At 72.6% G+C, this 54,432-nt stretch carries 58 protein-coding genes (2 of these 58 only partly in view); 30 read left to right on the top strand and 28 right to left on the bottom strand.

Going from position 1 to position 54,432, the window contains the following annotated elements:
- Together KV557_RS05585 and KV557_RS05580 are read left to right on the top strand one after the other, a co-directional pair.
- Positions 1 to 155 carry the 3' portion of a hypothetical protein gene (locus KV557_RS05585; RefSeq protein WP_218198577.1) on the top strand. 34 nt of this gene lie to the left of the window's left edge, so 155 of the gene's 189 nt are visible here — the last part of the coding sequence; its start codon lies beyond the left edge, outside the window; the stop codon is at positions 153 to 155.
- Between the two features lie 16 nt (positions 156 to 171).
- Positions 172 to 372, top strand: coding sequence for a hypothetical protein (locus tag KV557_RS05580; protein ID WP_218198576.1), 201 nt, complete (start codon positions 172 to 174; stop codon positions 370 to 372).
- A 223-nt stretch (positions 373 to 595) separates the two neighbouring features.
- On the opposite strand, the gene KV557_RS05575 is transcribed toward KV557_RS05580, so the two are convergent.
- From KV557_RS05575 to KV557_RS44385, 4 genes are all read right to left on the bottom strand, one after another.
- Entirely contained in the window at positions 596 to 1,111 is a 516-nt protein-coding gene (locus KV557_RS05575; RefSeq protein ID WP_218198575.1) for a DUF6879 family protein, read from the bottom strand.
- A gap of 123 nt (positions 1,112 to 1,234) precedes the next feature.
- Positions 1,235 to 1,357: a hypothetical protein gene (locus tag KV557_RS42230; RefSeq protein ID WP_256176944.1), complete on the bottom strand. Its 123-nt coding sequence runs from the start codon at positions 1,355 to 1,357 to the stop codon at positions 1,235 to 1,237.
- A complete protein-coding gene (locus KV557_RS05570; RefSeq protein WP_218198574.1) occupies positions 1,354 to 1,605 on the bottom strand; it encodes a hypothetical protein in 252 nt (83 codons plus the stop codon). Before KV557_RS05570 ends, KV557_RS42230 begins: the two co-directional genes overlap by 4 nt.
- Positions 1,602 to 1,964, bottom strand: a complete 363-nt coding sequence (locus tag KV557_RS44385; protein ID WP_218198573.1) for an ATP-binding protein — start codon at positions 1,962 to 1,964, stop codon at positions 1,602 to 1,604. Before KV557_RS44385 ends, KV557_RS05570 begins: the two co-directional genes overlap by 4 nt.
- A gap of 264 nt (positions 1,965 to 2,228) precedes the next feature.
- Here KV557_RS44385 and KV557_RS05560 point away from each other — a divergent pair, with 264 nt between their 5' ends.
- Together KV557_RS05560 and KV557_RS05555 are read left to right on the top strand one after the other, a co-directional pair.
- The gene (locus tag KV557_RS05560; protein WP_218198572.1) at positions 2,229 to 3,095 is read left to right on the top strand and encodes a helix-turn-helix domain-containing protein; all 867 of its coding nucleotides are present in this window, start codon (positions 2,229 to 2,231) and stop codon (positions 3,093 to 3,095) included.
- Positions 3,037 to 3,288 (top strand): DUF397 domain-containing protein, encoded by a 252-nt coding sequence (locus KV557_RS05555; protein WP_308129773.1) that lies wholly within the window; start codon positions 3,037 to 3,039, stop codon positions 3,286 to 3,288. The genes KV557_RS05560 and KV557_RS05555 overlap by 59 nt, the downstream gene beginning before the upstream one ends.
- 60 nt (positions 3,289 to 3,348) lie before the next feature.
- Here KV557_RS05555 and hutI read toward each other — a convergent pair whose 3' ends face one another.
- Genes hutI through hutU form a run of 4 tightly spaced genes read right to left on the bottom strand, consistent with a single transcriptional unit; the run spans position 3,349 to position 8,807 of the window.
- Positions 3,349 to 4,533, bottom strand: a complete 1,185-nt coding sequence (gene hutI, locus KV557_RS05550; protein WP_218198570.1) for an imidazolonepropionase — start codon at positions 4,531 to 4,533, stop codon at positions 3,349 to 3,351.
- Positions 4,534 to 4,579: 46 nt separating this feature from the next.
- Positions 4,580 to 5,956: a formimidoylglutamate deiminase gene (locus KV557_RS05545; RefSeq protein ID WP_218198569.1), complete on the bottom strand. Its 1,377-nt coding sequence runs from the start codon at positions 5,954 to 5,956 to the stop codon at positions 4,580 to 4,582.
- Positions 5,947 to 7,128 carry an allantoate amidohydrolase gene (locus KV557_RS05540; protein ID WP_218198614.1) on the bottom strand — a complete coding sequence of 394 codons (1,182 nt, stop codon included), beginning with the start codon at positions 7,126 to 7,128 and terminating at the stop codon, positions 5,947 to 5,949. Before KV557_RS05540 ends, KV557_RS05545 begins: the two co-directional genes overlap by 10 nt.
- Before the next feature lie 11 nt (positions 7,129 to 7,139).
- A complete protein-coding gene (gene hutU / locus KV557_RS05535; RefSeq protein ID WP_218198568.1) occupies positions 7,140 to 8,807 on the bottom strand; it encodes a urocanate hydratase in 1,668 nt (555 codons plus the stop codon).
- Between the two features lie 180 nt (positions 8,808 to 8,987).
- Between hutU and KV557_RS05530 the strand changes: the two genes are divergently transcribed.
- The gene (locus KV557_RS05530) at positions 8,988 to 9,560 is read left to right on the top strand and encodes a Uma2 family endonuclease (RefSeq protein WP_218198567.1); all 573 of its coding nucleotides are present in this window, start codon (positions 8,988 to 8,990) and stop codon (positions 9,558 to 9,560) included.
- Between the two features lie 9 nt (positions 9,561 to 9,569).
- Here KV557_RS05530 and KV557_RS05525 read toward each other — a convergent pair whose 3' ends face one another.
- Complete coding sequence (locus tag KV557_RS05525) at positions 9,570 to 9,893, bottom strand: hypothetical protein (protein WP_218198566.1); 324 nt, start codon at positions 9,891 to 9,893, stop codon at positions 9,570 to 9,572.
- Positions 9,894 to 9,994: 101 nt separating this feature from the next.
- A complete protein-coding gene (locus KV557_RS05520) occupies positions 9,995 to 10,864 on the bottom strand; it encodes a MurR/RpiR family transcriptional regulator (protein ID WP_218198565.1) in 870 nt (289 codons plus the stop codon).
- 233 nt (positions 10,865 to 11,097) lie between these two features.
- Here KV557_RS05520 and KV557_RS05515 point away from each other — a divergent pair, with 233 nt between their 5' ends.
- A complete protein-coding gene (locus tag KV557_RS05515; RefSeq protein ID WP_218198564.1) occupies positions 11,098 to 11,514 on the top strand; it encodes a hypothetical protein in 417 nt (138 codons plus the stop codon).
- 36 nt (positions 11,515 to 11,550) lie between these two features.
- On the opposite strand, the gene hutH is transcribed toward KV557_RS05515, so the two are convergent.
- A complete protein-coding gene (gene hutH, locus KV557_RS05510; protein ID WP_218198613.1) occupies positions 11,551 to 13,128 on the bottom strand; it encodes a histidine ammonia-lyase in 1,578 nt (525 codons plus the stop codon).
- A gap of 258 nt (positions 13,129 to 13,386) precedes the next feature.
- Between hutH and fdhD the strand changes: the two genes are divergently transcribed.
- Positions 13,387 to 14,262, top strand: coding sequence for a formate dehydrogenase accessory sulfurtransferase FdhD (gene fdhD / locus KV557_RS05505; protein ID WP_218198563.1), 876 nt, complete (start codon positions 13,387 to 13,389; stop codon positions 14,260 to 14,262).
- Here the strand turns inward: fdhD and KV557_RS05500 are convergent.
- Positions 14,252 to 15,442 carry a macrolide family glycosyltransferase gene (locus tag KV557_RS05500; RefSeq protein ID WP_218198562.1) on the bottom strand — a complete coding sequence of 397 codons (1,191 nt, stop codon included), beginning with the start codon at positions 15,440 to 15,442 and terminating at the stop codon, positions 14,252 to 14,254. The genes fdhD and KV557_RS05500 overlap by 11 nt on opposite strands.
- Positions 15,443 to 15,543: 101 nt before the next feature.
- Between KV557_RS05500 and KV557_RS05495 the strand changes: the two genes are divergently transcribed.
- Positions 15,544 to 16,149, top strand: a complete 606-nt coding sequence (locus KV557_RS05495; protein ID WP_218198561.1) for a TetR/AcrR family transcriptional regulator — start codon at positions 15,544 to 15,546, stop codon at positions 16,147 to 16,149.
- Here the strand turns inward: KV557_RS05495 and KV557_RS05490 are convergent.
- The 4 genes from KV557_RS05490 to KV557_RS05475 form a co-directional block, all read right to left on the bottom strand.
- Complete coding sequence (locus tag KV557_RS05490) at positions 16,127 to 16,438, bottom strand: hypothetical protein (protein ID WP_218198560.1); 312 nt, start codon at positions 16,436 to 16,438, stop codon at positions 16,127 to 16,129. The two genes, KV557_RS05495 and KV557_RS05490, sit on opposite strands and share 23 nt — an antisense overlap.
- Positions 16,439 to 16,601: 163 nt before the next feature.
- Positions 16,602 to 18,440 carry a GGDEF domain-containing protein gene (locus KV557_RS44795; RefSeq protein WP_374106594.1) on the bottom strand — a complete coding sequence of 613 codons (1,839 nt, stop codon included), beginning with the start codon at positions 18,438 to 18,440 and terminating at the stop codon, positions 16,602 to 16,604.
- Between the two features lie 215 nt (positions 18,441 to 18,655).
- Positions 18,656 to 19,780 (bottom strand): adenylate/guanylate cyclase domain-containing protein, encoded by a 1,125-nt coding sequence (locus KV557_RS05480; protein WP_308129772.1) that lies wholly within the window; start codon positions 19,778 to 19,780, stop codon positions 18,656 to 18,658.
- A 172-nt stretch (positions 19,781 to 19,952) separates the two neighbouring features.
- Positions 19,953 to 20,849, bottom strand: coding sequence for a biotin--[acetyl-CoA-carboxylase] ligase (locus KV557_RS05475; protein ID WP_218198558.1), 897 nt, complete (start codon positions 20,847 to 20,849; stop codon positions 19,953 to 19,955).
- 263 nt (positions 20,850 to 21,112) lie between these two features.
- Between KV557_RS05475 and KV557_RS05470 the strand changes: the two genes are divergently transcribed.
- The 6 genes from KV557_RS05470 to KV557_RS05450 all read left to right on the top strand — a co-directional run bounded on the left by KV557_RS05470 (position 21,113) and on the right by KV557_RS05450 (position 26,909).
- Positions 21,113 to 22,723, top strand: coding sequence for an acyl-CoA carboxylase subunit beta (locus KV557_RS05470; RefSeq protein ID WP_374106593.1), 1,611 nt, complete (start codon positions 21,113 to 21,115; stop codon positions 22,721 to 22,723).
- A gap of 41 nt (positions 22,724 to 22,764) precedes the next feature.
- Positions 22,765 to 22,986 carry an acyl-CoA carboxylase epsilon subunit gene (locus tag KV557_RS05465; RefSeq protein WP_218198557.1) on the top strand — a complete coding sequence of 74 codons (222 nt, stop codon included), beginning with the start codon at positions 22,765 to 22,767 and terminating at the stop codon, positions 22,984 to 22,986.
- A 205-nt stretch (positions 22,987 to 23,191) separates the two neighbouring features.
- A complete protein-coding gene (gene mmpB, locus KV557_RS42215; RefSeq protein WP_308129771.1) occupies positions 23,192 to 23,317 on the top strand; it encodes a morphogenic membrane protein MmpB in 126 nt (41 codons plus the stop codon).
- A gap of 94 nt (positions 23,318 to 23,411) precedes the next feature.
- Positions 23,412 to 24,029, top strand: a complete 618-nt coding sequence (locus KV557_RS05460; RefSeq protein WP_218198556.1) for a Maf family protein — start codon at positions 23,412 to 23,414, stop codon at positions 24,027 to 24,029.
- A gap of 151 nt (positions 24,030 to 24,180) precedes the next feature.
- Complete coding sequence (locus KV557_RS05455; RefSeq protein WP_218198555.1) at positions 24,181 to 24,912, top strand: hypothetical protein; 732 nt, start codon at positions 24,181 to 24,183, stop codon at positions 24,910 to 24,912.
- A 221-nt stretch (positions 24,913 to 25,133) separates the two neighbouring features.
- Positions 25,134 to 26,909, top strand: a complete 1,776-nt coding sequence (locus KV557_RS05450; protein ID WP_218198554.1) for an acetyl/propionyl/methylcrotonyl-CoA carboxylase subunit alpha — start codon at positions 25,134 to 25,136, stop codon at positions 26,907 to 26,909.
- Between the two features lie 93 nt (positions 26,910 to 27,002).
- On the opposite strand, the gene KV557_RS05445 is transcribed toward KV557_RS05450, so the two are convergent.
- Entirely contained in the window at positions 27,003 to 27,959 is a 957-nt protein-coding gene (locus tag KV557_RS05445; RefSeq protein ID WP_374106597.1) for a DeoR/GlpR family DNA-binding transcription regulator, read from the bottom strand.
- 236 nt (positions 27,960 to 28,195) lie between these two features.
- Positions 28,196 to 29,650, bottom strand: a complete 1,455-nt coding sequence (locus KV557_RS05440; protein WP_218198552.1) for an NAD(P)H-quinone dehydrogenase — start codon at positions 29,648 to 29,650, stop codon at positions 28,196 to 28,198.
- Between the two features lie 78 nt (positions 29,651 to 29,728).
- On the opposite strand from KV557_RS05440, the gene KV557_RS05435 reads away from it, so the two are divergent.
- The 3 genes from KV557_RS05435 to KV557_RS05425 all read left to right on the top strand — a co-directional run bounded on the left by KV557_RS05435 (position 29,729) and on the right by KV557_RS05425 (position 33,037).
- Positions 29,729 to 30,166, top strand: a complete 438-nt coding sequence (locus KV557_RS05435; protein WP_218198551.1) for a gamma-glutamylcyclotransferase — start codon at positions 29,729 to 29,731, stop codon at positions 30,164 to 30,166.
- Between the two features lie 180 nt (positions 30,167 to 30,346).
- Positions 30,347 to 31,168 carry a purine-nucleoside phosphorylase gene (locus KV557_RS05430; RefSeq protein WP_218198550.1) on the top strand — a complete coding sequence of 274 codons (822 nt, stop codon included), beginning with the start codon at positions 30,347 to 30,349 and terminating at the stop codon, positions 31,166 to 31,168.
- A 153-nt stretch (positions 31,169 to 31,321) separates the two neighbouring features.
- Complete coding sequence (locus KV557_RS05425; RefSeq protein WP_218198549.1) at positions 31,322 to 33,037, top strand: phospho-sugar mutase; 1,716 nt, start codon at positions 31,322 to 31,324, stop codon at positions 33,035 to 33,037.
- 77 nt (positions 33,038 to 33,114) lie between these two features.
- On the opposite strand, the gene KV557_RS05420 is transcribed toward KV557_RS05425, so the two are convergent.
- Entirely contained in the window at positions 33,115 to 33,789 is a 675-nt protein-coding gene (locus KV557_RS05420) for a PH domain-containing protein (protein WP_218198548.1), read from the bottom strand.
- A gap of 106 nt (positions 33,790 to 33,895) precedes the next feature.
- Here KV557_RS05420 and deoC point away from each other — a divergent pair, with 106 nt between their 5' ends.
- The 4 genes from deoC to KV557_RS05400 all read left to right on the top strand — a co-directional run bounded on the left by deoC (position 33,896) and on the right by KV557_RS05400 (position 38,109).
- On the top strand, positions 33,896 to 34,882 hold the full coding sequence (gene deoC / locus KV557_RS05415; protein ID WP_218198547.1) for a deoxyribose-phosphate aldolase: 987 nt from the start codon (positions 33,896 to 33,898) through the stop codon (positions 34,880 to 34,882).
- Between the two features lie 5 nt (positions 34,883 to 34,887).
- Positions 34,888 to 36,369, top strand: coding sequence for an aldehyde dehydrogenase family protein (locus KV557_RS05410; RefSeq protein ID WP_218198546.1), 1,482 nt, complete (start codon positions 34,888 to 34,890; stop codon positions 36,367 to 36,369).
- Entirely contained in the window at positions 36,362 to 37,264 is a 903-nt protein-coding gene (locus tag KV557_RS05405) for an aldehyde dehydrogenase family protein (protein WP_218198545.1), read from the top strand. Before KV557_RS05410 ends, KV557_RS05405 begins: the two co-directional genes overlap by 8 nt.
- Before the next feature lie 206 nt (positions 37,265 to 37,470).
- Positions 37,471 to 38,109, top strand: coding sequence for an ATP-binding protein (locus tag KV557_RS05400; RefSeq protein WP_308129770.1), 639 nt, complete (start codon positions 37,471 to 37,473; stop codon positions 38,107 to 38,109).
- Between the two features lie 274 nt (positions 38,110 to 38,383).
- Here KV557_RS05400 and KV557_RS05395 read toward each other — a convergent pair whose 3' ends face one another.
- Positions 38,384 to 39,157 carry a SigE family RNA polymerase sigma factor gene (locus tag KV557_RS05395; RefSeq protein ID WP_218198610.1) on the bottom strand — a complete coding sequence of 258 codons (774 nt, stop codon included), beginning with the start codon at positions 39,155 to 39,157 and terminating at the stop codon, positions 38,384 to 38,386.
- Positions 39,158 to 39,637: 480 nt separating this feature from the next.
- Here KV557_RS05395 and KV557_RS05390 point away from each other — a divergent pair, with 480 nt between their 5' ends.
- The 4 genes from KV557_RS05390 (at position 39,638) to KV557_RS42210 (ending at position 42,911) form a co-directional block, all read left to right on the top strand.
- On the top strand, positions 39,638 to 40,315 hold the full coding sequence (locus KV557_RS05390; protein WP_030257458.1) for a response regulator transcription factor: 678 nt from the start codon (positions 39,638 to 39,640) through the stop codon (positions 40,313 to 40,315).
- A 56-nt stretch (positions 40,316 to 40,371) separates the two neighbouring features.
- Positions 40,372 to 41,916, top strand: coding sequence for a sensor histidine kinase (locus KV557_RS05385; protein WP_218198543.1), 1,545 nt, complete (start codon positions 40,372 to 40,374; stop codon positions 41,914 to 41,916).
- Positions 41,913 to 42,236: a hypothetical protein gene (locus KV557_RS05380; RefSeq protein ID WP_218198542.1), complete on the top strand. Its 324-nt coding sequence runs from the start codon at positions 41,913 to 41,915 to the stop codon at positions 42,234 to 42,236. Before KV557_RS05385 ends, KV557_RS05380 begins: the two co-directional genes overlap by 4 nt.
- Positions 42,237 to 42,311: 75 nt before the next feature.
- Positions 42,312 to 42,911 carry a VanZ family protein gene (locus KV557_RS42210; protein ID WP_218198541.1) on the top strand — a complete coding sequence of 200 codons (600 nt, stop codon included), beginning with the start codon at positions 42,312 to 42,314 and terminating at the stop codon, positions 42,909 to 42,911.
- Here KV557_RS42210 and KV557_RS05370 read toward each other — a convergent pair.
- Positions 42,881 to 43,600: a PhzF family phenazine biosynthesis protein gene (locus KV557_RS05370; protein ID WP_218198540.1), complete on the bottom strand. Its 720-nt coding sequence runs from the start codon at positions 43,598 to 43,600 to the stop codon at positions 42,881 to 42,883. The genes KV557_RS42210 and KV557_RS05370 overlap by 31 nt on opposite strands.
- A gap of 141 nt (positions 43,601 to 43,741) precedes the next feature.
- Between KV557_RS05370 and KV557_RS05365 the strand changes: the two genes are divergently transcribed.
- Positions 43,742 to 44,188 carry a hypothetical protein gene (locus KV557_RS05365; protein ID WP_218198539.1) on the top strand — a complete coding sequence of 149 codons (447 nt, stop codon included), beginning with the start codon at positions 43,742 to 43,744 and terminating at the stop codon, positions 44,186 to 44,188.
- A gap of 78 nt (positions 44,189 to 44,266) precedes the next feature.
- On the opposite strand, the gene aspS is transcribed toward KV557_RS05365, so the two are convergent.
- Positions 44,267 to 45,544, bottom strand: a complete 1,278-nt coding sequence (gene aspS, locus KV557_RS05360; RefSeq protein WP_256176942.1) for an aspartate--tRNA(Asn) ligase — start codon at positions 45,542 to 45,544, stop codon at positions 44,267 to 44,269.
- Between the two features lie 502 nt (positions 45,545 to 46,046).
- Here aspS and KV557_RS05355 point away from each other — a divergent pair.
- Complete coding sequence (locus KV557_RS05355) at positions 46,047 to 46,232, top strand: PspC domain-containing protein (protein ID WP_218198538.1); 186 nt, start codon at positions 46,047 to 46,049, stop codon at positions 46,230 to 46,232.
- Between the two features lie 82 nt (positions 46,233 to 46,314).
- On the opposite strand, the gene KV557_RS05350 is transcribed toward KV557_RS05355, so the two are convergent.
- From KV557_RS05350 to KV557_RS05340, 3 genes are all read right to left on the bottom strand, one after another.
- Positions 46,315 to 46,683 (bottom strand): ATP-binding protein, encoded by a 369-nt coding sequence (locus KV557_RS05350; RefSeq protein ID WP_218198537.1) that lies wholly within the window; start codon positions 46,681 to 46,683, stop codon positions 46,315 to 46,317.
- A gap of 225 nt (positions 46,684 to 46,908) precedes the next feature.
- The gene (locus KV557_RS05345) at positions 46,909 to 48,066 is read right to left on the bottom strand and encodes an adenosine deaminase (protein ID WP_218198536.1); all 1,158 of its coding nucleotides are present in this window, start codon (positions 48,064 to 48,066) and stop codon (positions 46,909 to 46,911) included.
- A 178-nt stretch (positions 48,067 to 48,244) separates the two neighbouring features.
- The gene (locus KV557_RS05340) at positions 48,245 to 49,213 is read right to left on the bottom strand and encodes a LysR family transcriptional regulator (protein WP_218198535.1); all 969 of its coding nucleotides are present in this window, start codon (positions 49,211 to 49,213) and stop codon (positions 48,245 to 48,247) included.
- A gap of 91 nt (positions 49,214 to 49,304) precedes the next feature.
- Between KV557_RS05340 and KV557_RS05335 the strand changes: the two genes are divergently transcribed.
- The 3 genes from KV557_RS05335 (at position 49,305) to KV557_RS05325 (ending at position 51,941) form a co-directional block, all read left to right on the top strand.
- Positions 49,305 to 50,585 carry an MFS transporter gene (locus KV557_RS05335; RefSeq protein ID WP_218198534.1) on the top strand — a complete coding sequence of 427 codons (1,281 nt, stop codon included), beginning with the start codon at positions 49,305 to 49,307 and terminating at the stop codon, positions 50,583 to 50,585.
- A gap of 84 nt (positions 50,586 to 50,669) precedes the next feature.
- On the top strand, positions 50,670 to 51,344 hold the full coding sequence (locus KV557_RS05330) for an alpha/beta fold hydrolase (RefSeq protein WP_218198533.1): 675 nt from the start codon (positions 50,670 to 50,672) through the stop codon (positions 51,342 to 51,344).
- Positions 51,345 to 51,386: 42 nt separating this feature from the next.
- Positions 51,387 to 51,941 carry a Uma2 family endonuclease gene (locus KV557_RS05325; RefSeq protein WP_218198532.1) on the top strand — a complete coding sequence of 185 codons (555 nt, stop codon included), beginning with the start codon at positions 51,387 to 51,389 and terminating at the stop codon, positions 51,939 to 51,941.
- Between the two features lie 27 nt (positions 51,942 to 51,968).
- Here KV557_RS05325 and KV557_RS05320 read toward each other — a convergent pair whose 3' ends face one another.
- The 3 genes from KV557_RS05320 to KV557_RS05310 all read right to left on the bottom strand — a co-directional run.
- A complete protein-coding gene (locus tag KV557_RS05320) occupies positions 51,969 to 53,246 on the bottom strand; it encodes a thymidine phosphorylase (protein WP_218198531.1) in 1,278 nt (425 codons plus the stop codon).
- 95 nt (positions 53,247 to 53,341) lie between these two features.
- Entirely contained in the window at positions 53,342 to 53,731 is a 390-nt protein-coding gene (locus tag KV557_RS05315; RefSeq protein ID WP_218198530.1) for a cytidine deaminase, read from the bottom strand.
- Positions 53,731 to 54,432 carry the 3' portion of an ABC transporter permease gene (locus KV557_RS05310; protein ID WP_218198529.1) on the bottom strand. Its footprint extends 564 nt past the window's final position, so the window shows 702 of its 1,266 coding nt (coding positions 565–1,266); its start codon lies beyond the right edge, outside the window; its stop codon occupies positions 53,731 to 53,733. Before KV557_RS05310 ends, KV557_RS05315 begins: the two co-directional genes overlap by 1 nt.

Here is a 54,432-nt window from a genome sequence, read left to right as displayed (position 1 = left end):
AGATCGAGCCCACCACCACCTCGACGCCCAGTACCCTTCTGGAGCGGGTCGACGAGCCGAGCGCCCGCACCTGCCCGGTCTGCGGATCGGGCGCCACCTACCAGACCATGGACGGCCGATGGGGCTGCACCACGTGCGGCTCCACCTGGGCCTGACCCCGGGGAGGACGCGATGGCGGACTGCACGCAGTGCTCCGCTCCTGCGGTGATCGAGGATCTCGACGTGCAGCCGCCACAGCCCTGGTGCCTCGGATGTGCGACCACCCTCGTACGAGCCGGCGATCCGGTGATCAACTACCGCTCACTCAACGGTGGGAGCGAGTACCAGCACATCCTGGCCGGTGGCAGCACCCAGGTCCTGCCCTTCGGCTGACCGGCACACCGAAGCGGCCCGCTCCCTGCGCGCAGGGAGCGGGCCGCTCTGCGATGCACCACACTCAGCGCCTCCGGCTCCAGCACTTCCTGGAGCGCAGAGCAATCCCGTATCTCGGCTGACACAACGCCAATCCACGGCTGGGTTCGCTGACGCGTGCGATCGGCATCCGGACGCTGGCGGGAAGGGCTGGCATGTTCTGGCTGTCCGACGCGGCCGGCGGTCAGACGGAGTACTGCTCGTGCGGAGTTGCCCGTGCCCAGACAACCTCAAAGGCAGAGCTGACCAGGGCCACGGCGGCTTGATCCGTCCGCCACTCCCTGTCCACGACCTCCCCGATTCCGGAGAAGTACGTGAACAGCACGGCCGACCCGTCGAACATCCACAGATCCGTTCCCGGCAGCGCGATGTCGGCAGCCCTCCGCCGGGGCAACCAGCGGACCAGCTCACCCGCCGCGACGTTGGCAAACGTGAGGTCGTGCTCATACCGGATGTAGTCCGTCACCGGCTCCGAGATGACCCGGGCCCGCCGCATGACCACGCCACGCCTGGTTGTCTCGGCTACCAGATCAGCCCAAGATCCCCACCAATCAGGAAGTTTGGCCGGATCATTGTCGTACCGATGACCGGCACGCCAGCGGGCGAACTCCGGATCATCCGGCGTGTAGCTGTCTCGCATCTCCAGATGCACGGCAGAGCGCTTCGCCCCAGCCAAGCCCTCACGTACGGGGTACTTCACCGGTTCCGTCCTCCTCCAGTCGAGGGCATCAGTGCGAACGCGATAAGCATCCCGGGCAGCCAGTCGCCAGCGCGCGGGCGCCCGCGAGGCCCTCGCCCTGGGTGGGCGAGGGCCTTCGCGCGTTCAGTGCTGTTCGTCGTGCTCCTCGGGGCGGGGCATCTTGAGGGTCGCGACGACGCCGAGGGCCACGGTGGCGATCGCGAGGGCGAGGAGGGCGACGAGGATGGCGCCGACGAAGAACTTCACGGGGTCCACGCCTCGTTCCGGTCCAGGTCGCGGAGCAGGTGGAGGAGGTTGAGCAGAGTACTCACGGGCGCGTTGCCGAAGTCGACCAGGATGCGGCCGTCGAGGGTGGTTTCGGGGGTGGCGGCGGAGCCCCAGAGGAGTCCGTGCGGGATGCCCCGTCGGTGCAACTCGCCCAGGAGGGCGGTGATCTGGGGTCTGGTGTAGTCGCGCATCCGGAGGTCGTCCGGCGCGATGGGGTCGCGGGTCACGCGACGGAGTCCAGCTCGTACCAGGTGGTCTTGCCGCGCTTCTGGGGGTCGACGCCCCAGCGGTGGGTGAGGCCCTCGACGAGCTGGAGGCCTCGGCCGGTCTCGGCGAGGTCGGAGGGCGTTCGCGGTTGGGGAAGGGCGTCGCTCTCGTCGGAGACGGTGACCCGGAGGGTGTGGCCGAGGATGGAGAACCAGACGACGGGCGAGGCGGTGTCGCCGTGCCGCCAGGCGTTGACGATGAGCTCCATCAGGGCGAGTTCGGCGTTGAAGATGGTCTCGGTGTCCCAGCCGCTGCGGGTCAGGGCGTCCCGCAGGGCCTGCCGGGAGAGGGCGATCGAGGGGGTGTTACGGATGCACACGGGAACCTCCGTGAGGCTGTGGTGTGGGAGAGGTGATGACGGTCGTCGCCGTGAGCCAGGCCAGGTGGGGCTGGGTGCTCTTCGGTGCGCGGGCAGCAGGCGCCTACTGCCCTTGATTGCAGGCGTTACTGACGATCCGTCGGATCGAGCTGAGAACGACGATAGCGCGGTCCGCCACAGATTTGTGGCGGACTGCGAGAAGTTCCCTCCAACGTGGCAGCGCCTCTGGGGCAGACTGGTCCCACGACCAGCAGAGAGGACCTCATGGCGCTTCGACCGAACCCAACTCTCCGTCAACTGCGGCTGGGTGCCGAGCTGCGTAGGATGCGGGAGCAGGCGGGGCTTGGCGGCAGTCAACTTGCCCGTGCACTGGGCATCAATCCCGCCCACGTGACGCAGATGGAGAGTGGCAAGACCGGCATCAGCGTCGAACGCCTGCGCACGATCGCCGCGTTGTGCATGTGCGCCAACGAGCCTCTGATCGAGGCGCTGACGGAGATCATCACGGACCGGGGCAAGGGCGCTTGGTGGGAGGAGTATCGCGGGACCCTCTCAGACGACTTCCTTGAGGTCGCCGAGGTGGAAGGCCATGCACGCAGGCTCTCGACTTACACGATGGCCTTCATCCCTGGACTTCTCCAGACCAACGCATATACCGGTGCTGTCTTTGATCGCTCCCTGACACCGCTCCCACACCACGAGGTCGACCAGAGAACGGCCTTCCGAATGCGACGACAAGATGTCGTTCGCTCCGGCGCAACGCCATATTCCGCCTACATCCATGAAGCGGCTCTACGCATGCAGTTCAGTGGGCCCGCGATTCAAGCCGAACAGCTTCGTAGCCTCATCGAAGACTCCGAGCGGCCTACCATCTCGATCCGAGTCGTACTCTTCGACGTCGATGCGCTTCCGCTCAACTACGAGAACTTCACCTATGTCGAAGGACCGATCCCGGAACTGGACACAGTGCAGACGGACTCCAGCGTCGGCAACGTGCTCTTCGATGCACCAGCCCACCTCGCCAGGTTCCGATCTATGCTCGCCCGGCTCGAATCGGCGGCCATCTCGGAAGATGACTCCCGAGAGTTCATTCGATCCATCAAGAAGGACATGGAAAGCAAGTATGCCTAACTCTCACTGGAAGAAGTCTAGTCACTCAGGCGCAAACTCCGACTGCCTTGAGGTGCGGACCGTCGACGGGGTTATCGAACTTCGCGAGTCCGACGAAGGTGATGTCATCGTCCGGACCACCCGCCTCAAGTTCTCCGACTTCCTCCAGAGTGCGAAGTCCGGCGAGTTCGACCACCTGATCACCAACGCCTGAACGAAAAGCCCCCGCGCCCGCCACCCCGGGGGCGCGGGGGCTCCCCGCCGTCCGTGGCCCTCAGACCTCCCGGACGCCCGCCCGCCAGACCGCCGCCGTCAGCGGCACGCCCGGGCGGTAGGCCAGGTGCACGTGCGAGGGCGCGTCAAGTAGCAGCAGGTCCGCGCGCGAGCCCACCGCGATCGTCCCGACGTCGCTGCGCCGCAGGGCGTGCGCACCGCCCGCCGTCGCCGCCCAGACCGCCTCGTCGGGCGTCATCCCCATCTCCCGCACCGCGACCGCGATGCAGAACGCCATCGAACTGGTGAAGCTGGAGCCCGGGTTGCAGTCCGTGGACAGCGCCACCACCACCCCGGCGTCGAGCAGCCGCCGCGCGTCCGGGTACGCGGCGCGGGTGGAGAACTCCGCCCCGGGCAGCAGCGTCGCGACCGTCGCCGAACCGGCCAGCGCTGCCACGTCCTCGTCCGTCAGGTGGGTGCAGTGGTCCGCCGAGGCCGCGCCCAGCTCGACGGCGAGCTGCACGCCGGGCCCGTACGAGAGCTGGTTGGCGTGCACCCGGGGCGTGAGCCCGCGCTCGATGCCGGCGTTCAGGACGGCCCGCGCCTGGTCCCCGTCGAAGGCGCCCTTCTCGCAGAACACGTCCACCCAACGGGCGTGCGGCGCGCAGGCGTCCAGCATCTCCCCGGTGACGAGGTCGACGTACCCGGCCGGGTCCTCGGCGTACTCGGGCGCGACGACGTGCGCGCCCAGGTAGGTGGTCTCCGGGGTGTACTTGGCGGCGATCCGCAGGGCGCGGGCCTCGTCGGCGACGGTCAGCCCGTAGCCGGACTTGCACTCGATCGTCGTGGTGCCCTGCCGCAGCGCCTCCCGGACGAACCGGGCCAGGTTGGCGTCGAGTTCGGCGTCGCTCGCGGCCCGGGTGGCGGCCACCGTGGTCCGGATCCCGCCCGCGGTGTACGACTGGCCGGACATCCGGGCGTTGAACTCGGCGGTGCGGTCGCCCGCGAACACCAGGTGGGCGTGCGAGTCGACGAAGCCGGGCAGCAGCGCCCGGCCCTCGGCGTCGAACCGCTCGTCGGCGGCGGGCGCCTCGGCGGCCGGACCGACCCAGGCCACGGTGGCGCCCTCCAGCACCACGGCCGCGTCGGTCAGCAGGCCGAGCGGCCCGGTGCCGTGCCCGGGGTCGTTGCTGACCAGGCTGCCGATGCCGGTGATCAGGGTGGTCGGGGTGGTCGGGGTGCTCAAGACGCCGCCTTCCGAACGGAGTTGACGAAGGAGTTGACGAAACGGATCAGCAGCTCAGCGCAGCGATCGAGTCCCGCAGCGCGCCCGGCACGTCCGGGACGAGCCGGTGCACACCGTCCTGGACGACGTGCCGGCCGCCGACCACGACGTGCCGGACGTCCGCCGCCGAGGCCGCGAAGACCGCGATCTCGGCGCCCAGTCGGGGCGGCGGCCCGGCGGTGCGCACCGAGTCGAGGCCGATCACGGTGAAGTCGGCGAGCGCCCCGGCCTCGATCCGTCCGGCCTCGGGCCAGCCGAGCGAGGCGTGCCCGTCCTCGGTGCCGGCCCGCAGCAGCGCGTTCGCCGTCCAGTGCCCGCGGGTGCGGGTGCGCAGCCGCTCGTCCAGCTCCAGGGCGCGCGCCTCCTCGAACGGGTCGATGACGGCGTGGCTGTCGCTGCCGAGGGTGACCGGGCAGCCGGCCGAGGCGAGCCGGTGGGCCGGGCCGATGCCGTCCGCGAGGTCCCGCTCGGTGGTGGGGCACATGCAGATGGTGGTGGAGGAGTCGGTGAGGAGCTTGACGTCCTCGTCGGTGAGGTGGGTGGCGTGGACGGCCGAGGTGCGTGGCCCGAGCGCGCCGTGGTCGGCGAGCAGCCGGGTCGGGGTGACGCCGTGGGCGGTGAGGCAGGCGTCGTTCTCGGCGGTCTGCTCGGACAGGTGGACGTGCAGCGGGGCCTTGCGCATGGCGGCCCAGTGCGCGACGGTGCCGAGCTGCTCGGCGGGAACGGCACGCACCGAGTGGATGGCGGCGCCGATCCGGGCGTGTTCGCGCGGCTTGAGCGCGTCGGCCCGCTCCGCCCAGGCGTCGGCGTCGCCGTCGCTGAACCGCAGCTGCGGCCGGGTCGGTTCGACGCCGAAGCCGGAGGACAGGTAGCAGGTGTCGAGCAGGGTGATCCGGATGCCGGCCCGGGCGGCGGCCTCGATCAGCGCCTCGCCCATCGCGTTGGGGTCGTCGTAGCGGGCGCCGCCGGGCGCGTGGTGCAGGTAGTGGAACTCGCCGACGGCGGTGATCCCGGCGAGCGCCATCTCGGCGTAGACGGCGGTGGCGAGCTCCAGGTAGCCGTCCGGGTCGAGGGCGCCGGCGAACCGGTACATGGTGTCGCGCCAGGTCCAGAAGGTGCCGGAGCCGACCTGGACGTGGCCGCGCAGCGCCCGGTGGAAGGCGTGCGAGTGGGCGTTCGCCTGGCCGGGCAGCAGCAGCCCGTCGAGGCGGACGGCGCCGGCGGGGCAGGGGCCGCTGTCCGGCGCGACCCGGACGATCGTGCCGCCGGGGCCGGTGGTGATGAGCACGTCCTGCTCGACCACCGGCCCGCTGGTGTGCGGCAGCCAGGCGTACTGCGCCCAGTACGTTGTCGTTTGCGCGCCTGCGGCACGGCCTACTGACACGCCAGGTCCTCCAGTACGTCGGCCAGGGCGGCGACCCCGGCGAGGCAGTCGGCCTCCTCGGCGTGTTCGGCCGGGGAGTGCGAGACGCCGCTCGGGTTTCGTACGAACAGCATGGCGGTCGGGATCGCGGACGCCAGGATCCCGGCGTCGTGTCCCGCGCCGGTGGGCAGCACCGGGGCGTTCAGCAGCTTGGCGAGGCGGTCGCGCAGCGGGCCGTCGAAGTCCACCACGGGGGTGTAGGACTCGCGGGTGAGCTCGACCCGGACGCCGTCGCGCTCGCCGCGCTCGGCGGCGGCCTGCTCGATCTCGGCGACCAGCTCGGTGAGGGTGCGCTCGTCGGCGGCCCGGGAGTCGAGCCAGCCGCGGACCAGGGAGGCGATCGCGTTGGTGCCGTTGGGCTCGACCGCGACCTTGCCGAAGGTGGCCAGCGCGCCCGCCTGCCTGGCCTTCTTCCGGGCGGCGAGCACGGTGTTGGCGTAGGTGAGCATCGGGTCGCGGCGGTCCTCGATCCGGGTGGTGCCGGCGTGGTTGGCCTCGCCGTGGAAGTCGAACCGCCAGCGGCCGTGCGGCCAGATCGCGCTCGCCACGCCGACCGGCTGGTCCTCGGCGAGGTGGCGGCCCTGCTCGACGTGGAGTTCGACGAAGGCGCCGATCCGGGCCAGCCGGTCGCCGTCGGCGCCGATCGCGGTCGGGTCGTAGCCGGCCCGCTCCATCGCGTCGGGCAGCCGGACGCCGTCGGCGTCGCGCAGCTCGTACGCGGCCTCGCGGCCGAGCACCCCGGCGGTGAGCCGGGAGCCGATGCAGGCCACGCCGAACCGGGCGCCCTCCTCGTCGCCGAAGTTGACGATCGCCAGGGGGCGGGTGAACTCGGCCCCCCGCTCGCGGAGTTCGTCCAGGGCGGCGAAGGAGGAGACCACGCCGAGCGGGCCGTCGAAGGCGCCGCCGTCCGGGACGGAGTCCAGGTGCGAGCCGGTGACGACGGCGCCGTCCCCGGCCGGGTCGCCCAGCCAGGCCCACTGGTTGCCGTTGCGGTCCAGCTCGTAGGTCAGGCCGCGGTGGCGGGCCTGCTGCTCGAACCAGGCCCGGCACTCGGCGTCGGCGGAGTTCCAGGCGAAGCGGCGGTAGCCGCCGGAGGAGGCGGAGCGGCCCACGGGGAGCAGCTCCGCCCACATCTCGTGAAAACTCACAGCTCACCCATCGGGACGCGAACCGCGCGCTCGGCGGCGACCTCGGTGGCCCGGTCGTAGCCGGCGTCCACGTGCCGGATGACGCCCATGCCCGGGTCGTTGGTGAGCACCCGGCGGATCTTCTCCCCGGCCAGCGCGGTGCCGTCGGCGACGGTGACCTGGCCGGCGTGGATCGAGCGGCCGATGCCGACGCCACCGCCGTGGTGGATGGAGACCCAGGACGCGCCGGAGGCGACGTTGACCATGGCGTTGAGCAGCGGCCAGTCGGCGATCGCGTCGGAGCCGTCCAGCATCGCCTCGGTCTCCCGGTACGGGGAGGCGACCGAGCCGCAGTCCAGGTGGTCGCGGCCGATCACGATCGGCGCGGACAGCTCGCCGGAGGCGACCATGTCGTTGAACCGCTCGCCGGCCTTGTCGCGCTCGCCGTAGCCGAGCCAGCAGATGCGCGCGGGCAGGCCCTGGAAGTGCACCTTCTCCTGGGCCATCTTGATCCAGCGGGCCAGCGACTCGTTCTCCGGGAACAGGTCGAGGACGGCCTTGTCGGTCTTGTGGATGTCCTGCGGGTCGCCGGACAGGGCCGCCCAGCGGAACGGGCCCTTGCCCTCGCAGAACAGCGGGCGGATGTACGCGGGGACGAAGCCGGGGAAGGCGAACGCCCGGTCGTAGCCGGCCAGCTGGGCCTCGCCGCGGATGGAGTTGCCGTAGTCGAAGACCTCGGCGCCGCGGTCCTGGAAGCCGACCATCGCCTCGACGTGCCGGGCCATCGACTCGCGGGCCCGCTGGGTGAACTCGGCGGGCTTCTCGGCCGCGTAGGTGGCCATGTCGTCGAAGGAGACGCCGACCGGCAGGTAGGCGAGCGGGTCGTGGGCGCTGGTCTGGTCGGTGACGATGTCGATCGGCGCGTCCATCGCGAGCAGCTGCGGGACCAGCTCGGCGGCGTTGCCCAGCACGCCGATGGAGAGCGGCTGCTTCTTGTCCCGGGCCGCGGTGGCGAGCTCCAGCGCGTGGGCGAGGTCCTTGGCCTCGACGTCCAGGTAGCGGTGCTCGATCCGGCGGGCGATCCGGGAGGGGTCGCAGTCGATACAGATCGCCACGCCGCCGTTCATCGTGACGGCGAGCGGCTGGGCGCCGCCCATCCCGCCGAGGCCGGCGGTGAGGGTGATGGTGCCCTCCAGCGACCCGTCGAAGCGCTTGTTGGCGACGGCGGCGAAGGTCTCGTAGGTGCCCTGGAGGATGCCCTGGGTACCGATGTAGATCCACGAGCCGGCGGTCATCTGGCCGTACATGGTGAGCCCGAGGCTCTCCAGCCGGCGGAACTCCTCCCAGTTGGCCCAGTCGCCGACCAGGTTGGAGTTGGCGATCAGGACCCGCGGCGCCCACTCGTGCGTCTGCATGACGCCGACCGGGCGGCCGGACTGGACCAGCATGGTCTCGTCCTGCTTCAGGCCCTGGAGGGTCTTCACCATGGCGTCGAAGGAGCGCCAGTCGCGCGCGGCCTTGCCGGTGCCGCCGTAGACCACCAGCTTCGACGGGTGCTCGGCGACCTCCGGGTCGAGGTTGTTCATGAGCATCCGCAGGGCAGCCTCCTGCTGCCACCCCTGCGTCGTGAGCCCCGTCCCGCGCGCCGCACGCACCTCGCGCGGCCCGCTCGTCTGCTGCACCATGTCCCGGCCTCCCTGCGGATGGATTCATTCAGGCTTGGTTCGGCTGAATATATCCAATCAATCAGCTCCCGACCAGACCCCGAACCAATCCGATCAGCCACGCCGCCGACCGCACCGGCGCGCTAGCCTGAACCCGGCGAACACCAGCCACTCGGCCCAGCGACGAGAGCGGAGGACACGATGACTGCGATCACCGTGCGGCCCGGCAAACTCCGGGATGTGGCGGAGGAGATCGAGCGGAGCACCGGCCTCCGCGTCCAGATCATCGGAGGAACCCTGGTGATGTCCCCGACTCCTCGCGGCAAGCACGCGGGGACTGTCAAGCGCCTGTCCCGCCGGCTCGACGGCAATCTCCCGGCCGGCCTCGGCGCCTACGAGGTCTCGTCGATCACCATGCCCGACAACGCGGAGGACTACGCGACACCCGACCTGGTCGTCCTGCCGTCCGACTGGGAGGACGACGATGACTGGCTGGCAGACCCGCACGATGTCGAGCTGGCCGTGGAGGTCATCTCCACCTCCGAGCGGGTCAGCCACATCGCGACCAAGACCAGCTGGTACGCGGTCGCAGGCGTGCCGGTCCTCCTTGCGGTCGACCCCCGCAAGGGCGTCTGGACGCTCCGCACCCACCCCCGCGACGGCGAGTACCAGGGCGTACTGCACGGCAAGTACGGCGAGCCAGTCCCCCTGCCCGCGCCGCTGCCCGCCGAGCTGAGCACCGCCGACCTGCCGCTCTACACACCGAAGCGCTGAACCCACCCCTCACGCCGCGGCGTCGCCGTCCCAGTCGATGCCGATCTCGGCCAGCCAGCGGCGGTCGTCGGCGTCGGGGGCGGGCGGGGACGGGGGGCGGGGGATCTCCTGAATCGGGCCGAGGCCGTACTTCTCGGCGGCCGCGGCGGCGGCGCGGGCGTCCGGTTCGATGACGCCGACGTGGACGGCGGACTCGTCGCCCGGGTCGAGGACGGTCAGTTCGGGATCGGGCAGACGCCGCAGGGTGACGCGGCGTCCGCAGGTGGGGCAGGACCATTCGTCGACACCCGAGGCAAGGCGGGCGACGAACTTCATCTCGTGGATCACGCGCATGGGCGGCACCCCCTGCAGTAGGGGATGCCCGGGTTTGTGACGTGTACTCCCGTCACTGCTCCAAGCCGCGTCTATTCCAGCTGTGCTTATTCCAGCTGTGCTTATTCCAAGAAGAGGCCGCGCGCCGCCGCCGAGTGCTCGATCGCCTCCAACTTCGCTTCGGCGCCCGGGAGTTCGTCGCACATGCTCTGCAGCAGCACCCGGCCGAGCATCATCGGCGCACACGCGGTGTCGAAGACCAGGCCGGTGCCGACCGCCGCGGGCAGCATCAGGTCGGACAGCTTGGCGACCGGCGCGAACGCGCTGTCGGCGACCGTCAGCACCGTCAACCCGCACTCCCGGGCCACTGCCAGAGCGTCCATCAGCTCCCGCGGGTAGCGCGGCAGCGCGAAGCAGAGCAGCGCGGTGGCGCCGGCCGCGGAGGCCTGCTCCAACCGGTCGGCGAGCATGCTGCCGCCCTCGTCGAGCAGCCGGATGTCCGGGTGCACCTTGGCGGCGAAGTACGCGAAGCCGCGCGCCTGCGCCGAGGCGGCCCGCAGGCCGAGCACCGGCAGCGGGCGGGAGGCGGCGAGCAGCCGGGCGGCCCGGATGATCGGCTCGGGGTCGGCGAGCAGGTCGGCGAGGTGGCGCAGGTGCTCGATCTCGGCGAGCACGGCCTGCTGGTGCTCGTTGCGCACGGCGTCGTCCGGCGTCTCCGGGGCGCCCGGCTCGCCCGCGCCGAGTTCGCGCAGCTGCTTGCGCAGCGCCGGGTAGCCGTCGTAGCCGAGGGCCACCGCGAAGCGGGTGACGGACGGCTGGCTCACGCCCGCGAGTTCGGCGACCTCCACGCTGGACAGGAACGGCGCCTCGGTGGCGTGCCGGACCAGCGAGTGCGCGATCCGCCGCTGGGTCGGGGTCAGCCGGTGCCCCTCGAAGAGCTGGAGCAGCCGCGCGGAGGGACCGACCGTGCCGGTCTCGTCGGTGGCGGTCATCAGCGGTACCTCCGGATGCGAGCGGTTCGGACGACGACTGTGCAGCAGCGCGCCGCGCCTGGCAAAGACGTCTCGTACGGCGGGACGCCCGGTGAGACGTCCCGAGGGGCGGACTGTACGGCTCCCTCCCGCGCGGACGGTGCTCGGGGTAACCCTGATTTCACCCTGACCCCGCCCGGATTCCCCCCGCGAACGGATGGACCCGGCCCCGGCGCGGGCCCACGCTGGTGCCCATGGACACTCGCCAGGACGAACTGCGGCGCGACCTCGACGCCACCCTGCAGGCCCGCAAGGAACTCGGCAAGGAGTACGAGTCGGAGCTGGTCGACTCGTTCCTGACCCGGCTCGAATCCCGCCTGGACGCCCGGCTGGACACCCGGGTCGCCCGCCGGGTGGCCGAGCACCTCGACGACTACGAGCCGGCCCACCGCCCCCGCCGCCCCGGGTTGCCCGGCCGCCCGGGTTCGCGGCTGGCCGTGATCTCGCTGGCGCTCGGCATCCCGCTCACCGCGATCGCGAGCAGCCCCGAGAGCGGCGGCCTGGTCGGCCTGTTCGCCTGCTGGGCGGGCATCGTCGGGGTCAACTTCGCCGCCGCCCTCAGCGACCGCCGGGACCGTGCGGACCGCCGGTCGCGGGGCGACTGGGACTGACCGTCCCAGCCACCCCGTGCGACACGTCAGGCACCGTCAGGCCAGCGGGCCGGTGACCTTCTCGACCGCCCGCACCAGCTCCCCGGAGGCGACCAGCACGGCGGCGGCCTCCAGGTCCGGCGAGAGGAAGCGGTCGCGGCCGGCGCCGCCGACCCCCGCCTCCCGGGCGACGGCCAGCGCCGCGGCGGTGGCCGGGGCGAGCCGGACGCCCCCGTCGGCCTGCTGACGGATCTCCAGCGCGCGGGCGGCGGCGGTGAGTTCGACGGCCAGGATCCGGCCCAGGTTCTCGACCGCCTGGCGCAGCTTGCGGGCCGCGGACCAGCCCATCGACACGTGGTCCTCCTGCATCGCGGAGGACGGGATCGAGTCGACCGAGGCCGGGACGGCGAGCCGCTTGTTCTCGCTGACCAGCGCCGCCTGGGTGTACTGCGCGATCATCAGACCGGAGTCCACGCCCGGGTCGTCGGCCAGGAAGGCCGGCAGGCCGTGCGAGCGACTCTTGTCCAGCAGCCGGTCGGTGCGCCGCTCCGAGATCGAGCCGAGGTCGGCGGCGGCGATGGCGAGGAAGTCCAGCACGTACGCGACCGGCGCGCCGTGGAAGTTGCCGTTCGACTCCACCCGGCCGTCCGGCAGCACCACCGGGTTGTCCACCGAGGCGGCCAGCTCGCGCGAGGCCACCAGCTGGGCGTGCGCGACGGTGTCCCGGCCCGCGCCGGCCACCTGTGGGGCGCAGCGGACCGAGTAGGCGTCCTGGACCCGCGGCGCGTCGTCCTGGTGGTGGCCGGTGAGGCCGGAGCCCTTGAGGACGGCCAGCATGTTGGCCGCGCTGAGCGCCTGGCCCGGGTGCGGGCGGATCGGGGCGTGCAGCTCGGGGGCGAGCACCTTGTCGGTGCCGAGCAGCGCCTCCAGGGTCATCGCGGCGGTGATGTCGGCGGTGGTGAAGAGCCGCTGGAGGTCGGCGATGGCCATCACCAGCATGCCGAGCATGCCGTCGGTGCCGTTGATGAGGGCCAGGCCCTCCTTCTCCAGCAGCTCCACCGGCTCGATGCCGGCCGCGGCGAGCAGCTCGGCGACGGGCTTCTCCACCCCGTCCGGGCCGGTCGCCACGCCCTCGCCCATCAGGACCAGCGCGCAGTGCGAGAGCGGCGCGAGGTCACCGGAACAGCCGAGCGAGCCGAACTCCCGGACCACCGGGGTGATGCCCGCGTTGAGCAGGGCGGCCATGGTCTGGGCGACCAGCGGGCGCACCCCGGTCCGGCCGGAGGCCAGCGTCTTCATCCGCAGGAACATCAGCGCCCGGACGACCTCGCGTTCCACGGCCGGGCCCATCCCGGCCGCGTGCGAGCGCACCAGCGAACGCTGCAGCTGCGCCCGCAGTTCGGGGCTGATGTGCCGGACGGCGAGCGCACCGAACCCGGTGGACACGCCGTAGACGGGACGCGGCTCGGCCGCGAGAGCATCGATCCGCGCGCGGGCCGCCGCCATCTCGGCGAGCGCGTCGGGACCGATCTCGACCCGGGCGTTCCCCCGGGCAACGGCCAGCACATCCTCTGCGCTGACGTCGGCCTTGCCGACCTGGACGAGCGGCGCGTGGGGGGCCGCAGCACTGTGCATATCCATATACACCATCACATCAGGTGAATGAAGATATGACAACAGGTGCTCACCATTCGGATTCTCCGCCACCCCCTCCCCTCCCGCACTCCGGGTCCCGGGCCGGGGGCGTGGCGGCCCGGGGTGTCGCGGCCCAGGTCCGGGGCATGACCGCCCAGGTCCGGGGCATGACGGCCCAGGTCCGGGGGCCGATGGCCATCGACTCCCCGCATGCCGCAGGCTGGTGGGGCACGGACTACGTACGGAGGTGGCGGGACGATGACGCGGGCGACGGCGCGGCGGCGGGTGGTACGGCTGCGGGGTGACGGGCGCGGGGTGCGGCCGGACGCACTGGCGGCGGAGGAACCGCTGGAGATCCGGGTCGGTGGCGAGCCGCTGACCGTCACCATGCGCACCCCCGGGCAGGACTTCGACCTGGTGGCCGGCTTCCTGGTCGGCGAGGGCCTCGTCCACTCCGCCGAGGAGCTGGCCGCCCTGCGGTACTGCGCCGGGACGGACGAGGCGGGCGCCAACACCTACAACGTCGTCGACGCCACCCTGCGCGGCGCCGCCGGCGCGCTGCCGCTCTCCGCGCACCGCAACCTGCTCACCACCAGCGCCTGCGGCCTCTGCGGCCGGGACACCGTCGACGCGGTCCGCACCCACGTCCGGCACCCGGTCGCCGAGGACCCGCTCAGCGTCGAACCGTCCCTCCTGTACGCCCTGCCGGACCGCCTCCGCGCCGCCCAGCGGACCTTCGAGTCCACCGGCGGCCTGCACGCCGCCGGCCTGTTCGACGCGGCGACCGGCGAGCTGTTGTGCGCCCGCGAGGACGTCGGGCGGCACAACGCCGTGGACAAGGTGATCGGCTGGGCGCTGCGCGAGGGCCGGCTGCCGCTGACCGGGCACGTCCTGCTGGTCAGCGGCCGGGCCTCGTTCGAGCTCACCCAGAAGGCCGCGCTGGCGGGCGTCCCGCTGCTCGCGGCCGTCTCGGCGCCGTCCTCGCTCGCCGTGGACCTCGCCGAGGAGCTGGGCCTGACCCTGGTCGGCTTCCTGCGCGGGGAGAGCGCGAACGTCTACACCCGGCCGGACCGGATCGCCGAACCCGCCCCGGCTGCCGAGCCAGGCCCAGTCGCGGCGGCCCTCACCCCCTGAGCTCGGCCTCGATCAGGTCCGCCGCGCGGGCGGTGCCGCCCTCGGCCCGTCCGGCGGCGGCGAGCGCCGTCAGCCGTTCGGCCACCGCCGGGTCGCCGACCAGGTCCAGCAGGGCACCGCGCAGCGCCTCCGGGGTGGCCTGCTCGGTGTCCAGGCGGCGGGCCACGCCCAGCCCCACCAGGGCGTCCGCGTTCGCGAACTGGTCGGCGGCCTGCGGCACCGCGATCATCGGCACGCCGTGGAACAGCCCCTCGCTGGAGCCGCCCATGCCCGCATGGGTGACGAAGGCGTCCGCCTGGGCGAGCACCGACAGCTGCGGCACCCACCGGTGCACCTCGACGGTGTCCGGCACCTCGCCCAGCTCCGCCAGGTCGGTGTGCCGGCCGATCTGCAGCACCACGTGCCAGCCGGGCAGGTCGCCGAAGGCCTCGACGCACGCCCGGTAGAACGCGGGTTGGCGGGTGAACGCCGAGCCGAGCGAGACCAGCAGCACCTTTTCGGCGCCGGCCGGCCGGTGCCACTCGCCCTGGTGGGCGCGGTCCCCGAAGCAGGGCCCGACGAAGGTGGCGCGTCGCTCGTCGACGCGGTCGGCGTTGGGCTGCATCGCGCGCGGGACGAGCGCGATGACGCGGTCCGGGCGGCCCTTGAAGGCGTCCACGTCGCGCTCGACCGTCCCGGCCTCGGCGAGCCAGGCGGCGAACCGCCGGTAGTGCTCGGCGCCGCCTGGGCCGGTGCGGATCGCCTCGAACCACTCGGACAGGTCCTGCTCGAAACCCTCCCAGCCCACATAGGCGGGCGACAGCTGCACCACCGGCACACCCAGCCGCTCGCCGAGCGCCCGCCCGGCGAAGCCCGCGATGTCGCAGAGGACGAGGTCGGGACGGTCGTCGGCGAAGGCCTCCAGCAGGACGGGGTACATGGCCAGCGCGTCGTCCAGGAACACCTCCTGGATCGCCACGGGGTCGTCCACCCACCCGGCCGGGTCGTCGGCGAGCGGCAGTTTCGTCGGATACGGGACGAAGCGGGCGCCGGTCGACTCGACGATCTCGGCGAAGGAGGGGTCGTTGACGTAGCTGACCTGGTGGCCGCGGGCGACCAGCTCGGCGATCACGGCGAGGCTGGGGTTGACGTGGCCATGGGCCGGGATCGAGACCATGAGGATGTGGGCGGGACGGGTCATACGGGCCTCCTACGCCTGTCGGGTGAGACGAGACGTACCGTCTCGTCCGCTCTCGACAAGACGATACGTCTCGCCTCACCTCCCCGCTTAGAATTTTCGCCATGGTCCCCAGAACCGCCCCCGACCCCGCACGCCGCAGCGAACGCTCCCGCGCCGCCGTGCTCGCTGCCGCCTCCGAACTCGTCGCCGAAGTCGGCTTCGGCAAGCTCACGATCGAGGCGATCGCCGCCCGGGCCGGAGTCGGCAAGCAGACCATCTACCGCTGGTGGCCGTCCAAGGGCGCGGTCGTCTTCGACGCCTTCCTCGCCGCGAGCGAACACGACGGCAGCCTCGCCCTCCCCGACACCGGCGACCTCGCCGCCGACCTGCGGACCGCCCTGCGCCCCGCCGTCGACAACCTCGCCGACCCTGCCTTCGACCGCACCGCCCGCGCCCTCACCGCCGAGATCGTCACCGACCCGGCCCTGCACGACGAGTACCGCGCGCGCCTGCTGGACCCGCTGTTGGAAGTCACCCGCGAACGCTTCCGGAGCGCCCGCGAGGCCGGCCAGATCGCCCCCGACGCCGACCTCGACCTCGCCGTCGAACTCCTCTACGGCCCACTCCACTACCGCTGGCTGTACCGCCTCGGCCCCCTCGACCACGCCCAGGCCGACCGTCTGGTCGAGGCCGTCCTGCGCGCCCTCAACGCCGGTTCCGCCGGCTGATCACGACCAGCACGACGATCAGCACCGCGACCAGCAGCAGCACCCCGACGAACCCGAAGGCCCGGCCGAACGCCCGGGAGACGAAGCTCCGCTTCTTCCGCTTGTAGCGGGACACCGCCACCTCGGTGACGTGATGCGACCCGACGGCAACGTGCACCGGCGCCCGCTCCCCGGGCACCGCGCCGACCGTCCGCACCACCGGCACCGCCTCCGCCGGCCCCGCCACCGCCACGGCACCACCGAAGGCCAACACCCCCGCCACCGCCGCACTCACCAACCGTCTACCCACGGCCCCATTCCCCCGTCCTCGGCAAGCCCCAGCCACTCACCGCCACCATCCCACCGCCCCCAACCCCCCGGCACCCCCCGCCCCACAACCGCGACCCACCCGCGACCCCCCGGTCACCGAACCGGCACATCACCCAGCGCGCGGATGAGCGGGCCCGCTCGCCTCACACCGGGGGCGGCGAGGCCGGGCCGGACAGGGCCACGGCCACCAGGGCCCGCATGGCGAAGGCGGCTTGGCCCAGGGGGAGGGTGGCGTCGTCGGCGAAGAGTTCCACGAGCCAGCCGCCGGCGGCGTTCTGGCCGCCGGCAGCGACCATGCCGCGGTAGCCGGAGACGACGAGCATGGCTTCCTCGGCGGGGTCGTTGCCGGCCGCGCCCGCGCGGAGGGCGAAGGCGCCGCCGCGGACGGCGCGGCGGGTCATGGGGTAGTGGCGGAGGTCGAAGACGGCGTCGGGGGCCTCGATCTGGGCGCGCTGGGTTTCGGCACGGGTGCTGCTGGGGCCGCTGGTCATGCGGTAGACGGCGTGCTGGGCGGTGCGCATCAGGTGGGAGCCGGGCGGCACGTACGAGACCCACCAGCCGACGGCGTCCAGCAGCCGGGCGGACGTCTCGGCGACGACGACGAGCTTGCCGAGGGTGTCGGCGGCGTGGACGGCACGGGCGGCGCCGTGCTGGTCGAGGGAGGCGAGGACGGCGGTGAGCAGTTGCCCGGGGTCGGCGCTGTGGGCGGCGCCGCGGAAGCGGCGACGGTCGCCGGCACCGGCCCGTCCGCCCGGGCGGGTGCGGCCGTCGGCGCGGTGTCGGGGGTCTGCGGCGTCGGCGAGCAGGACGGTGGGGTCGGGCGAGAAGCCGGGGCCGTGGCTGCGGCCGGCGACGACGGGGTGGGCGGCGCGGCCGGCTTTGGCGCGGTACTGGGCGGCGTCGGCGAGCCGGAAGAGCCGGTCGGGTGTGGTGACCGGGCCGATGGAGTCCCCGGTGGAAGCGACCCCGCACGCGACCCCCTCCCCCTCGGACAGTGCCAGCGCCCGCGCGCACAGTTCCTCGGCAACGGCGACGACCTCGTCGGCCTTCTGCCCCTCCGCCAGCAGGCAGAACTCGTCGCCGCCGAGCCGCGCCGCAAGGCTGCCGGGCAGTTTGGCGGCGGCCAGCGACAGCTGGTGGGCGAATCGTTCCAGCAGCCGGTCGCCCATCTCGTGCCCGAGCTGGTCGTTGACCCGCTTGAGCCCGTTGACGTCGCAGACGACCAGCGACACCACGGTGTTGTCGCCGTTGTGCGCCTCCAGGGCGCTCTCCAGCCGGGCGTCCACGGCACGCCGGTTGGCGAGGCCGGTGAGGGGGTCGGAGAAGGCGAGTTTGCGCAGGTCGGCGAGGCGTTCGGTCTGGGCGAGGCCGGCCGAGATCTGGGCGGCGAGGAGGGTGGCGTAGTCGGCGTCGGCCTCGGTGAACTCGCGCATGCCGATCGACCGGGCGAGGTACAGCTCGCCCCAGGCCTGCCCGTGCAGGACGATCGGCGCGACCACGCAGCAGGCCCGCCCGCGCCGGCGCAGCGTCGCGGCGCGTTCCTGGCAGTACGCGCCGGCGGTGGGGTGTGCGTGCCCGGCGTGCGCTGCGGTGTTCTCGGCGGTCTGCAGCCAGGCACGGGGCAGCCGGCCGGTGGTCCAGCGCTCTTCCAGGTAGGTGACGATCTCGGGGAAGTCGGCCACCGGGTAGGACTCGTCCTCCGGCAGTTCCTCCTCGCCCGGCGCGAGCTCGCCGTGGTTGACGAGCACCCGGAGGCGGCCGGATTCGCGGTCCCAGACGGAGACGGCGGCCATGGTGGCGCCGAGCGCCTCGGTGGCCCGGGCGGCGGCGGCCCGGACGACCTCCAGCGGGGTGAGCGCCCCGGCCATGTCCTGGGCGAGTTCGACCACGGACTGCAGCCGCAGGTCCGGCAGCGGGTCGGCCGACTGCTGCGGGCGGCCGCAGTCGCAGCCGCGGTCCGTCATGATCGCCTCACTGCTCACCGGCTCGCCTCGCTCCCTGTGCTCGGTCCTGCCAGACCCCCGAAAGCAGCCGCACCCGTCCGGCCGCTTGCACCAAGACTATGGCGATTTCGTTCGGTTATGCCCCGTTTGCCGGGACGGACCCGCTCCAGGCCGTACGGGTTTCAACCATTCGGCACCCACAAGGACCCGCGCAAGGATGCGACCAATGGCCCCGGCCCAAGCCCCGGGAACCGCTACTCCGCCTTCAGCCGCCGCGACAGCAGCCACGGCTCGACCAGCCCCAGCCCGCGCACCGGCCGGCGCCACATCGGCTGGAGGTGGAAGCGGGCCCCGGCCTCCGGGCCCGGCAGGGGCAGGCCGGAGGCCGGCATCCCGGCGGCGGCCGAGAGCGCCTCGGCGAGGCCGGGCCCCTCCGCGTCGGCGGGGGCGACGCTGCCGTTCTGCTCCAGCGCCGCGGCGAACTCGCCGTCAATCAGCACCGCGTCCTTTGGCGCGATCGAGGTGAGCCGACTTGCCAGGTTGACGGTGGTGCCGAAGACGTCGCCCATCCGCGAGGTGACGGTGCCGAAGGCCATGCCGACCCGCAGCGCGGGGATGGTGTCGTCCTCGGCCAGCGCCTCGATCAGGCTGAGCGCGATCTCGGCGGCGGTGACCGGGTCCTCGGAGACGTAGAGGATCTCGTCGCCGAGGGTCTTGATGACCCGGCCGCCCTGGCCGACGATCAGGTCGGAGCAGGTGTTCTCGAAGGTCTCGACGAGTTCGCCGAGTTCCTCCTCCTCCAGCCGGCGGGACAGCCGGGTGAAGCCGACCAGGTCGGCGAAGCCGACAGCGAGCCGACCGCTGGTGATCTCGTGGTCCTCGGCGGCCTGGACGACCCGGCCGGTGACGGCGGCGAGCTGGCGCCGCCAGACGTAGACGAGGAACTGCTCCAGCTCGGGCAGCAGCAGTTCGACCAGCGGGTAGGCGACGTCGGCGCGGGTGAGGCCGGGTTCGACGGACTGGGTGAGGTTCTCCAGGAAGGTGTCCATCTGCCAGCCGGCCAGCCGCGCGGTGGTCTGCCCGGTGGAGCGGGCCACCTGGATCGCCATCGACTCGCTGAGCAGGCCGGACTCGACCAGGCCGGCCAGGCGGCGCAGCGCGATCACGTCGCCGTCGGTGAGCGCCCGGGACTGCCCGATGTCGGGGAAGCCCATGGCCCGCCAGAAGCGGGTGGCCAGCTCCATCGGGACGTCGGCGGCCCGCGCGGCCTGGTACGGGGTGTAGCGGCGTGGTGCGTCCAGGATCAGGCGTTCGAGTTCGAGCGCGACCGTCTGGTCGTGGGTGCCCGCCGTCCCGCCGCTGCTGCCGTCCTCTGCCACCGGTCCGTCCCCGTGCGGTTGCCGCACTTGCCTCGTGTCCTACCTGTCCGGGCGCGCCGCCCGCCACCCGGGCGGGCAGTGGCGCGCCTCACACCGCTGCCAGGTGGAATGTTCGCACGGAATCGCGTGATCCGGGGCATCCGCCCGAGTCAAGGGGAGGTGAAGATGCCGTTCAGCGGGGCTCGGGGCGCACGTGGACGACGTCCCCCGCGCCCACCGGGCGGCGTGCGCCGTCGGGCGTACGAACCACCAGGCGCCCGTCGCCGTCGATGGCCACGGCCTCGCCGGTCAGCTCGCGGTCGCCCGGCAGGTGCACCTTGACCTGGCGGCCGAGCGTGGTGCAGCGGTCGACGTAGGCGCGGAGCAGGTCGCTGGCGTGCGGGTCGCCGGCGGCGGCCGTCCAGTCGCGGTACAGGTCGGCGAACTCGCGCAGCAGGGCGCGCAGCAGGGTGGACCGGTCGGTGACGGTGGCGCCGGCCAGCGCGAGGGAGGCGGCGGCGGGGACGGGCAGTTCGCCGTCGCGCAGCGAGACGTTGACGCCGAGGCCGGCGACGACGGCGCCGCCGCCGCTCAGCTCGGTCAGGATGCCGCCGAGCTTGCGCTCCGCGCCGTCGATCTCGACCTGGAGGTCGTTGGGCCACTTCAGCCCGACCTCCACCCCGGCGACCCGGCTCAGCGTGCTCGCGGCGGCCACGCCGACCAGGATCGGCAGCCAGCCGTACCGCTCGACCGGCACCTCCTCGGGGCGCAGCAGGACGGAGAGGAACAGCCCGGAGCGCGCCGGGGCCGTCCACTGCCGTTCGAGCCGCCCGCGCCCGGCGCTCTGGGCCTCGGCCACCAGCACGGCGCCCTGCGGCGCGCCCGCGCGGGCCCGGGCGGCGAGGTCGTTGTTGGTGGAGCCGGTCTCGGCGACGACGTCGAGCGAGGTCCAGAGGCCACCCGGGAGCAGCAGGTCGCGGCGCAGCGCCTCCTCGTCCAGCGGCGGCCGGTCCAGGTCGGTCCACGGCGACGGCCCGGCATGGCCGAAGCCGCGCAGTCCACTGCGGCGGGGGGATTCGGGTGCGGTCATGGGGGCCACCCTAGGGGCCCGTCCCCGGACTCCCGCCGTCCGCCGGAAGGGCGGGCGTGGCGGGACGGCCCCAGGGGGTGTAGGCCGCCCCATCGTCCCGCAGAACGGGCGTTAACAACACTGTGTCGCTGGCCATAACGGCTGGACATTACGTCCGGCCCTCCGCGCTGGCTACGCTACTCAACGGTAGTTCGCAGCGCCGCCCTGCCCTCCTGCGCCAGCCCCCCGTTCCGGTCCGCGCGCACGCGAACAGGTCGCGGCCCATGACCAGGGAGAGCCACCGGATGACCGAGGCGCCGTACGACCCCCACACCACCGCGGGCAAGCTCGCCGACCTGCGGCGCAAGCTCGACGAGGCGGTGCACTCCGGCTCCGCCAAGGCGGTGGAGAAGCAGCACGCCAAGGGCAAGCTGACGGCCCGGGAGCGGGTCGTGGAGCTTCTGGACGAGGACTCCTTCGTCGAGTTCGACGAGTTCGCCCGGCACCGCTCGACCAACTTCGGGCTGGAGAGGACGCGCCCGTACGGCGACGGCGTGGTCACCGGCTACGGCACCGTGGACGGCCGCCAGGTCGCCGTGTTCGCCCAGGACTTCACGGTGTTCGGCGGCTCCCTCGGCGAGGTCTTCGGCGAGAAGATCGTCAAGGTGATGGACTTCGCGCTGAAGACCGGCTGCCCGGTCATCGGCATCAACGACTCCGGCGGCGCCCGGATCCAGGAGGGCGTGGTCTCGCTCGGCCTGTACGGCGAGATCTTCCGCCGCAACGTCCACGCCTCCGGGGTGATCCCGCAGATCTCGCTGATCATGGGCCCCTGCGCGGGCGGCGCGGTGTACTCCCCCGCGATCACCGACTTCGTGGTGATGGCCGACCAGACCTCGCACATGTTCATCACCGGCCCGGACGTGATCAAGACCGTCACCGGCGAGGACGTCGGCATGGAGGAGCTGGGCGGCGCGCGCACCCACAACACCAAGTCCGGCAACGCGCACTACCTGGCCGCGGACGAGAAGGAGGCGATCGAGTACGTCAAGAGCCTGCTCTCGTACCTGCCGTCCAACAACCTCTCGGACCCGCCGTCCTACCCCGAGGAAGCAGACCTCTCGGTCACAGCCGAGGACCTCGAACTCGACACGATCGTGCCGGACTCGGCGAACCAGCCGTACGACATGCGCAAGGTGATCGAGCACATCGTCGACGACGGCGAGTTCCTGGAGACCCAGCCGCTGTACGCCGGCAACATCATCACCGGCTTCGGCCGGGTCGAGGGCCACCCGGTCGGCATCGTCGGCAACCAGCCGATGGACCTGGCCGGCTGCCTGGACATCGCCGCCAGCGAGAAGGCGGCCCGCTTCGTGCGGACCTGCGACAGCTTCAACATCCCGGTCCTCACCTTCGTCGACGTGCCCGGCTTCCTGCCCGGCACCGGCCAGGAGTGGGACGGCATCATCCGCCGCGGCGCCAAGCTGATCTACGCCTACGCCGAGGCCACCGTCCCGCTGATCACCGTGATCACCCGCAAGGCCTTCGGCGGCGCCTACGACGTCATGGGCTCCAAGCACCTGGGCGCCGACCTCAACCTGGCCTGGCCGACCGCGCAGATCGCCGTGATGGGCGCGCAGGGCGCGGTCAACATCCTGCACCGGCGCGAGATCGCCGAGGCGGAGGCGGCGGGCACCGTCGAGGAGAAGCGGGCCGAACTGCTCGCCTCGTACGAGGACACCCTGCTCAACCCGTACCTGGCGGCCGAGCGCGGCTACGTCGACGCGGTGATCCCGCCGAGCGAGACCCGCCGGCACATCGTCCGCGGCCTGCGGGCGCTGCGCGGCAAGCGTGAGGTGCTGCCGCCGAAGAAGCACGGGAACATCCCCCTGTAGGCCCCCTCCCCAGAACACGGCCGTCGCGAGAGGATTGAGCCATGGCCCCGATCCACGTGCTGCATGGGCAGCCGACCCCCGAGGAGCTCGCCACCGTCCTGGCGGTGGTCCAGGCCCGGGCCGCCGCCGCGCAGGCCGCCGCCGAGGCGGCGCGCCTGGCCGGTGTCGGCCCGGCCTCCCCGTGGAACGACCGCTCCCGCCTGCTCCGGCCGGCGATCCGCACCGGCGTCAACGCCTGGCGGACGTCCGGCTGGGCGAGCTGAGCGCGTACCCGCAGCACCCACGGAGTGGGGAGTCGGCCCGTCCGACTTCCCACTCCGCTGTGTTCCACTCCGAACGGCCCACTCCGGTGCGTCCCGCTCAGCTGCCTCCCGTTCCACACCCGTTCCGGGCCGTCCGCCCGGATTGCCCGAAACCTGAGTACGGATACTCAGGCGCCCCGCCCGGCGCGCGGCGCACCCTGGACAGGTGCTCTGGTCAGACCCCCGCGACGAGCCCTCCCCCGAGGCCCGCCGGGCGCAGGAGAAGCTGCACCGCGCCGGCCGGGTGCTCGCCGCCTTCGCCCTGGTGATCGCCATCCTGCTTTTACTGTGATCACCTTGCACGGCGATCACCCTCTTGACGATCACCGAGGGGAGCGCCGCGTTCACCCGAACGGAGGACACCGGCACCCCCTACCCTGGTGGGCATGACCGACCAGCGCGCCCTCGTCCTCGCCTCCGCCTCCCCCGCCCGCCTCGGGCTGCTGCGCCAGGCGGGCCTCGACCCGCGCGTGGTGGTCAGCGGCGTCGACGAGGACGCGATCAGCGCCGCCACCCCCGCCGAACTCGCCCTCGTCCTCGCCGAGGCCAAGGCCAAGGCCGTCGCCGCCGAACTCACCGCCGAACTCACCGGCGACGAGCTGGTGATCGGCTGCGACTCCGTCCTGGAGCTGGACGGCCTCGCCCTCGGCAAGCCCGCCGACGCCGCCGACGCGCTCGCCCGCTGGCAGTCCATGCGCGGCCGCTCCGGCGTGCTGCGCACCGGCCACTGCGTGATCGACACCGTGACCGGCAAGCAGGCCTCGGCCACCGCCTCCACCACCGTCCGCTTCGGCACCCCGGACGACGCCGAGATCGCCGCCTACATCGCCACCGGCGAACCGCTGCACGTGGCCGGGGCGTTCACCCTGGACGGACGCTCGGCGCCGTTCATCGAGGGCATCGACGGCGACCCGGGCAACGTCATCGGCCTCTCGCTGCCCCTGCTGCGCACCCTGCTCGCCGACCTCGGCGTGCGCATCACCGACCTCTGGACGGCCGAGTAGCTCACTCCGGTGTGCGGCGCCGCCACCGCCAACTTGCCCGCTTTGAGCATCATTTGACGCACGCCAGGCAGCCGCCGGGACGCCGTCAATGGTCGCGGCAGGCACCCCCGGCTAGGCTGTCCGCCGTTTCGAACGGGGAGGGGACGCGGCAATGACCGACAGCGTGCTCAACGTGGTCCTGGGACTGGTGGCCAGCGCCATCAGCGCCGGGCTCGGCTGGCTCGCCCAGGCCCTGCGGCGCCGCCGCCGGGTGGAGCGGGTCCGGACGTTCTTCGGGCTGCCCGCCGGCGGCGAGTGCCTGATCGTGGTGAACCGCAGCGTCGGCACCGGCTCGCACGCCCACACCGTGACCCGCCGGGACGCCTACGCCCTGATGTGGCTGGCGGGTCTGGTCGAGGAGTGCGGGGCGAAGGCCGAACTGGTCGCGCACGACGAGGTGAGCCGCGGGCTCGGCGCCAAGACCGAGTTCTGCCTCGGCGGCCCGGCCAGCAACGAGCGGATGGCCGCCCACCTCGCCTGGGGTCTGCCGGGAGCCCTGGTGACCAGCGGCCCCGGCCCGGGCAGTAACGTCATAGTGGTGGGCGACCGCGACTTTGCCGCCGACCGCGACCAGTCGCACACCCTGCTGGCCCGGGTCGCCACCCCGGACGGCGGGCGCCCGGTGTTCCTCGTCTCCGGCCAGACCGGTGTCGCCAACCAGGCCGGCGTCCGCTACCTGGTCGCCAACCACCGCAAGCTGGCCCGGCGTTACGGGCAGAACGGCACCTTCGCCCTGGTCCTGCGCGTCGTCAATCCCGAGGCGTACGGCCCGGACATGGTCGAACTCGCCGCCGACGTCACCGCCGAGGCCGTACAGCGCACCCCGGCGCCGACCACCGCCTGAGTGTGGCCAAGGCCACCGCGCCGCCACGCCGCAGCGTGACCGCGCCACCGCCGCCGGCCCGCTCCGGCGGCACCCGTGCCGACCTGCGGGGTCGCCCGCAGGGCCGTCCACAGGGCCGCCGAATCCATCACGGTCCGTGTGGGATAGTTCACAACCTGGGGCTACTCGCCGGTACTGCCCAGGAATCCATAAACTCAACGAGGTTCAAGAAGGGAGCCACAGTGCGCAAGGTGCTCATCGCCAACCGCGGGGAAATCGCCGTCCGCGTCGCCCGGGCCTGCTCGGACGCCGGTATTGCCAGCGTCGCCGTCTACGCCGAGCCGGACCGGGATGCGCTGCACGTCCGCGCGGCCGACGAGGCTTACGCGCTGGGCGGTGACACCCCCGGCACCAGTTACCTGGACATCTCCAAGGTCCTGAAGGCCGCCGAGGACTCGGGGGCGGACGCCGTCCACCCCGGCTACGGCTTCCTGTCGGAGAACGCCGACTTCGCCCAGGCCGTCATCGACGCGGGCCTGACCTGGATCGGCCCGCCGCCGCAGGCGATCCGCGACCTCGGTGACAAGGTCACCGCCCGGCACGTGGCGCAGCGCGCCGGTGCCCCGCTCGTGGCCGGCACCCCGGACCCGGTCGCGGGTGCCGACGAGGTGGTCGCCTTCGCGCAGGAGCACGGCCTGCCGGTCGCCATCAAGGCGGCGTTCGGCGGCGGCGGCCGCGGCCTGAAGGTCGCCCGCACGCTGGAGGAGATCCCGGAGCTGTTCGAGTCCGCGGTGCGCGAGGCAGTCGCCGCCTTCGGTCGCGGCGAGTGCTTCGTCGAGCGCTACCTGGACAACCCGAGGCACGTGGAGACCCAGTGCCTCGCGGACCGGCACGGCAACGTGGTGGTCGTCTCCACCCGTGACTGCTCGCTGCAGCGCCGGCACCAGAAGCTGGTCGAGGAGGCGCCCGCGCCGTTCCTGACCCCGGAGCAGAACGCCGAGCTGTACCGCGCGTCCAAGGCCATCCTGAAGGAGGCCGGCTACGTCGGTGCCGGGACCTGCGAGTTCCTGGTGGCGCTGGACGGCACGATCTCCTTCCTGGAGGTCAACACCCGTCTGCAGGTGGAGCACCCGGTCACCGAGGAGGTCACCGGGATCGACCTGGTCCGCGAGATGTTCCGGATCGCCGACGGCGAGGAGCTGGGCTACGGCGACCCCGAGGTGCGCGGCCACTCCTTCGAGTTCCGCATCAACGGCGAGGACCCGGGCCGCAACTTCCTGCCCGCGCCCGGCACCGTCACGCTGTTCGCCCCGCCGTCCGGCCCGGGCGTCCGGCTGGACTCGGGCGTCGAGACCGGCTCGGTCATCGGCCCCGCCTGGGACTCGCTGCTGGCCAAGCTGATCGTCTCCGGCCGGGACCGCAAGCAGGCCCTGGAGCGGGCCCGGCGCGCGCTGAACGAGTTCAAGGTGGAGGGCATGGCCACCGCCATCCCGTTCCACCAGGCGGTCGTCACCGACCCGGCGTTCGCGCCCGAGGTGCACGGCGGCGACGGGCCGTTCAAGGTCTTCACCCGGTGGATCGAGACCGAGTTCGACAACACCATCCCGGCGTTCGCGGGCGCGGCCGGCGAGGGCGAGGAGGCCGAGGGCCGGGAGACCGTCGTGGTCGAGGTCGGCGGCAAGCGGATCGAGGTCTCGCTGCCGTCCTCGCTGGGCGTCTCGGCGGCCCCGGCGGTGGGCGCGGCGGGTGCCGCGAAGGCCAAGCGCCGGGTCGGTGCCAAGAAGGCCGGTTCGGCGGTCAGCGGTGACACGCTGGCCTCGCCGATGCAGGGCACCATCGTCAAGGTCGCCGTCGAGGAGGGCCAGGTCGTCGCCGAGGGCGAGCTGATCGTGGTCCTGGAGGCGATGAAGATGGAGCAGCCGCTGAACGCGCACAAGGCGGGCACCGTGGTCGGCCTCAAGGCCGAGGTGGGCGCGAGCGTCAGCAGCGGCGCCGCGCTGTGCGAGATCAAGGACTGAGCGGGATCAAGGACTGACGCAGTCCCGCGAGTCACCGGCCGGTCCGTACACCCTCGGGTGTGCGGACCGGCCGCGTTTCCGGCCCGGCCGGGCTCACCGCCCGCGCGGGACGCCCAGCTCGGCCAGCCGGACCGGCATGCCGCCCGGGCCCGCCGGGCCGACGTGCGCCCCGGGGCGGCGCTGGCCGGGCAGCGGGGCTCCGCCGGGGGGCGGGGCGGCCCGGCGCGGCAGCGGGCCGGGCTGGGTCTGGTGGACGGGGCCGCTGCCGGTGCCGTGCACCGGGGCGTCCCCGGTGGGGGCGGCGCCGAGCGGCGCCAGGTCGATGTGCACCCCGCAGTCGGCGAGCGCGTCCAGCTGGCGGGCGGTGGCGTCGTCGGCGGTCGCGTGCTCGTCGGTGACCAGCCGGGTGATCGTCTCGGTGGGGACGGTCTGGAACATGGTGTCCGCGCCGAGCTTGGTGTGGTCGGCGAGGACGATGACCTCGTTGGCCGACTGCACCAGTGCCCGGTCCACGCTCGCGGACAGCATGTTGGTGGTGGACAGCCCCCGCTCGGCGGTGAGCCCGCTGCCGGAGATGAAGGCCTTGGAGACCCGCAGCCCGTGCAGCGACTGCTCGGCTCCGCTGCCGACCAGCGCGTAGTTGGAGCCCCGCAGGGTGCCGCCGGTCATCACCACCTCCACCCGGTTGGCGTGCGCCAGCGCCTGGGCGACCAGCAGCGAGTTGGTGACGACGGTGAGGCCGGGCACCCGGGCGAGCCGGCGGGCCAGCTCCTGGGTGGTGGTGCCGGCGCCGACGACCACGGCGTCGCCCTCCTCCACCAGGCTCGCGGCGAGGTCCGCGATGGCGCTCTTCTCGGCCGCGGAGAGGTGGGTCTTCTGCGGGTAGCCGGGTTCGCGGCTGAAGCCGCCGGGGAGCACCGCGCCGCCGTGCCGGCGGTCGAGGAGCCCTTCTGCCTCCAGGGCCCGTACGTCCCGGCGCACGGTCACTTCGGAGGTCTGGACGACGCGGGCCAACTCGCGGAGCGACACGGCTCCGTTGGCGCGCACCATTTCGAGGATCAACTGGCGACGTTCTGCTGCAAACACAGAACCGACGGTAACCTGCGTGACCGTCTGCTTTCAGGCGTTTGCAGCTGGTAGCGGGAAATGCTCACGCAAGAGCGGCGCGTGACCGTACAATACGCGCCGTCGGCAACCCGGCACTGCGCCCGCCGTCCGGGTGACGATCAGCCCTGCGCAAAGGGCGGCCACCGATCGGTGACCGCCCTCAACTGTGCACCGGATGCTCAGGATTCGCCCTCGGCCCGCTTGCGGATGTGCAGCTGCCGGGCAGCCTCGGCGGTCGAGCCGGAGACGGACGGGTAGACGGTGAAGGCGCTGGCCACCTGTTCGACCGTCAGATTGGCGTCCACCGCGAGCGAGATCGAGTGGATCAGCTCGCTGGCCCGCGGGGCGACCACGACGCCGCCGACCACGATGCCGGTGCCGGGGCGGCAGAACAGCTTCACGAAGCCGTCCCGGATGCCCTGCATCTTGGCCCGCGGGTTGCCGCGCAGCGGCAGCTTGACCTCGACCGCGTCCATCTTCCCGCACTCCACGTCGGCCGCGGTGTAGCCCACGGTGGCGATCTCCGGGTCGGTGAAGACGTTGGAGGCGACGGTCTTCAGGCTCAGCGGCTGCACCGCGTCGCCGAGCGCGTGGTACATCGCGATCCGGCCCTGCATGGCGGCCACCGAGGCGAGCATGAAGACGCCGGTGCAGTCGCCGGCCGCGTACACGCCGGGGGCGCCGGTGCGGGAGACCCGGTCGACCTGGATCTGGCCCCAGTCGTTGAGCTTGACCCCGGCCTCCTCCAGGCCCATGTCCGCGGTGTTGGGGATCGAGCCGACCGCCATCAGACAGTGCGTGCCGGTGATCACCTGGCCGCCGGAGAGCGTCACCTCGACCCGGTCGCCGACGCGCTTGGCGCCCTCGGCGCGGGTGCGGCTCATGACGTTCATGCCGCGGCGGCGGAAGACGTCCTCCAGCACCTCGGCCGCGTCCGGGTCCTCGCCGGGCAGCACCCGGTCGCGCGAGGAGACCAGGGTGACCTTCGAGCCGAGCGCCTGGTAGGCACCCGCGAACTCGGCACCGGTGACGCCGGAGCCGACCACGATCAGCTCGCGCGGCAGTTCCTCCAGGTCGTACACCTGGGTCCAGGTGAGGATCCGCTCGCCGTCCGGCTGTGCGTCCGGCACCACGCGCGGGTGGGCGCCGGTCGCGATCAGCACCGCGTCGGCGCGCAGCGACTGCACGGTGCCGTCGGGCGCGTCCACCAGCACCTCGCGGGAGCCGTCCACGGCCTGCCCGCCGGCGCCGATCCGGCCCCGGCCGCGCAGCACGGTGACGCCGGCCCGGGTCACCGACTGGGTGATGTCGTGGGACTGCGCGATCGCCAGGCGCTTCACACGGCGGTTGACCTTGCCCAGGTCCACGCCGATCACCTTGGCGTCCTGCTCGCGCGCCGTCTCGTCGTCGGCGACGGTGATGCCCAGCTCCTCGTACGAGCTGTCGAAGGTGGTCATCACCTCCGCGGTCGCGATCAGGGTCTTCGACGGCACGCAGTCCGTGAGCACCGCCGATCCGCCCAGACCGTCGCGGTCGACGACGGTCACCTCCGCGCCGAGCTGAGCGGCCACCAGCGCCGCCTCGTAGCCGCCGGGTCCGCCACCGATGATCACGATCCGAGTCACGTCCACCATTGTCCCGCACGCCGAGAGTGCTGCCACGCCGGGGTACGGGCTTCTGTGCAATCGCCCAGTCGCCGTAGTCTGGCCCCCATGCCCCTTTACGCCGCGTATGCCACCAACCTCGATGCCCGGCAGATGACCCGCCGCGCCCCGTACTCCCCGCTGCGCGGAACCGGGTGGCTGGACGGCTGGCGGCTCACCTTCGGCGGCGAACAGCTCGGCTGGGAGGGCTCGCTGGCCACCGTCGTCGAGGACGAGAAGGACCAGGTGTTCGTCTCGCTCTACGACATCGCGCCGATGGACGAGGAGGGCCTGGACCGCTGGGAGGGCGTCCAGCTCGGCATCTACCGCAAGATCAAGCTGCGCGCCCAGACCCTGGACGGCGACATCCCGGTCTGGACGTACGTGCTCAACGACTACGAGGGCGGCCTGCCCGCGGCCCGCTACCTCGGCCTGATCGCCGACGCGGCGGAGAGCGCCGGCGCCCCGCACGACTACGTGATGGACCTGCGCCGCCGGCCCTGCTGAGGCCCGTTCCGTACCCGTTCGCGGCCGGGAATCCGGAGAGTCCGGAACTGTGGATACCGACGAGACCCGTCACCCGAAAAGCGCCTCCGAGCTGTGTTTTCCGGTCAACCGGGTAACGATCCGGCATGCCGCGGCGGTTTCTTCTACGCGCGTAGCCGATTCCCGTCTATCCTCGGATCCGTGAACGCAACTCCTCTGTCGGTCGTCTCCGCCGACCCCTACGCCGCCGCCCAGGCCGCCGCCGAGCGCCTGCGCGAGCTGACCGGCGCCGAGCGCCACGACGTCGCCCTGGTGATGGGCTCCGGCTGGGTGCCGGCCGCCGACGCCCTCGGCGAGACCGTGGCCGAGTTCCCGGTCACGGAGCTCCCGGGCTTCCCCGCCCCCGCCGTCGCCGGCCACGCCGGCAAGATCCGCTCGGTGAAGATCGGCGACAAGCGCGCCCTGATCTTCCTCGGCCGCAACCACTACTACGAGGGCCACGGCGTGGCCACCGTCGTCCACGGCGTGCGCACCGCCGCCGCGGCCGGCTGCGGCATCATCGTGCTCACCAACGGCTGCGGCGGTCTGCGCGAGGGCTGGGTCCCCGGCCAGCCGGTCCTGATCCGCGACCACATCAACCTCACCGCGGACTCCCCGATCGTCGGCGCCAACTTCGTCGACCTCACCGACCTCTACTCCAAGCGCCTGCGCACCCTCTGCCTCGAGGTGGACCCGTCCCTCGACGAGGCCGTCTACGTGCAGTTCCGCGGCCCGCACTACGAGACCCCGGCCGAGGTCAACATGGCCCGGGTGATCGGCGGCGAGCTGGTCGGCATGTCCACCACCCTGGAGGCCATCGCCGCCCGCGAGGCCGGCGCCGAGGTGCTCGGCATCTCGCTGGTCACCAACCTGGCCGCCGGCATCACCGGCGAGCCGCTCAACCACGAAGAGGTCCTGGAGGCCGGCAAGGCCTCCGCCGAGCGCATGGGTGAGCTCCTGGCGAAGGTCCTTGAGCGGATCTGACCCCGATCCGGCGCACAATCGTGAGCGACGGGGCCCACGGGCGGCAGTGATCCGCTGATCACACCCGCCCGCGGGCCCCGTCCGCATGTGCACACCCTTCTTTGCGGAACCCTCCGGCCGACAACCGACGCACTTCCCGATGGAGCAGCCGCCATGACGCAGGCACCCACCACCGACCTCCTCGCCCGGTCCCGGGCCTGGCTGGCCGAGGACCCCGACCCGCAGACCCGCGAGGAGCTGACCGCGCTCCTGGCCCGGGCCGAGGACCCGGAGGAGGAGGACAGCAAGATCGCCTGGTCGGAGCTCACCGAGCGCTTCTCCGACCGGCTCCAGTTCGGCACCGCCGGGCTGCGCGGCGAACTCGGCGCCGGCCCCATGCGGATGAACCGCGCCGTGGTGATCCGGGCCGCCGCCGGCCTGGTCGCGTACGTCAAGAAGCAGGGCCTGGGCGACCTCGTCGTCATCGGCTACGACGCCCGCCACAAGTCGTACGACTTCGCCCGGGACACCGCCGCCGTGGTGGTCGGCGCCGGCCTGCGCGCCGCCCTGCTGCCCCGCCCGCTGCCCACCCCGGTGCTCGCCTTCGCGATCCGCCACCTGGGCGCCGCCGCCGGCGTCACCGTCACCGCCAGCCACAACCCGCCGCAGGACAACGGCTACAAGGTCTACCTGGGCGACGGCTCGCAGATCGTCCCGCCGGCCGACGCCGGGATCGCCGCCGAGATCGACGCGATCGGCTCGCTCGCCGAGGTCCCGCGGGCCGAGGACGGCTGGGAGGTGCTCGGCGAGGACGTCATCGAGGCCTACCTGGCCCGGGCCGTCTCGATCGTCGACCAGCACACCCCGCGCGAGCTCGACGTCGTCTACACCCCGATGCACGGCGTCGGCCGGGACGTCCTGGTCGCCGCCTTCCGGCAGGCCGGCTTCCCGGCACCCACCGTGGTCGCCGAGCAGGCCGAGCCCGACCCGGACTTCCCGACCGTGGCCTTCCCGAACCCGGAGGAGCCGGGGGCGATGGACCTCGCCTTCCGCACCGCCGCCTCGGTCGGCCCGGACATCGTCATCGCCAACGACCCGGACGCCGACCGCTGCGCGGTGGCCGTCCCCGCCAACGGCAACGCGGTCGGCAGCGGCAACGGCACCTCCGGCTGGCGGATGCTGCGCGGCGACGAGGTCGGCGCGCTGCTCGGCTCGGCCCTGGTCGCCAAGAAGGCCGAAGGCACCTTTGCCACCACCATCGTCTCCGCCACCCTGCTGGGCAGGATCGCCGAGGCCGCCGGCCTGGGCTACGCCGAGACGCTGACCGGCTTCAAGTGGATCGCCCGCGCCGAGGGCCTGCGCTACGGCTACGAGGAGGCGCTCGGCTACTGCGTCGACCCGGAGGGCGTCCGGGACAAGGACGGCATCACCGCCGCCCTCCTGGTCGCCGAGCTGGCCGCCACCCTCAAGAAGTCCGGCCGCACGCTGAGCGACCTGCTGGACGACCTGGCGCTGGAGCACGGCCTGCACGCCACCGACCAGCTGTCCGTCCGGGTGCAGGACCTGTCCCTGATCGGCGCCGCCATGCGCCGGCTGCGCGAGCAGCCGCCGACCGTCCTGGCCGGCCTGACCGTCACCCGGGCCGACGACCTGACCGCCGGCTCCGCCGACCTGCCGCCCACCGACGGCCTGCGCTACTACCTGGCCGGCGAGACCGTCCGCTCGGCCCGGATCGTGGTTCGGCCGTCCGGCACCGAGCCGAAGCTCAAGTGCTACCTGGAGGTCGTCCTCCCGGTCGGCTCCGCCGCCGACCTGGCCACCACCCGCGAGCGGGCCGCCGAGCTGCTCAATGCGATCAAGCGCGACCTGGCGGTGGCCGCGGGCATCTGACCGCCACCCCGACACGGAAGGGCCCGCCGGTACGCGTACCGGCGGGCCCTTCCTGCGTTTCATGCGTTCGTTGCGGCTCAGACCATGATCACCGTGATCAGCGCGGCCAGGCCCGCCAGCGTCGGCACGATCACCCACCAGCACCAGCGGACCACGACCGGCCCGGCCGCGTCCGGACGGGCGGCGTTGCGCTCGGCCATCTCCTGGAGCACCGCGGTCACCTGGTCGGACCAGGCCCGGGTCGGGTCGGAGGAGCCCACCCCGTCCGGGCCGGACGGCTTGCCGAAGACCATGCCCATCCGGGAGGTGTGCTCGACCTCGCCGCGCCGGCGAACCCGGCCGGCCCGCTTGCGCTGGCGCAGCGACACCGGGACGGCCCACACCTGGTACTTCTTGCCCTCGGCGAGCAGTTCGACCGAGTACCCGGCGCGCAGCGCGTCCACCGACGCCCACGGCGCGGTGATCGTCCGCCACGGGTTGCGCACCATCAGCCGCCGGTCGTTGGCCAGCACGGCCGGGCGCAGCGTGTAGGCGATCACCGGGAAGGCGAACACCGGCACCGCCGCGAGAGAGACGTACGGCGTCTTCCCGGTCCCGTTCAGCGCCGCGTCGCCGATCAGCCACCCGGCCACGGCCAGCAGCAGCACTCCGGAGATCACACCGGGAACGGAGCGGTACACGCGGTCCGCGTACGCGGGTTCCCCGTCGGGGGCGGCGGGGCCCTGGTGGGGCTTGCCGTCGGAATCGGTCATGCCGACGATTCTGCCCCATGCCTCCCCGGATGAGGTCTCGGTCCGGCCACGAAAGGCCGCCCCTCTAGCGGTCGACTACGCGCGTAGATATGCTGGTCTGGTGACTATGTCCACTGTTGCAGCCAATGCCCCCGGCGTTGCGGGCAGCGGCCTTCAGGACGTTGCGGCGTCCGAGGCCTCGCTCCGCCGCTTTCTGCACGGCCTGCCCGGCGTCGACCAGGTCGGCCTGGAGGCGCGTGCCGCCACCCTCGGTACCCGCTCGATCAAGACCACGGCGAAGGCGTACGCCATCGACCTGGCGATCTCGATGATCGACCTGACCACGCTGGAGGGCGCGGACACGGTCGGCAAGGTGCGCGCACTGTGCGCCAAGGGCAGGACCCCCGATCCGACCGACCCGACCACCCCCCGCGTCGCCGCCATCTGTGTCTACCCGGACATGGTCGCCACCGCGAAGGACGCCCTGCGGGGGACCGACATCCAGGTCGCCTCCGTCGCCACCGCCTTCCCGGCCGGCCGCGCCGCCCTCCCGGTGAAGCTCGCCGACACCGCCGACGCGGTCGCCGCGGGCGCCGACGAGATCGACATGGTGATCGACCGCGGTGCCTTCCTCTCCGGCCGCTACCTCGACGTCTTCAACGAGATCGTGGCCGTCAAGGAGGCGTGCAAGCGCCCCGACGGCACCTCCGCCCACCTCAAGGTGATCTTCGAGACCGGCGAGCTGCAGACGTACGACAACGTGCGCCGCGTCTCCTGGCTGGCGATGCTGGCCGGCGCCGACTTCATCAAGACCTCCACCGGCAAGGTCGCCGTCAACGCGACCCCGCCGGTCACCCTGCTGATGCTGGAGGCGGTCCGCGACTTCCGCGCGCAGACCGGCGTCCAGGTCGGCGTGAAGCCCGCCGGCGGGATCAAGACCACCAAGGACGCCATGAAGTACCTGGTGATGGTCAACGAGACCCTCGGCGACGACTGGCTGACCCCGCACTGGTTCCGCTTCGGCGCCTCCAGCCTGCTCAACGACCTGCTGATGCAGCGCCAGAAGCTCACCACCGGACGCTACTCCGGCCCCGACTACGTGACGGTGGACTGATCACCATGGCCAAGAAGAAGAACACCGAGGAGCCCGCGGCCCAGCCGACCGGCGGCCTCTTCGCCTACGCCCCGGCCCCGGAGTCCCCCGCCGCCGCGGGTGACATCGCCACCTCCTACGGCCACTTCATCGGCGGCGAGTTCGTCGACTCCTCCGGCAGCGAGGCCCTGAAGACGGTCAACCCGGCCACCGAGCAGGTGCTCGCCGAGTTCGCCCAGGGCACCGACGAGGACGTGGACCGCGCGGTCGCCGCCGCCCGCAAGGCCTTCGCCGACTGGTCGGCGCTGCCGGGCAGCGAGCGCGCCAAGTACCTGTTCCGGATCGCCCGGATCATCCAGGAGCGCAGCCGCGAGCTGGCCGTCCTGGAGTCGATCGACAACGGCAAGCCGATCCGCGAGACCCGCGACGTCGACCTGCCGCTGGTCGCCGCGCACTTCTTCTACTACGCGGGCTGGGCCGACAAGCTGGACTACGCCGGCTTCGGCGCGAGCCCGAAGCCGCTCGGCGTGGCCGGCCAGGTCATCCCGTGGAACTTCCCGCTGCTGATGCTGGCGTGGAAGATCGCGCCCGCCCTGGCGACCGGCAACACGGTCGTCCTGAAGCCGGCCGAGACCACCCCGCTGACCGCGCTGCGCTTCGCCGAGATCTGCCGCCAGGCCGGTCTGCCGAAGGGCGTCGTCAACATCGTCACCGGCGACGGCCGCACCGGCGCCGCGCTCACCGCGCACCCGGACGTCAACAAGGTCGCCTTCACCGGCTCCACCCCGGTCGGCCGGGCGATCGCCAAGCAGCTGGCCGGCACCCGCAAGAAGCTGTCGCTGGAGCTGGGCGGCAAGGCCGCCAACATCGTCTTCGACGACGCGCCGATCGACCAGGCGGTCGAGGGCATCGTCAACGGCATCTTCTTCAACCAGGGCCACGTCTGCTGCGCGGGCTCGCGCCTGCTGGTCCAGGAGTCGATCCAGGACGAGCTGCTGGACGCCCTGAAGCGCCGGATGGCCACCCTGCGGGTCGGCGACCCGCTGGACAAGAACACCGACATCGGCGCCATCAACTCGGCCGAGCAGCTGGCCCGGATCACCGCGCTGACCGACGCCGGCGAGGCCGAGGGCGCCGAGCGCTGGTCGCCGGCCTGCGAACTCCCGGGCACCGGCTTCTGGTTCAAGCCGACCCTGTTCACCGGCGTCAGCCAGGCCCACCGGATCGCCCAGGAGGAGATCTTCGGCCCGGTGCTGTCGGTGCTGACCTTCCGCACCCCCGCCGAGGCGGTGGAGAAGGCCAACAACACCCCGTACGGCCTCTCCGCCGGCATCTGGACGGAGAAGGGCTCGCGCATCCTCTGGATGGCGAACAAGCTCAAGGCCGGCGTGGTCTGGGCCAACACCTTCAACAAGTTCGACCCGACCTCGCCGTTCGGCGGCTACAAGGAGTCGGGCTACGGCCGCGAGGGTGGCCGCCACGGTCTGGAGGCCTACCTCGATGTCTGATGTCGCGACGCGTCTTGACGTCCTCAAGACCTACAAGCTGTACGTCGGCGGGAAGTTCCCGCGCTCCGAGAGCGGGCGGGTGTACGAGGTGACGGACGCAAAGGGCGAGTGGCTCGCCAACGCCCCGCTGGGCACCCGCAAGGACACCCGTGACGCCGTCCTGGCCGCCCGCGCGGCGGTCAAGGGCTGGGCCGGCACCACCGCGTACAACCGCGGCCAGGTGCTGTACCGGGTCGCCGAGATGCTGCAGGGCCGGCGCGAGCAGTTCGCCGCCGAGGTCGCCGTCTCGGAGGGCATCGGCCCGAAGAAGGCCGCCGCGCTGGTGGACGCCGCGATCGACCGCTGGGTCTGGTACGCGGGCTGGACGGACAAGGTCGCCCAGATCGCGGGCGGCGCCAACCCGGTCGCCGGGCCGTACTTCAACCTCTCCACCCCGGAGCCGACCGGCGTGGTCGGGATCGTCGCCCCGCAGGCCGGGTACGGGCACTCGCTGCTCGGCCTGGTGTCGGTGATCGCCCCGGCGATCGCCACCGGCAACACGGTCGTGGTCGCCGCAGCCGCGGACGCTCCGCTGCCCGCGCTGTCCCTGGGCGAGGTGCTGGCCACCTCGGACGTCCCGGGCGGCGTGGTCAACATCATCTCGGGCCGGACCGCGGACATCGCGCCCACCCTGGCCTCGCACCAGGACGTCAACGCGCTGGACCTCACCGGGGCCATCGCCTCCGACGGTCCCGGCGCGGCGCCCGCCCTGGAGGCCGCCGCCGCGGATACCCTGAAGAGGGTGGTCCGTCCGGAGCTGGACCCGTTCGCCCAGGACTGGACCAATGCGCCCGGTACGGACCGGCTACTCTCGTTCCTGGAGACGAAGACGGTCTGGCACCCGATGGGGATCTGACCGTTCGCCACTCCGAGCGGCAACGCTGAGTAACAACTCCACAGACTGGCCGTCCCCAGTGCCCTCTCCCCCCCAGGGCCCGGACGGTCATTGGACGGACCCGCACCTCTCCCCCCTGGTGCGGGTCCGTCGGCTTTCTCCCCCGCGCAGCGACTTTGGTCGCACCGGTTTCGGCATCGGGCCGCGATGCGTCAGACTGGTGTCCCGTGAGTGACGACCCGCTGAATCCTGTGCCGACGACCCGCGCCCGGGTGGTCCTGCTGTCCGGCCCCTCCGGATCCGGGAAGTCCTCGCTCGCCGAGCGCAGCGGCCTGCCGGTGCTCCAGCTCGACGACTTCTACAAGGACGGGGACGACCCCACCCTGCCGCGACTGCCCGACGGCGCGGTCGACTGGGACTCGCCGCTCGCCTGGCACCGCGACCAGGCCGTCGCCGCCATCCGCGGCCTGTACGAGACCGGCCGCACCGACGTCCCGGTCTACTCGATCCCGGACAACGGCCGGGTCGACACCCGGGTCCTCGACCTGGACGGCGCCCCCGCGTTCATCGCCGAGGGCATCTTCGCCGCCGAGATCACCGCCGAGTGCGCCGCCGAGGGCCTCCTCGGCGACGCCCTGTGCCTGCGCAACGGCGCGCTCACCACGGCCTGGCGCCGACTGCGCCGGGACGTCCGCGAGGGCCGCAAGTCACTGCCGGTGCTGCTGCGCCGCGGCTGGCGGCTGATGCGCGCCGAGCGGTCCATCGTCGGCCGCCAGGTCGCCCTCGGCGCCCACCCGTGCGCCGGCCCGGAGGCCGTCCGCCGGATCACCGCGGCGGCCGGGCAGCGGCAGCTCTCGTCCGTCTGAGGCTCCCGGTCCCCCGGATCCGATTCCCTCGATCCGATTCCCTCGATCCGATCCACCCGATCCGATCGACCCGATCCGATCCGATCCGATCCCCCGAAACGAGAAACGGCGGGCCCGGTGCGTCTCCCCCGCACCGGGCCCGCCGCCTTCCCGGACGGTCGTCGGGCTCCCCCGTGGTCACCGCTCCCCCGAGCCGGCGTCCGCAGTCCGTGACCGTCCTACCCGTCCCCCGACGGGAGTCCCCTTCTTCTAACGCGTCGAGTGCCCCTCCGCGTTACGCGACCAGCTCACCGAACGCCCGGATGGTGTCGCCCGACTTGTTCAGGTGCTCGTCGTCGCGCAGCCGGCGCAGCGCGCGCCAGATGCTGCTCTTGACCGTGCCGACGCTGATCCCCAGCACGTCGGCGATCTCCGGGTCGGTCTTGCCCTCGTAGTACCGCAGCACCAACATGGTCCGCTGGTTCTCCGGCAGCTTCGCCAGCGCCTGCCAGAGCACGGTGCGCAGCTCGGTGCCGCCCATCGCGTCGGTGTCGCCGGCCGTCTCCGGCAGCTCCTCGGTCGGGTACTCGTTGACCTTGCGGCGCCGCCAGGCGGAGATGTGCAGGTTGGTCATGGTGCGGCGGAGGTAGCCCCCGACCGCGGCCTTGTCGGTGATCCGGCCCCAGGCCCGGTAGGTGCTGAAGAGCGCGCTCTGCAGCAGGTCCTCGGCCTCGTAGCGGTCACCGGTGAGGTGGTACGCCGTGGCGTACAGGGAGGCGCGGCGCTCGCGCACGTACGCGGTGAACTCCGTGATGTGGTCCTCCGCGACGGCCGGGTGCTCCCCCTGCGCGCCTCCCTGTCCCGCCTCGGTGGTGCGGGCCGCTGCGGGGTTCAGCCGCAGCAGCGTCGCACCGGCGGCCTCACGGCCGGCCGACTCCCCCGAATCGACCGCCCGCAGACCGTTCCCCCCGGTCCCCCGGTTCCCCCCCAGGGTGTCCTTGCCCTCGACGCGGACGGGGAGGATCCCCCGCAGCGTGAGGGTGTTGGCGGAGTCGGCCGCACTCCCCATCCGGCCGATCCCGTACAGCTCCCCCGTCCTGCCGCCGCCGCTCACCCGACGGGCGACAGGGTTTCCACCGGTGCTGTGTGCGCACCCCCGTACGGTCACGGCACCGGAGTTCTCGTCGGTCCTGATCTCGTACCGGGTCCGGTGGGTGGTCGCTGACGAACGCGCGGTGCGGACAGCCGGGTTGGTCCGGGTCTGAAGCATGGCGTTCATCGTGCGCCCCCTTGGTTCGGTACGAGCGGTTCCGGTTGCCGCCCTCCAGCGGGCCGGTTGGCCCGCTGTCCTGCGGCGACATGGAAAATCCTGCCCGGTGGTTGTGATGGCGCTGTCCGCCGACTGTCACAGGGGTGTCACAGGGGCGGGCCTTTCGTCCCGGTCCGCCTCCCTCCGTTCCGGACGCCGGGGGCGCTCCTTCCGGTTCCCATACGGGCGGTGACCGGTCCGGGGGGTGATTCGGCGCTTCCGGTGGGACAAAATGGGGCCGTGCCTTTCCTCCTACTGATCGAGGACGACGACGCCATCCGGACCGGCCTCGAACTCGCCCTCACCCGCCAGGGCCACCGTGTGGCCACCGCCGCCTCCGGCGAGGACGGACTGAGGCTCTTCAAGGAGCAGCGGCCCGATCTGATCGTCCTGGACGTCATGCTGCCCGGAATCGACGGCTTCGAGGTGTGCCGCCGGATCCGGCGCACCGACCAGCTGCCGATCATCCTGCTGACCGCCCGGTCCGACGACATCGACGTGGTGGTCGGCCTGGAATCCGGCGCGGACGACTACGTCGTCAAGCCGGTGCAGCCGCGCGTCCTGGACGCCCGGATCCGGGCCGTGCTGCGTCGCGGTGAGCGGGAGAGCTCGGACTCCTCCGCGTACGGCAGCGTGGTGATCGACCGGGCGGCGATGACCGTCACCAAGGACGGGCAGGACCTCCAGCTCACCCCGACCGAGCTGCGGCTGCTGCTGGAGCTCAGCCGCCGGCCCGGGCAGGCGCTCTCCCGGCAGCAGTTGCTGCGACTGGTCTGGGAGCACGACTACCTGGGCGACTCGCGTCTGGTGGACGCCTGCGTGCAACGGCTGCGGGCGAAGGTCGAGGACGTGCCGTCCGCGCCGACCCTGATCCGGACGGTGCGCGGCGTCGGCTACCGGCTGGACCCGCCGGCCTGAACCGGCCTCTTCCTTGTTCGCAAAATCCCTGAACTCCCGTACGACGACAGGCTCTTGTGACTGACCATCAGACGACGACCCGACGGTTCGCCACGGGCCCGTGGCGGAAGCTGCGCTCGCTGCGGGTGCGGCTGATCGCGGTGTTCGCGGCGGTCGCGCTGCTCGCCGCCGTCTCGGCCTCCGGCATCGCCTACTGGCTGAACCGCGACGCGGTGCTCAAGCGCGCCCAGGACACGGCGCTCAACGACTTCCGGGTCTCGCTCAGCCGCAACGTCTCCGACCTGCCGCTGAACGCGAGCTGCCCGGACCTGGCCGCGCTCGCCTCGACCGTCGCCAGCTCCGGGCTGAGTTACGACGTCGTGGTGGTCGACCCGGCGCACCCCGAGTGCCCGGCCTCCTCCGACCCGACGCACTTCACGCTCGCCGACGTGCCGACCGCGCTGCGGTCCACCGTCGCCCGGCCGCGCGACATCACCGAGAGCAACGCGTACCCGTACCACCTGTACTGGCAGCGGCAGAACCTGGAGGGCCGCCCGTTCGTGATCGGCGGCACCAAGGTGGTGCCGAGCGGCCCGACGGCGTACATGTTCAAGTCGCTGGAGAACGAGCGGGCCGACCTCAACACGCTGGGCTGGTCGCTGGCCATCGCAACCCTGCTCGCACTGATCGGCTCGGCCCTGCTCGCCCAGGCCGCGTCGGCGACCGTGCTGCGGCCGGTCAAGCGGCTCGGTGACGCCGCCCGGCGGCTCGGCGAGGGGCACCTGGACACCCGGCTCGAAGTCGACGGCTCGGACGAACTCGCGGACCTGGCAAGAACGTTCAACCGGGCCGCGGAGTCGCTGCACGAGCAGGTCGAGGAGCTGAGCGCGCGCGAGGCGCAGAGCCGGCGATTCGTCGCCGACATGTCGCACGAGCTGCGCACGCCGCTGACCGCGATGACCGCCGTCACCGACATCCTGGAGGACGAGGCCGAGTCGCTGGACCCGATGATCGAGCCGGCCGTCCGGCTCGTCGTCAGCGAGACCCGGCGGCTGTCCGACCTGGTGGAGAACCTGATGGAGGTGACCCGCTTCGACGCCGGCACCGCCAAACTGGTCGCCGACGAGGTGGACATCGCCGACCTGATCATGTCCTGCATCGACGGCCGGGCCTGGTACGACGCGGTCGAACTGGACGCCCCGCGCGGCGTCCTGGCCGTGGTCGACCCGCGCCGCCTCGACGTCGTCTTCGCCAACCTGATCGGCAACGCGCTCAAGCACGGCGGCTCGCCGGTGCGGGTCAGGGTCCGGGAGACCGACGGCTCGGTCGTGGTCGAGGTCTCGGACAGCGGCCCCGGCATCCCCGAGGACGTGCTGCCGCACGTCTTCGACCGCTTCTACAAGGCCGACCGGGGGCGGGCCCGCTCGGAGGGCAGCGGCCTGGGGCTGTCCATCGCGATGGCCAACGCACAGATCCACGGGGGGACGATCACGGCGGCGAACGGGGAGGTCGGGGCAGTGTTCACACTGACGCTGCCGCTGGCCCCGCCGCCTCCGCCGTCCGCGGGCGGGACCGGGGACGGCCCCGTCGGCGACGCCGCCGAGGACAAGGACGCCCAGTGAGATCCCCCAGCCCCACCACGCTGCGCCGCACCGCCGGCGTGCTGATCCTGCTCGCGCTGGCCTCCGGCTGCGGGATCCGCCCGACCGCCGTCCCGGTGGACGCGGGCGCCCCGGCCAGCCGGACGGCCTGCCCGACCGCCCCGCACGTACCGACCGCCCTGGCCACACCCACCCCGCCCGGCCCGAGCCTGCCCCCGGCCCGGAGCACCGCCAAGCCCGGCCCGAGCCCGTCCCCCGCACCTTCGACCACGGTCACGCCGCCGCCGGCGGACAACGTGTTCAGCGCCCTGCCGACGGCCACCGCCAACGCCTGCAGGTAGGCGGGGAAGGGCGCGCGTCGGAATGTTCACGCCCGGCGTGGAACCGCCACGCCACCGGCTCACGTCCTTCCCCCCGTGCAGCGAGATGGCACCAGGACAGGCGACGAGCGTTCCGGCGTACGGACCGACACCCGGCCGGCGGCGGCCGTCCACCGTCCCCTCCGGCGGGTCGGGGTGGCGGGCCTCGCCTTCCACCTGTCGCTGGTCCTCTGGCTGGTGGTGCTGAGACCCCTGCCGGTGGCCTGGGTCTACGACGCCAACCTGACACCGCTGGCCTCCCTCCGCTCCTCGACCGGCTGGCAGGTGGTCGGCGAACTGCTCCTGCTGGCCCCGCTCGGCGTCCTGCTCCCGCTGGCCGGCGGCCGGCCGCGGGCCCGCTGGCTGCCGTCCTTCCTCCAGACCACCGGTGTCTCCGCCCTGCTGGCCACCGGCCTGGAGTTCCTCTCCTCCTGGACGCCCGGGCACGTCCTCAACGTCGACCACATACTGCTCGCCGTGATCGGCGTCGCCGTCACCCACGCCGCCCTCGTCCCGGCCCTGCGACGGCTGCTGCGGGACCGGCGGGCCCGGGTTCGGGCGCCCGAGGTGGCCACCCTGGTGAGCCCGCCGGTCGCCGCCGTCGCCCCGGCCCGGGCCGCCCGCGCCTACGCCGAGCCGACGCCGCCCGCCCGCTGAGCCGACACCCCCTGCGCCGCCACCCGCTGGGCCGACTCCTGCTGGGCCGACGCCCGGACCACCCGGCCGCCGACCTCGATCAGCCCGCCCGGGCGCGGCCCGGTCAGGATCCGCGAACCCCGCCCCTGGGTGACGGTCAGCGCCCGCCCGAGCCGCGCCGTCAGCAGCAGCGCCGCCGCGCCCGTCGCCTCGTCCTCGTCGATCCCGTCACCGCGCCCCGGGAATCCCCGCGCCCGGACCGTCCCGGCCGCCTCGTCCTGCCACGCCCACGCGTAGATCCACTCCCCCGGCGGCGGCACCTCCAGCGCATCCACCTCGGCCACCGACCCGTACTGCCGCAGCGTGCGCGTCGGCGCCCACTCGGGGCGCGCCTCGATCAGCGTCAGCTCGCCCTCCCGCCGCACGCCCACGACCCCGGCGGCCGTGACCAGCCGGTCCGCCCCGAGCAGCCATGCCACGCCCACACAGGGGTGCCCGGCGAAGGGCAGGCGGAGCGTCGGGGTGTAGATGTCGATCTCGCCGCGCTCGGCATCGTCGACGAACACCGTCTCGCTGTAACCGAGTTCCCGCGCGAACGCCTGACGCTCCGCCCGCTCCGGCAGGGCCGATCCGTCCCGGACGACGCCGAGTTCGTTCCCGTATTCGCCACCGGGCCCGCAAAAGACCCGCAGCACCTCATAGTCAGTCATTTCCCCACCCTTTCAGAGTGCATGCGGCAGAGCGCAACAAGTCCGTGATGAAAAGGCGGCGACGGATGTCGGCGGCCTTTAGTACTGTGCGCTCTCGTCCCCAAGCGGTTCACGTTTCTTTCCATCCCACAGGAACCCACTTTGAACAATCTCGACTTCAGTGCCGAGCCCCTTTTCTCCTGGTACGTCGTCCTGCTGGCCCTCAGCGGCGTCCTCATGCTGGGCCTCGGAGCGGTCGCCGGCGGCCTGAAGGCCGGCTGGCGCATCGTCAACGTCCTCGCGGGTATCGGGTTCCTGGGCTACGCCTACTACCTGGCCTTCGTCTTCGAGGGCGGCACGTACGTGCTGTTCTTCAAGGCGTTCTTCCTGCCGGTGGCGCTGATCGCCTATTCGGTGAAGGCCATCGTCGAGCGCGGCAACACCAAGACCCGGACCCAGCAGCCGGTCCCGCCGGCGGCGGCGTACAGCCCGAACGGCCAGGCGGCGCCGTACCAGCCGAACGGGCAGGCCGCGCCGGGCAACCCGTACGCCCAGCCCGTCCCGCCCGCGCAGCCCGGGGCGCAGCCGCAGCCCCCGCAGGCCGGCTGACCCCACACGCCCGAAGGCCCGGCCGCCCCCGCTGTCCGGCGGGGGCGGGCGGGCCTTCCGTTGCGATCGGCTCGGCCGTCAGGGCGTCAGCCTGTGCAGGTCGCGCGGGAAGAGCGTTGTCCGGCGGATGTTGTCCGTGCCCGTGAGCCGGGCCGTCCAACGCTCCAGCCCGAGCGCGAAGCCGCCGTGCGGGGGCATGCCGTGCGCGAAGGACTGCAGGTAGCCCGCGTACGGTTCGACCGGCTCGCCGCGTTCCGCCAGCGCTGCGAGGTAGTCCTCGTGGCGGTGCAACCGCTGGCCGCCGGTGACCAGTTCGAGCCCGCGGAAGAGCAGGTCGAAGCTGTTGGAGTACTCCGGCCTGCCCGGCTCCGGGTGGGTGTAGAAGGGCCGTTTGCGCATCGGGTAACCGACCACGAACAGGAACTCGCTGCCGTGCTCGCGCAGCGCCCACTCGCTGAGCCACCGCTCGTGGGCCGGGGCGAGGTCCGGCTCGTCGGCGCCGAGCAGCCGCATCGCGTCGGCGAAGTGGATCTGCGGGATCTCGGCGGGGACGGCGGGCAGCTTCACCTCCAGCAGGTCGGCCGCGGCGCCGGCCCGGGCGGCGACCGACTCGACCATCCCGGCGACGACCTCGCGCAGGACGGCCATCACCTCGCGGTGGTCGGCGATGAAGCCGAGTTCCGCGTCGAGGCTGGTGTACTGCGCCAAGTGCCGTGCGGTGTCGTGGGGTTCGGCCCGGAACACCGGCCCGGTCTCGTAGACCCGCTCGAACACCCCGACCATCGCCTGCTTGAAGAACTGCGGCGACTGCGCCAGGTACGCCGGGCGGCCGAACCAGTCCAGCGCGAAGACGTTCGCCCCGGACTCGGTGGCCGAGGAGACCACCTTCGGGGTCTGGATCTCGGTGAAGCCGAGCCCGTCCAGCGTCCCGCGGAACCCGGCGACCGAGGCCGCGGAGATACGGTGCAGCGCGGACAGCCGGGGGTGGCGCAGCGTGACGGGCGCGCCGTCGAGGACGACCGGCAGCGCGGCCTCGACGGTGGGCCGGAAGAGGCTGAACGGCGGCGCCTCGGCGAGGCTGGACAGCACCTCGACGCTCGGCGAGGTCAGCTCGACGCCGTTCGGCGCCTGCGGGTTGGCGGTGACCGTGCCGCGGATCCGCAGGACGGTCTCCTCCGGCAGGTTGGGCCCGGTGCCGGTGGTGACCACCTGGGCGAGGCCGGAGCGGTCCCGGATCACCAGGAAGGTGACGGACTTGAGTGCGCGGCGGCGGTGCAGCCAGCCGCTGAGTTCGACGGATTCGCCGACGTGGCCGGGTAGTTCGGCGGCCAGAACGCGGGTCGTCGGGTGGATCATCGCGGCCCTCCGGGGGCGTCGTGGTGATCCCTTCGGAGTGCGGGCGAGAAGGGCAACTCGCGGTGCCACCGCACTTTCGCCGCCGCCGTGACGGGCTTCGGCCTCGTTGCGGCCCGGTGACGGGGGCCGGCCGGCGGGGCATTTCCTCCCCGCACTCAGGAGTGTCTTCCCTCCGGGGCGCAAGGCCGCCTTCACAGCTGCCGGCGGCTCTCTCGGCTCGCGGGGCCCGGAAGTACTCGTCTCCCTCGACGTGTTGCCGGAGAGGCTAGACCGGGCCGTCCGCCCTGCGCAACGGCTATTTCCGGTGAGCGGATCCGCCCGGGCGCGGCGCCGGCCTCCGGGTGGTCCCTGAGCCGGACCCCGAGACGGGGCTACGCCTCGCCGGTGAGGCGGCCGTCGCGGGGATCGGCTCGTGGGCGGACGGATCCGGCGGGGCGGCGGCGGAGCATGGAAGTACGCCCGCCGGAGAGGCCGGACCGGGCGCTACGACACGGAGACCGCCATGAGCCCGCGCCTCGCCCGCCCCCGTCACAACCGCGTCATCGCCGGCGTCTGCGCCGGGATCGCCGAGCGCTTCGGCCTGTCGGCCTGGACGGTCCGGCTGATCTTCCTGGCCTCGTGCCTGCTGCCCGGCCCGCAGTTCCTGATCTACCTGGCCCTCTGGCTACTCCTCCCTCAGGAACCGTGAACCAGGAGCCGTGAACACGGCGACGGGCCGCCCGCCCCGGGGTCACCGGGGCGAGCGGCCCGTCGCCGTGCCGGCGGCTTGCTCAGCCGCCCAGGCCCGGCAGCGGCAGGGTGTTGGTCAGCCCGCCGAGCGGGGTCTTGTCGACACCCGGGATGCTCGGCACGGCGGCGCGCTGCTGGGTGACCCCGGCGATCGGCCCCTCGGGGGCGGCCGGCGCGGCCTGGCCGGCGCTGGGGGCCAGGGTGCCGAGGGTGCCCGTGACCTTGTCGCCGCCGGGCAGCTTGGTGGCGGTGTCGGTGACCGCACCGGTGACCGCGGGGTTCGACAGCGCGGTGGTGGGCAGCCCGACGCCGCCGGGAGCGGGCGCGTCGGCGGACGCGGTGCCGGCGCCCACCGCCGCGATGGCGATGCCGAGCGCCGCGGTGCCGGCGGCCTTGAGAGCCTGCTTCATGAATTCGTCCCCTTGAGTCCTCGTCGGTGGCCGACGCAACTCGCGGGGACGGACGACCGACCGTCGCCACGGCCTGTCGGCGATGACTGGCACACCGTAGTGAGTGGGCCACGCGGGGATCAAAGAGCGTTCACTCACCCGAGTGACTAGTCAGATGAACGCCAATTTCCTTCCCAGAAACCGGCGTTCATCCGACCCAGTTCGTCCGACCAACCCCGGACGGGCTCAGTGCTCGCCGGCACCCGCGCTGAACAGCCACTCCGCCTTGAGCTCGGCGTAGCCCGGCTTGATCACGTCGTTGATCATCGCCAGCCGCTCGTCGAACGGCAGGAACGCCGACTTCATCGCGTTCACCGTGAACCACTCCATGTCCCCCAGCGTGTAGCCGAAGGCCTCCACCAGGTGCGCGAACTCCTGGCTCATGCTGGTGCCGCTCATCAGCCGGTTGTCGGTGTTCACGGTGACCCGGAACTTCAGCCGGCTGAGCAGCCCGATCGGGTGCTCGGCGTACGAGGCCGCCGCCGCCGTCTGCAGGTTGGAGGTGGGGCACATCTCCAGCGGGATGCGCTTGTCGCGCACGTACGCGGCCAGCCGGCCGAGCTCGACGCTGCCGTCCTCGTTCACCGTGATGTCGTCGACGATCCGCACGCCGTGGCCGAGCCGGTCGGCGCCGCAGCACTGCAGGGCCTCCCAGATCGACGGCAGGCCGAAGGCCTCGCCCGCGTGGATGGTGAAGTGGTTGTTCTCGCCCTTGAGGTAGTCGAAGGCGGCCTGGTGGCGGGTCGGCGGGTGGCCGGCCTCGGCGCCGGCGATGTCGAAGCCGACGACGCCCTGGTCCCGGTAGCGGTTGGCCAGTTCGGCGATCTCGGTGGAGCGGGCGGCGTGCCGCATCGCGGTGAGCAGGGTGCCGACGCGGATCCGGTGGCCGGCCGCGCGGGCGTTGGCCTCGCCGAGGCGGAAGCCCTCGTTGACGGCCTGGACGACCTCGTCCAGGGTCAGGCCGGCCTCCAGGTGCTGCTCGGGGGCGTACCGGACCTCGGCGTAGACGACGCCGTCGGCGGCCAGGTCCTCGGCGCAGTCGGCGGCGACCTTGATCAGGGCGTCGCGGGTCTGCATGACCGCGCAGGTGTGCGCGAAGGTCTCCAGGTAGCGGACCAGCGAGCCGGAGTCGGCGGCCTCGCGGAACCACTCGCCGAGTTCCTTGGGGTCGGTGGTGGGGAGGCCCTCGTAGCCGGTCGCGGCGGCCAGCTCGACGACGGTCTCCGGGCGCAGCCCGCCGTCGAGGTGGTCGTGCAGGAGCACCTTCGGCGCGCGGCGGATCTGGTCGGGGGTGGGGATGCGCGGGCCGGTGCCCGCGGCGGTGACAGGGATCTGCTTCTCCATTGCGGAAATATAGCCCCTACGCGCGTAGACCCACCACCGCCAACACGGCCGGTTCGTCGAAAGTCCACCCGGAATTCCACCGCCCGGGCCAGCGGCGTCACATTTCCGAACGCCTCCGTCGCGCTTTCCGGACGCCTCGGCCGTGTTTCCGAACGCCTCGGTCGCGATTCCGCGCGCCTCAGTCGTGCTGCAGCAGCCGCCCCCTCCGCGACAGCACGAAATCCCGGAACGCCCGCACCGGCGGGGTGAGCGGCCGACCCGCCGCCCAGGCCAGCCCGATCGCCCGCCGGGTACGCGGCGCCGTCACCTCCAGCTCCACCACCCCCGGCCGCGGCACCAGGGCGGGCGGCAGCAGCGCCACTCCCAGCCCGGCCGCGACCAGTCCGCGCAGCGTCTCCGCCTCCTCCCCCTCGAAGGCCAGCCGCGGCACGAACCCGGCCTCCGCGCAGAACCCGTCCGTGATCGCCCGCAGCCCGTACCCCTGCTCCAGCCCGACGAACGGCTCCTCCGCCACCTCCCCCAGCCGGATCCGCCGCCGCCCGGCCAGCCGGTGGTCCGCCGGGACGACCAGGTGCAGCCGCTGCTCGTCCAGCGGGCGGGCGACGAAGGCCGGATCGTCCGGCAGCGGCGCCACCAGACAGAGGTCCAGCTCGCCGTCCTGCGTGCGCTCCAGCATCGCGGCGACGTAGTCCTGCACCAGCTGGAACCGGACCTGCGGATGCGCCGCCCGGAACCCGCGCAGCAGCGCCGGCACCGCGTCCGTCCCCATCGTGTGCAGGAAGCCGAACGCCACCCGCCCGACCGCCGGATCCGCCTCCGCCCGGGCCGCCTCGGCGCCACGCTCGACCTCCGCCAGCGCCCGCTCCACCGACGCCAGCAACAGCCGGCCGGCCCTGGTCAGCCGGACCGTCCGGCCCTGACGGGCCAGCAGATCCACCCCCAGCTCCTCCTCCAGCCGGGCCACCGCCCGGGACAGCGTCGGCTGCGGCATCCCGAGCAGGGCCGCCGCCTGCGTCACGTGCTCCAGCCGGGCCACGGCGGCGAACTGGGCCAGCCGGGGCGCCAGTTGGACGGCCGGCAGGTCCGGCCCCAGCTCGGCCTGCCGGTACCGCGACTCCGTTCCGTCCGCCACTTCCTCCGCGGTCATCCCGCCACCACCTCGACTCATACGTCAGTGCATCGATCATCCCTGCTTCATGCATTGGACGCATCAACACGGCACGCTTAACGTCGACGACATGCAGCCCGCCGATACCAGGGCATCCGTGCCCGCCCCGGATGCCTCCGCCGCCAACCCTCCCCACGACGACCGCCACCGCCCCGGCCAGCGCGCCTTCCGCCGCGCCAACCTCGCCCTGTTCGCCGCCGGTGTCGCCACCTTCGTCCTGCTCTACTCCACCCAGGGCCTGCTGCCGATCCTCTCCGCCGACCTCGACCTCACCCCGGGCCAGGCCAGCTGGACCGCCTCCGCCGCCACCCTCGGACTCGCCCTCGCCCTGCTCCCCGCCAGCGCGCTCTCCGACCGGTACGGCCGCACCGCCGTGATGACGGCCTCCGTCCTCGCCGCCTCCGCGCTCGCCCTCGCCCTGCCGTTCGCGCCCGACCTCACCACCCTCGTCGTGCTGCGCGTCCTCCAGGGCGCCGCCCTCGCCGGGCTCCCCGCCACCGCGATGGCCTACCTCGCCGAGGAGGTCCACCCGAGCGCCCTGGCCTCCGCGATGGGCCTGTACGTGGCCGGCAACAGCATCGGCGGCATGGGCGGCCGGCTGCTCTCCGGCTGGACCGCCGCCGCCCTCGGCTGGCGCTGGGGCCTCGCCGCCGCGGCCGCGCTCGCCCTGCTGGCCGCGCTCGCCTTCCGGCTGCTGATCCCCGCCGCCCGGCACTTCACCCCGGCCCCGGTGGACGCCCGCGCCCTCGCCCGCACGGTCGGACGGCACCTGCGCAACCCGCTGCTGGTCCGGCTGTACGCGCTCGGGCTGCTGTTCATGGCCGTGTTCGGCGCGGTCTACAACACCGTCGGCTACCGGCTGATCGCCGCGCCCTTCCGCCTGCCGGAGTCGGTCGCCGCCTCGATCTTCGTGGTCTACCTGGTCGGCACCGGCACCTCCGCCGCGGCCGGCCGCCTCTCCGCCCGCCTCGGCCGGCGCGGCGCCCTCTACGTCTCCATCGGCGTGACGGCCGCCGGGCTCCTGCTCTCCCTCACCGACTCACTGGCCTGCGCCCTGCTCGGCCTGGTCCTCATCACCGCCGGCTTCTTCGCCGGCCACGCCACCGCGTCCTCCGCCGTCGGCCGCACCGCCACCGAGGGTCGCGCCCAGGCCTCCGCCCTCTACCTGATCGCCTACTACCTGGGCAACAGCCTCGGCGGCACCCTCGGCGCCGACGCCTACCACACCACCGGCTGGCCCGGCGCCGCCACTGTGGGCCTCACCGCCATGACCCTCGCCGCCGCCGTCACCCTCTACGCCACCCACCGCGCCCACGCGGCCGCCCGGCAGGCGGTGCCGGTCATTCGTTGATCTTGCGGCGAATACCTGACGGCAAGTGTCAGGTATTCGCCGTAGGTTCCTCCCGAACCGCACGAACGACCAGAGGAACACGACATGGCGACCTTCGTTCTGATCCCCGGCATGCTGCACGGCGCCTGGTGGTACCGGCCGCTCACCGACGGGCTGCGCGCCGCCGGGCACGAGGTCCACCCGCTGACGCTGACCGGGGTTGCCGAACGCGGGCACCTGAACACCGCGGCGGTCAACCTGGACACCCACATCCAGGACGTGCTCGGGCTGCTGGAGGCGGAGCGGATCACCGACGCGGTCCTGGTCGGGCACAGCTACGGCGGTCTGGTCGTCTCCGGCGTGGCCGACCGGGCGCCCGAGCGGATCGCAGGGCTGGTCTACGCGGACGCCTTCGTCCCACGCGACGGTGAGTCGGCCTTCCAGATCGTCAACGACGTCTGGAAGCAGCGCTATCTGGCCGGCGCCGCCGCCGGCGACGGCCGCACCGTGGCCGGCCTGAGCCCCTTCCTGGACCCGCGCGCCACCGTCCACCCGCTGGCCACGCTGTTCCAGCCGGTGCACCTCACCGGCGCCGTCGACACCGTCACGCGACGCGTCTACATCCACGCCGAGCGCTTCGGGGAAACCCCGTTCCTCCCCACCTACGAGCGCCTGCTGGACGACCCCACCTGGACCGTCCACGCCCTCCCGAGCGGCCACGACCTCATCCGCGACGCCCCCGAGGACTTCCTCAAGATCACCCTCGCCATGGCCGACTGACGATAGCTTCGGCTGCCGACCGCCGCCGATAGACTCCGGAAGATGAGCACCGATCCTGCTGTGTATGCCCGGTTGCGGGAGATCGCGGATCAACTGCCACAGGTGCCGGGGGCAGGGAAGGTCGAGATCGCCGACGGCAAGATCCTCATGATGCTGTCACCGGTCCTGCGGCACGAGCTCGCCGTTGCCCGCACGGCTGAGCAGCTGAACGCCCAGCTCCCGCAGACCCACCCCGGCTACATCGCTCACGGCGGCGCGGACCTGGAAGATGCCGGCCTGGGCAGGTTGCGGAATCCGGATCTGATGGTGTTCGCCGAAGCGAGCCTTGAGGGCGAAGAACCGGCACTCCTCCCCCACGAGGTGGTGCTTGTCGTGGAGATCGTCTCCAAGTCCGATCCGGAGAACGATTACCGCGACAAGGTCCGCGACTACACGGCGATGGGCATCCCGCTCTACCTGATCATCGATCCCCGCACGGGCACCGGCATCGTGCACTCCGAGCCCGGCTACGCGTCCCGCGAGACGTTCGTCTTCGGCGACACGATCACGGTCGGCCCGTGGACCCTCGACACCGGCGTCCTGCGGACGTACGCCTGAGCACACGCCCGCAGGACGCCGGACGCATCAGGCGATGCGGTCGAGGACGATCGGGTTCGGGGTGAACGCCGTGCCCGCCGGGGAGACCTCGATGCCGCCGGTCAGGGCCTCGATGGCGTAGTCGTAGCGCTCGGGGGTGTCGGTGTGCAGGGTCAGCAGGGGCTGGCCGGCCACGACGGTGTCGCCGGGCTTGGCGTGCATCTCGACGCCGGCGCCGGCCTGGACCGGGTCCTCCTTGCGGGCGCGGCCGGCGCCGAGGCGCCAGGCGCAGACGCCGACGGCGTAGGCGTCGAGCGTGGTGAGCACGCCGGAGGCCGGGGCCGGGATGATGTGCTGCTCGCGGGCGACCGGGAGCGGGGCGTCGACGTCCCCGCCCTGGGCGGCGATCATGCGGCGCCAGTGGTCCATCGCGGAGCCGTCGCGCAGCGCGTCGGCCGGGTCCTTGCCGTGCACGCCGGCCGCGGCGAGCATCTCGCGGGCGAGGGCGAGGGTGAGCTCGACGACGTCGGCGGGGCCGCCGCCGGCCAGCACCTCGACGGACTCGCGGACCTCCAGCGCGTTGCCCGCGGTGAGGCCGAGCGGGGTGGACATGTCGGTGAGCAGGGCGACGGTGTTGACCCTGGCGGTGGTGCCCAGGCCGACCATGGTGCGGGCGAGTTCGCGGGCGTCGTCGAGGTTCTTCATGAACGCGCCGGAGCCGACCTTGACGTCCAGGACGAGCGCGCCGGTGCCCTCGGCGATCTTCTTGGACATGATCGAGGAGGCGATCAGCGGGATGGCCTCGACGGTGCCGGTGACGTCGCGCAGCGCGTACAGCTTCTTGTCGGCGGGGGCGAGGCCGTCGCCGGCGGCGCAGATGACCGCGCCGGCGTCGCGCAGCACGTCCATCATCTCGTCGTTGGAGAGCAGGGCGCGCCAGCCGGGGATGGACTCCAGCTTGTCGAGGGTGCCGCCGGTGTGGCCGAGGCCGCGGCCGGAGAGCTGCGGGACGGCGGCGCCGCAGGCGGCGACGAGCGGGGCGAGCGGGAGGGTGATCTTGTCGCCGACGCCGCCGGTGGAGTGCTTGTCGCTGGTGGGCAGCGGGAGGGAGGAGAAGTCCATCCGGACGCCGGACCGGATCATGGCGTCGGTCCAGCGGCTGATCTCGCGCAGGTTCATGCCGTTCAGCAGGATCGCCATGGCCAGGGCGGACATCTGCTCGTCGGCGACCTCGCCACGGGTGTAGGCGTCGATGACCCAGTCGATCTGAGCGTCGCTCAGCTCTCCGCGGTCGCGCTTGGTCCTGATGACGGAGGGGGCGTCCATGCGTGCTCCAAGAGGGGTTCAAAAGCGAAGAGTGTCGCAAGATGACCGGGTTCCGGCCCACTCGCGACACTCTACGCGCGTAACAATTGCAGATGCTAGAGCCGCTCCGGCCCGAACGCGTCGGGCAGAACCTTGCTCATCGGCCGTATGCCCGAGGGCAGGTCGATCAGCAGCTCGGGACCGCCGTGCTCGTACAGCAGCTGGCGGCAGCGCCCGCACGGCATCAGCAGCTCGCCGGCCCCGTCCACACAGGTGAACGCGACCAGCCGGCCGCCGCCACCGGCGTGCAGCGCGGACACCAGCCCGCACTCGGCGCACAGCCCGAGCCCGTACGAGGCATTCTCGACATTGCAGCCGGTGACCAGCCGCCCGTCGTCCACCAGCGCCGCCGCGCCGACCGGGAACTTGCTGTACGGGGCGTACGCGTGGCTCATCGCCTCGCGCGCAGCCGTGCGCAGCCGCTCCCAGTCGATCACGGGGGCCATCACTTGCCCTGGCCCTTGCGGTAGATCTGGCCGTCCGCCTTCGGCATCCGCAGACGCTGCGAGGCCAGCGACAGGACCACCAGGGTGATCAGGTACGGCGTGGCGACGATCAGCGGGCGCTGCACCTGGTCGGTGAGCGCGTACCAGGCGCCGAGGCCGCCGGAGATCACGATCGAGATCGCCGCGCCGGTGAACTTCCGGCGGTACAGCTGCCAGAGCGCGAGCAGCGCCATCGCGATCGAGACGATCAGGATCAGCACGTGCACCGACTCCGGGTCGCGCAGCTGGAGGCTGTCGGTGAAGCCGAACAGCCCGGCGCCCATGGCGAGCCCGCCCGGCATCCAGTTGCCGAAGATCATCGCCGCGAGGCCGATGAAGCCTCGGCCGAGGGTCTGGCCGTCCTTGTAGAAGTGCGCCGCGACCAGCGAGAGGTACGCCCCGCCGAGGCCGGCGAAGGCGCCGGAGGCGATGACCGCGAGGTACTTGTACTTGTAGACGTTGACGCCCAGCGACTCGGCCGCGGTCGGGTTCTCACCGCAGGAGCGCAGCCGCAGGCCGAACACCGTGCGCCAGAGCGCGAAGTAGCTGACCACGATCAGCGCGCCGGCCAGCAGCACGACCACCGAGATGTTGGTGATCAGACCGCCGAGCACGCCGGCGAGGTCCGACACGAAGAACCAGTGGTGCTTCTCGATGCCGTC

Source organism: Kitasatospora aureofaciens, assembly GCF_019192735.1.
Lineage (GTDB): Bacteria > Actinomycetota > Actinomycetes > Streptomycetales > Streptomycetaceae > Kitasatospora > Kitasatospora aureofaciens_A.
The sequence above is the reverse complement of the archived record's forward strand: the minus strand, read 5'-3'. Positions and strand labels throughout refer to the sequence as shown.

What these genes read in the sequence shown, in the direction of transcription:
- KV557_RS05425 (WP_218198549.1), top strand. Translation starts at nt 31,322, where the DNA reads ATGACGCAGGCACCCACCACCGACCTCCTCGCCCGGTCCCGGGCCTGG.
- KV557_RS05340 (WP_218198535.1), bottom strand. Translation starts at nt 49,213, where the DNA reads ATGACCGCGGAGGAAGTGGCGGACGGAACGGAGTCGCGGTACCGGCAG.
- KV557_RS05580 (WP_218198576.1), top strand. Translation starts at nt 172, where the DNA reads ATGGCGGACTGCACGCAGTGCTCCGCTCCTGCGGTGATCGAGGATCTC.
- KV557_RS05325 (WP_218198532.1), top strand. Translation starts at nt 51,387, where the DNA reads ATGAGCACCGATCCTGCTGTGTATGCCCGGTTGCGGGAGATCGCGGAT.
- KV557_RS05355 (WP_218198538.1), top strand. Translation starts at nt 46,047, where the DNA reads ATGAGCCCGCGCCTCGCCCGCCCCCGTCACAACCGCGTCATCGCCGGC.
- KV557_RS05525 (WP_218198566.1), bottom strand. Translation starts at nt 9,893, where the DNA reads ATGCGCGTGATCCACGAGATGAAGTTCGTCGCCCGCCTTGCCTCGGGT.
- KV557_RS05455 (WP_218198555.1), top strand. Translation starts at nt 24,181, where the DNA reads ATGACCGACAGCGTGCTCAACGTGGTCCTGGGACTGGTGGCCAGCGCC.
- aspS (WP_256176942.1), bottom strand. Translation starts at nt 45,544, where the DNA reads ATGATCCACCCGACGACCCGCGTTCTGGCCGCCGAACTACCCGGCCAC.
- KV557_RS05320 (WP_218198531.1), bottom strand. Translation starts at nt 53,246, where the DNA reads ATGGACGCCCCCTCCGTCATCAGGACCAAGCGCGACCGCGGAGAGCTG.
- KV557_RS05395 (WP_218198610.1), bottom strand. Translation starts at nt 39,157, where the DNA reads ATGGGGAGTGCGGCCGACTCCGCCAACACCCTCACGCTGCGGGGGATC.
- KV557_RS05560 (WP_218198572.1), top strand. Translation starts at nt 2,229, where the DNA reads ATGGCGCTTCGACCGAACCCAACTCTCCGTCAACTGCGGCTGGGTGCC.
- KV557_RS05470 (WP_374106593.1), top strand. Translation starts at nt 21,113, where the DNA reads ATGACCAGGGAGAGCCACCGGATGACCGAGGCGCCGTACGACCCCCAC.
- KV557_RS05420 (WP_218198548.1), bottom strand. Translation starts at nt 33,789, where the DNA reads ATGACCGATTCCGACGGCAAGCCCCACCAGGGCCCCGCCGCCCCCGAC.
- KV557_RS05445 (WP_374106597.1), bottom strand. Translation starts at nt 27,959, where the DNA reads ATGGTGCGCGCCAACGGAGCCGTGTCGCTCCGCGAGTTGGCCCGCGTC.
- KV557_RS05440 (WP_218198552.1), bottom strand. Translation starts at nt 29,650, where the DNA reads ATGGTGGACGTGACTCGGATCGTGATCATCGGTGGCGGACCCGGCGGC.
- KV557_RS05530 (WP_218198567.1), top strand. Translation starts at nt 8,988, where the DNA reads ATGACTGCGATCACCGTGCGGCCCGGCAAACTCCGGGATGTGGCGGAG.
- hutH (WP_218198613.1), bottom strand. Translation starts at nt 13,128, where the DNA reads ATGCACAGTGCTGCGGCCCCCCACGCGCCGCTCGTCCAGGTCGGCAAG.
- KV557_RS05315 (WP_218198530.1), bottom strand. Translation starts at nt 53,731, where the DNA reads ATGGCCCCCGTGATCGACTGGGAGCGGCTGCGCACGGCTGCGCGCGAG.
- KV557_RS05460 (WP_218198556.1), top strand. Translation starts at nt 23,412, where the DNA reads ATGACCGACCAGCGCGCCCTCGTCCTCGCCTCCGCCTCCCCCGCCCGC.
- fdhD (WP_218198563.1), top strand. Translation starts at nt 13,387, where the DNA reads ATGACGCGGGCGACGGCGCGGCGGCGGGTGGTACGGCTGCGGGGTGAC.
- KV557_RS05495 (WP_218198561.1), top strand. Translation starts at nt 15,544, where the DNA reads ATGGTCCCCAGAACCGCCCCCGACCCCGCACGCCGCAGCGAACGCTCC.
- deoC (WP_218198547.1), top strand. Translation starts at nt 33,896, where the DNA reads ATGTCCACTGTTGCAGCCAATGCCCCCGGCGTTGCGGGCAGCGGCCTT.
- KV557_RS05330 (WP_218198533.1), top strand. Translation starts at nt 50,670, where the DNA reads ATGGCGACCTTCGTTCTGATCCCCGGCATGCTGCACGGCGCCTGGTGG.
- KV557_RS05515 (WP_218198564.1), top strand. Translation starts at nt 11,098, where the DNA reads ATGGACACTCGCCAGGACGAACTGCGGCGCGACCTCGACGCCACCCTG.
- KV557_RS05475 (WP_218198558.1), bottom strand. Translation starts at nt 20,849, where the DNA reads ATGACCGCACCCGAATCCCCCCGCCGCAGTGGACTGCGCGGCTTCGGC.
- KV557_RS05435 (WP_218198551.1), top strand. Translation starts at nt 29,729, where the DNA reads ATGCCCCTTTACGCCGCGTATGCCACCAACCTCGATGCCCGGCAGATG.
- KV557_RS05465 (WP_218198557.1), top strand. Translation starts at nt 22,765, where the DNA reads ATGGCCCCGATCCACGTGCTGCATGGGCAGCCGACCCCCGAGGAGCTC.
- KV557_RS05335 (WP_218198534.1), top strand. Translation starts at nt 49,305, where the DNA reads ATGCAGCCCGCCGATACCAGGGCATCCGTGCCCGCCCCGGATGCCTCC.
- KV557_RS05520 (WP_218198565.1), bottom strand. Translation starts at nt 10,864, where the DNA reads ATGACCGCCACCGACGAGACCGGCACGGTCGGTCCCTCCGCGCGGCTG.
- hutU (WP_218198568.1), bottom strand. Translation starts at nt 8,807, where the DNA reads ATGGTGCAGCAGACGAGCGGGCCGCGCGAGGTGCGTGCGGCGCGCGGG.
- KV557_RS05370 (WP_218198540.1), bottom strand. Translation starts at nt 43,600, where the DNA reads ATGACTGACTATGAGGTGCTGCGGGTCTTTTGCGGGCCCGGTGGCGAA.
- KV557_RS05555 (WP_308129773.1), top strand. Translation starts at nt 3,037, where the DNA reads ATGACTCCCGAGAGTTCATTCGATCCATCAAGAAGGACATGGAAAGCA.
- KV557_RS05350 (WP_218198537.1), bottom strand. Translation starts at nt 46,683, where the DNA reads ATGAAGCAGGCTCTCAAGGCCGCCGGCACCGCGGCGCTCGGCATCGCC.
- KV557_RS05405 (WP_218198545.1), top strand. Translation starts at nt 36,362, where the DNA reads ATGTCTGATGTCGCGACGCGTCTTGACGTCCTCAAGACCTACAAGCTG.
- KV557_RS05540 (WP_218198614.1), bottom strand. Translation starts at nt 7,128, where the DNA reads ATGTGGGCGGAGCTGCTCCCCGTGGGCCGCTCCGCCTCCTCCGGCGGC.
- KV557_RS05410 (WP_218198546.1), top strand. Translation starts at nt 34,888, where the DNA reads ATGGCCAAGAAGAAGAACACCGAGGAGCCCGCGGCCCAGCCGACCGGC.
- KV557_RS05500 (WP_218198562.1), bottom strand. Translation starts at nt 15,442, where the DNA reads ATGACCCGTCCCGCCCACATCCTCATGGTCTCGATCCCGGCCCATGGC.
- KV557_RS05345 (WP_218198536.1), bottom strand. Translation starts at nt 48,066, where the DNA reads ATGGAGAAGCAGATCCCTGTCACCGCCGCGGGCACCGGCCCGCGCATC.